This window comes from Candidatus Arsenophonus phytopathogenicus (assembly GCF_056113345.1).
Genome location: NZ_JBUIOB010000007.1, coordinates 1 through 57,235 on the forward strand (window position 1 = coordinate 1; position 57,235 = coordinate 57,235).

General features: G+C 39.9%; 60 protein-coding genes and 9 pseudogenes (1 of these 69 cut by a window edge). 45 read left to right on the top strand and 24 right to left on the bottom strand.

The features are described 5' to 3' along the window. Nucleotides 1-48: 48 nt before the first annotated feature. The 9 genes and pseudogenes from AC01GB_RS00670 to AC01GB_RS00710 form a co-directional block, all read left to right on the top strand. A pseudogene (locus tag AC01GB_RS00670) lies at nucleotides 49-375 on the top strand (DUF2213 domain-containing protein); the annotation flags it as partial. Nucleotides 376-437: 62 nt separating this feature from the next. Continuing rightward, nucleotides 438-521, top strand: a pseudogene (locus AC01GB_RS00675) (hypothetical protein); the annotation flags it as partial. Nucleotides 522-593: 72 nt separating this feature from the next. Further along, nucleotides 594-809, top strand: coding sequence for a hypothetical protein (locus AC01GB_RS00680; RefSeq protein WP_474449805.1), 216 nt, complete (start codon nucleotides 594-596; stop codon nucleotides 807-809). Then, on the top strand, nucleotides 781-1,239 hold the full coding sequence (locus AC01GB_RS00685) for a hypothetical protein (RefSeq protein ID WP_474449807.1): 459 nt from the start codon (nucleotides 781-783) through the stop codon (nucleotides 1,237-1,239). Before AC01GB_RS00680 ends, AC01GB_RS00685 begins: the two co-directional genes overlap by 29 nt. Continuing rightward, complete coding sequence (locus AC01GB_RS00690; RefSeq protein WP_474449808.1) at nucleotides 1,239-1,718, top strand: structural cement protein Gp24; 480 nt, start codon at nucleotides 1,239-1,241, stop codon at nucleotides 1,716-1,718. The genes AC01GB_RS00685 and AC01GB_RS00690 overlap by 1 nt, the downstream gene beginning before the upstream one ends. A gap of 3 nt (nucleotides 1,719-1,721) precedes the next feature. Then, complete coding sequence (locus AC01GB_RS00695; protein WP_474449809.1) at nucleotides 1,722-2,690, top strand: major capsid family protein; 969 nt, start codon at nucleotides 1,722-1,724, stop codon at nucleotides 2,688-2,690. A gap of 79 nt (nucleotides 2,691-2,769) precedes the next feature. After that, a complete protein-coding gene (locus AC01GB_RS00700) occupies nucleotides 2,770-3,168 on the top strand; it encodes a DUF4054 domain-containing protein (RefSeq protein ID WP_474449810.1) in 399 nt (132 codons plus the stop codon). Further along, a complete protein-coding gene (locus tag AC01GB_RS00705) occupies nucleotides 3,168-3,638 on the top strand; it encodes a phage virion morphogenesis protein (protein ID WP_474449811.1) in 471 nt (156 codons plus the stop codon). Before AC01GB_RS00700 ends, AC01GB_RS00705 begins: the two co-directional genes overlap by 1 nt. Beyond that, complete coding sequence (locus AC01GB_RS00710) at nucleotides 3,635-3,994, top strand: hypothetical protein (protein ID WP_474449812.1); 360 nt, start codon at nucleotides 3,635-3,637, stop codon at nucleotides 3,992-3,994. Before AC01GB_RS00705 ends, AC01GB_RS00710 begins: the two co-directional genes overlap by 4 nt. Here the strand turns inward: AC01GB_RS00710 and AC01GB_RS00715 are convergent. Then, nucleotides 3,984-4,232, bottom strand: a complete 249-nt coding sequence (locus tag AC01GB_RS00715) for a CCDC90 family protein (protein WP_474449813.1) — start codon at nucleotides 4,230-4,232, stop codon at nucleotides 3,984-3,986. The two genes, AC01GB_RS00710 and AC01GB_RS00715, sit on opposite strands and share 11 nt — an antisense overlap. A 67-nt stretch (nucleotides 4,233-4,299) precedes the next feature. Here AC01GB_RS00715 and AC01GB_RS00720 point away from each other — a divergent pair, with 67 nt between their 5' ends. From AC01GB_RS00720 to AC01GB_RS00800, 17 genes are all read left to right on the top strand, one after another. Then, nucleotides 4,300-4,836, top strand: a complete 537-nt coding sequence (locus AC01GB_RS00720; protein ID WP_474449815.1) for a phage neck terminator protein — start codon at nucleotides 4,300-4,302, stop codon at nucleotides 4,834-4,836. Continuing rightward, entirely contained in the window at nucleotides 4,826-6,328 is a 1,503-nt protein-coding gene (locus AC01GB_RS00725) for a DUF3383 family protein (protein ID WP_474449817.1), read from the top strand. The genes AC01GB_RS00720 and AC01GB_RS00725 overlap by 11 nt, the downstream gene beginning before the upstream one ends. 9 nt (nucleotides 6,329-6,337) lie before the next feature. Continuing rightward, the gene (locus AC01GB_RS00730; protein ID WP_474449818.1) at nucleotides 6,338-6,769 is read left to right on the top strand and encodes a hypothetical protein; all 432 of its coding nucleotides are present in this window, start codon (nucleotides 6,338-6,340) and stop codon (nucleotides 6,767-6,769) included. A gap of 12 nt (nucleotides 6,770-6,781) precedes the next feature. Beyond that, the gene (locus tag AC01GB_RS00735) at nucleotides 6,782-7,147 is read left to right on the top strand and encodes a hypothetical protein (RefSeq protein ID WP_474449820.1); all 366 of its coding nucleotides are present in this window, start codon (nucleotides 6,782-6,784) and stop codon (nucleotides 7,145-7,147) included. Between the two features lie 233 nt (nucleotides 7,148-7,380). Beyond that, on the top strand, nucleotides 7,381-8,658 hold the full coding sequence (locus tag AC01GB_RS00740; protein WP_474449821.1) for a phage tail tape measure protein: 1,278 nt from the start codon (nucleotides 7,381-7,383) through the stop codon (nucleotides 8,656-8,658). A 22-nt stretch (nucleotides 8,659-8,680) separates the two neighbouring features. After that, on the top strand, nucleotides 8,681-9,088 hold the full coding sequence (locus tag AC01GB_RS00745) for a hypothetical protein (protein ID WP_474449822.1): 408 nt from the start codon (nucleotides 8,681-8,683) through the stop codon (nucleotides 9,086-9,088). Further along, nucleotides 9,085-9,558 carry a phage baseplate protein gene (locus AC01GB_RS00750; RefSeq protein ID WP_474449824.1) on the top strand — a complete coding sequence of 158 codons (474 nt, stop codon included), beginning with the start codon at nucleotides 9,085-9,087 and terminating at the stop codon, nucleotides 9,556-9,558. Before AC01GB_RS00745 ends, AC01GB_RS00750 begins: the two co-directional genes overlap by 4 nt. After that, a complete protein-coding gene (locus AC01GB_RS00755) occupies nucleotides 9,530-9,883 on the top strand; it encodes a phage baseplate protein (RefSeq protein WP_474449825.1) in 354 nt (117 codons plus the stop codon). The genes AC01GB_RS00750 and AC01GB_RS00755 overlap by 29 nt, the downstream gene beginning before the upstream one ends. Then, complete coding sequence (locus AC01GB_RS00760; protein ID WP_474449826.1) at nucleotides 9,883-10,230, top strand: hypothetical protein; 348 nt, start codon at nucleotides 9,883-9,885, stop codon at nucleotides 10,228-10,230. Before AC01GB_RS00755 ends, AC01GB_RS00760 begins: the two co-directional genes overlap by 1 nt. After that, entirely contained in the window at nucleotides 10,202-10,432 is a 231-nt protein-coding gene (locus tag AC01GB_RS00765; protein ID WP_474449828.1) for a hypothetical protein, read from the top strand. Before AC01GB_RS00760 ends, AC01GB_RS00765 begins: the two co-directional genes overlap by 29 nt. A gap of 5 nt (nucleotides 10,433-10,437) precedes the next feature. Then, nucleotides 10,438-11,058 carry a baseplate hub protein gene (locus AC01GB_RS00770; RefSeq protein ID WP_474449829.1) on the top strand — a complete coding sequence of 207 codons (621 nt, stop codon included), beginning with the start codon at nucleotides 10,438-10,440 and terminating at the stop codon, nucleotides 11,056-11,058. Beyond that, entirely contained in the window at nucleotides 11,055-11,657 is a 603-nt protein-coding gene (locus AC01GB_RS00775; protein WP_474449830.1) for a Gp138 family membrane-puncturing spike protein, read from the top strand. Before AC01GB_RS00770 ends, AC01GB_RS00775 begins: the two co-directional genes overlap by 4 nt. Beyond that, a complete protein-coding gene (locus AC01GB_RS00780; RefSeq protein WP_474449831.1) occupies nucleotides 11,632-12,027 on the top strand; it encodes a contractile injection system sheath initiator in 396 nt (131 codons plus the stop codon). The genes AC01GB_RS00775 and AC01GB_RS00780 overlap by 26 nt, the downstream gene beginning before the upstream one ends. After that, the gene (locus AC01GB_RS00785; protein ID WP_474449832.1) at nucleotides 12,024-12,935 is read left to right on the top strand and encodes a hypothetical protein; all 912 of its coding nucleotides are present in this window, start codon (nucleotides 12,024-12,026) and stop codon (nucleotides 12,933-12,935) included. The genes AC01GB_RS00780 and AC01GB_RS00785 overlap by 4 nt, the downstream gene beginning before the upstream one ends. Further along, on the top strand, nucleotides 12,932-13,660 hold the full coding sequence (locus AC01GB_RS00790) for a baseplate wedge 1 family protein (RefSeq protein WP_474449833.1): 729 nt from the start codon (nucleotides 12,932-12,934) through the stop codon (nucleotides 13,658-13,660). Before AC01GB_RS00785 ends, AC01GB_RS00790 begins: the two co-directional genes overlap by 4 nt. A gap of 10 nt (nucleotides 13,661-13,670) precedes the next feature. Further along, nucleotides 13,671-14,801 (top strand): phage tail protein, encoded by a 1,131-nt coding sequence (locus AC01GB_RS00795; protein ID WP_474449834.1) that lies wholly within the window; start codon nucleotides 13,671-13,673, stop codon nucleotides 14,799-14,801. Further along, the gene (locus AC01GB_RS00800) at nucleotides 14,801-15,421 is read left to right on the top strand and encodes a tail fiber assembly protein (RefSeq protein ID WP_474449835.1); all 621 of its coding nucleotides are present in this window, start codon (nucleotides 14,801-14,803) and stop codon (nucleotides 15,419-15,421) included. Before AC01GB_RS00795 ends, AC01GB_RS00800 begins: the two co-directional genes overlap by 1 nt. A gap of 232 nt (nucleotides 15,422-15,653) precedes the next feature. On the opposite strand, the gene AC01GB_RS00805 is transcribed toward AC01GB_RS00800, so the two are convergent. The 8 genes from AC01GB_RS00805 to AC01GB_RS00840 form a co-directional block, all read right to left on the bottom strand. Beyond that, nucleotides 15,654-15,908, bottom strand: coding sequence for a cysteine peptidase family C39 domain-containing protein (locus AC01GB_RS00805; protein WP_474449836.1), 255 nt, complete (start codon nucleotides 15,906-15,908; stop codon nucleotides 15,654-15,656). A 3-nt stretch (nucleotides 15,909-15,911) separates the two neighbouring features. Continuing rightward, complete coding sequence (locus AC01GB_RS00810; protein ID WP_474449837.1) at nucleotides 15,912-16,607, bottom strand: HlyD family type I secretion periplasmic adaptor subunit; 696 nt, start codon at nucleotides 16,605-16,607, stop codon at nucleotides 15,912-15,914. Continuing rightward, entirely contained in the window at nucleotides 16,597-16,944 is a 348-nt protein-coding gene (locus AC01GB_RS00815) for a hypothetical protein (protein WP_474449839.1), read from the bottom strand. Before AC01GB_RS00815 ends, AC01GB_RS00810 begins: the two co-directional genes overlap by 11 nt. 265 nt (nucleotides 16,945-17,209) lie before the next feature. Beyond that, nucleotides 17,210-17,500: a hypothetical protein gene (locus AC01GB_RS00820; RefSeq protein WP_474449840.1), complete on the bottom strand. Its 291-nt coding sequence runs from the start codon at nucleotides 17,498-17,500 to the stop codon at nucleotides 17,210-17,212. A 69-nt stretch (nucleotides 17,501-17,569) separates the two neighbouring features. Next, nucleotides 17,570-17,917, bottom strand: coding sequence for an ATP-binding cassette domain-containing protein (locus AC01GB_RS00825; RefSeq protein ID WP_474449841.1), 348 nt, complete (start codon nucleotides 17,915-17,917; stop codon nucleotides 17,570-17,572). 98 nt (nucleotides 17,918-18,015) lie between these two features. Beyond that, a complete protein-coding gene (locus AC01GB_RS00830; protein ID WP_474449842.1) occupies nucleotides 18,016-18,924 on the bottom strand; it encodes an ABC transporter transmembrane domain-containing protein in 909 nt (302 codons plus the stop codon). 236 nt (nucleotides 18,925-19,160) lie between these two features. Next, a complete protein-coding gene (locus AC01GB_RS00835; RefSeq protein WP_474449843.1) occupies nucleotides 19,161-19,352 on the bottom strand; it encodes a hypothetical protein in 192 nt (63 codons plus the stop codon). 236 nt (nucleotides 19,353-19,588) lie between these two features. Further along, nucleotides 19,589-20,380, bottom strand: a complete 792-nt coding sequence (locus AC01GB_RS00840) for an alpha/beta fold hydrolase (RefSeq protein ID WP_474449937.1) — start codon at nucleotides 20,378-20,380, stop codon at nucleotides 19,589-19,591. A gap of 358 nt (nucleotides 20,381-20,738) precedes the next feature. Between AC01GB_RS00840 and seqA the strand changes: the two genes are divergently transcribed. From seqA to AC01GB_RS00855, 3 genes and pseudogenes are all read left to right on the top strand, one after another. Further along, complete coding sequence (seqA, locus tag AC01GB_RS00845; protein WP_474449844.1) at nucleotides 20,739-21,278, top strand: replication initiation negative regulator SeqA; 540 nt, start codon at nucleotides 20,739-20,741, stop codon at nucleotides 21,276-21,278. Nucleotides 21,279-21,343: 65 nt separating this feature from the next. Then, nucleotides 21,344-22,981: a phosphoglucomutase (alpha-D-glucose-1,6-bisphosphate-dependent) gene (gene pgm, locus AC01GB_RS00850; protein WP_474449846.1), complete on the top strand. Its 1,638-nt coding sequence runs from the start codon at nucleotides 21,344-21,346 to the stop codon at nucleotides 22,979-22,981. A 131-nt stretch (nucleotides 22,982-23,112) separates the two neighbouring features. After that, nucleotides 23,113-23,268 (top strand): annotated as a pseudogene (locus AC01GB_RS00855) (RNA-guided endonuclease InsQ/TnpB family protein); the annotation flags it as partial. A 143-nt stretch (nucleotides 23,269-23,411) separates the two neighbouring features. Here AC01GB_RS00855 and AC01GB_RS00860 read toward each other — a convergent pair. Genes AC01GB_RS00860 through AC01GB_RS00875 form a run of 4 tightly spaced genes read right to left on the bottom strand, consistent with a single transcriptional unit; the run spans nucleotide 23,412 to nucleotide 25,240 of the window. Next, nucleotides 23,412-23,777: a penicillin acylase family protein gene (locus AC01GB_RS00860; protein WP_474449938.1), complete on the bottom strand. Its 366-nt coding sequence runs from the start codon at nucleotides 23,775-23,777 to the stop codon at nucleotides 23,412-23,414. Continuing rightward, complete coding sequence (locus tag AC01GB_RS00865; protein WP_474449847.1) at nucleotides 23,774-24,589, bottom strand: penicillin acylase family protein; 816 nt, start codon at nucleotides 24,587-24,589, stop codon at nucleotides 23,774-23,776. Before AC01GB_RS00865 ends, AC01GB_RS00860 begins: the two co-directional genes overlap by 4 nt. Beyond that, nucleotides 24,550-24,936 carry a penicillin acylase family protein gene (locus AC01GB_RS00870; protein WP_474449848.1) on the bottom strand — a complete coding sequence of 129 codons (387 nt, stop codon included), beginning with the start codon at nucleotides 24,934-24,936 and terminating at the stop codon, nucleotides 24,550-24,552. The genes AC01GB_RS00865 and AC01GB_RS00870 overlap by 40 nt, the downstream gene beginning before the upstream one ends. Further along, entirely contained in the window at nucleotides 24,923-25,240 is a 318-nt protein-coding gene (locus AC01GB_RS00875; protein WP_474449849.1) for a hypothetical protein, read from the bottom strand. The genes AC01GB_RS00870 and AC01GB_RS00875 overlap by 14 nt, the downstream gene beginning before the upstream one ends. On the opposite strand from AC01GB_RS00875, the gene AC01GB_RS00880 reads away from it, so the two are divergent. Further along, a complete protein-coding gene (locus AC01GB_RS00880; RefSeq protein WP_474449943.1) occupies nucleotides 25,186-25,347 on the top strand; it encodes a hypothetical protein in 162 nt (53 codons plus the stop codon). The two genes, AC01GB_RS00875 and AC01GB_RS00880, sit on opposite strands and share 55 nt — an antisense overlap. A gap of 65 nt (nucleotides 25,348-25,412) precedes the next feature. On the opposite strand, the gene AC01GB_RS00885 is transcribed toward AC01GB_RS00880, so the two are convergent. Beyond that, nucleotides 25,413-25,598, bottom strand: a complete 186-nt coding sequence (locus AC01GB_RS00885; protein ID WP_474449850.1) for a penicillin acylase family protein — start codon at nucleotides 25,596-25,598, stop codon at nucleotides 25,413-25,415. 1,540 nt (nucleotides 25,599-27,138) lie between these two features. Here AC01GB_RS00885 and AC01GB_RS00890 point away from each other — a divergent pair. Next, a complete protein-coding gene (locus tag AC01GB_RS00890; protein ID WP_474449939.1) occupies nucleotides 27,139-27,807 on the top strand; it encodes a helix-turn-helix transcriptional regulator in 669 nt (222 codons plus the stop codon). Here AC01GB_RS00890 and AC01GB_RS00895 read toward each other — a convergent pair. Then, nucleotides 27,776-28,384: a hypothetical protein gene (locus tag AC01GB_RS00895; RefSeq protein WP_474449851.1), complete on the bottom strand. Its 609-nt coding sequence runs from the start codon at nucleotides 28,382-28,384 to the stop codon at nucleotides 27,776-27,778. The two genes, AC01GB_RS00890 and AC01GB_RS00895, sit on opposite strands and share 32 nt — an antisense overlap. A 1,214-nt stretch (nucleotides 28,385-29,598) precedes the next feature. Between AC01GB_RS00895 and AC01GB_RS00900 the strand changes: the two genes are divergently transcribed. Next, the gene (locus tag AC01GB_RS00900; protein ID WP_474449939.1) at nucleotides 29,599-30,267 is read left to right on the top strand and encodes a helix-turn-helix transcriptional regulator; all 669 of its coding nucleotides are present in this window, start codon (nucleotides 29,599-29,601) and stop codon (nucleotides 30,265-30,267) included. Here AC01GB_RS00900 and AC01GB_RS00905 read toward each other — a convergent pair. Beyond that, the gene (locus AC01GB_RS00905; RefSeq protein ID WP_474449851.1) at nucleotides 30,236-30,844 is read right to left on the bottom strand and encodes a hypothetical protein; all 609 of its coding nucleotides are present in this window, start codon (nucleotides 30,842-30,844) and stop codon (nucleotides 30,236-30,238) included. The genes AC01GB_RS00900 and AC01GB_RS00905 overlap by 32 nt on opposite strands. Nucleotides 30,845-31,348: 504 nt before the next feature. On the opposite strand from AC01GB_RS00905, the gene AC01GB_RS00910 reads away from it, so the two are divergent. Next, the gene (locus AC01GB_RS00910; protein ID WP_474449852.1) at nucleotides 31,349-31,588 is read left to right on the top strand and encodes a PipA/GogA/GtgA family type III secretion system effector; all 240 of its coding nucleotides are present in this window, start codon (nucleotides 31,349-31,351) and stop codon (nucleotides 31,586-31,588) included. A 218-nt stretch (nucleotides 31,589-31,806) separates the two neighbouring features. On the opposite strand, the pseudogene AC01GB_RS00915 reads toward AC01GB_RS00910, so the two are convergent. The 7 genes and pseudogenes from AC01GB_RS00915 to kdpF all read right to left on the bottom strand — a co-directional run bounded on the left by AC01GB_RS00915 (nucleotide 31,807) and on the right by kdpF (nucleotide 40,878). After that, a pseudogene (locus AC01GB_RS00915) lies at nucleotides 31,807-32,537 on the bottom strand (CDP-diacylglycerol diphosphatase). 498 nt (nucleotides 32,538-33,035) lie between these two features. Further along, nucleotides 33,036-33,720 (bottom strand): annotated as a pseudogene (gene kdpE / locus AC01GB_RS00920) (two-component system response regulator KdpE). After that, nucleotides 33,717-36,415: pseudogene (kdpD, locus tag AC01GB_RS00925) on the bottom strand (two-component system sensor histidine kinase KdpD). The pseudogenes kdpE and kdpD overlap by 4 nt, the downstream one beginning before the upstream one ends. 9 nt (nucleotides 36,416-36,424) lie before the next feature. Beyond that, nucleotides 36,425-36,990, bottom strand: a pseudogene (gene kdpC / locus AC01GB_RS18060) (potassium-transporting ATPase subunit KdpC). Then, nucleotides 36,986-39,059: pseudogene (gene kdpB, locus AC01GB_RS00940) on the bottom strand (potassium-transporting ATPase subunit KdpB). Before kdpB ends, kdpC begins: the two co-directional pseudogenes overlap by 5 nt. A gap of 10 nt (nucleotides 39,060-39,069) precedes the next feature. Beyond that, nucleotides 39,070-40,773: pseudogene (gene kdpA / locus AC01GB_RS00945) on the bottom strand (potassium-transporting ATPase subunit KdpA). Beyond that, on the bottom strand, nucleotides 40,774-40,878 hold the full coding sequence (kdpF, locus tag AC01GB_RS00950; protein ID WP_409013939.1) for a K(+)-transporting ATPase subunit F: 105 nt from the start codon (nucleotides 40,876-40,878) through the stop codon (nucleotides 40,774-40,776). 348 nt (nucleotides 40,879-41,226) lie between these two features. On the opposite strand from kdpF, the gene AC01GB_RS00955 reads away from it, so the two are divergent. Further along, entirely contained in the window at nucleotides 41,227-41,430 is a 204-nt protein-coding gene (locus AC01GB_RS00955; RefSeq protein ID WP_474449854.1) for a YbfA family protein, read from the top strand. Nucleotides 41,431-41,563: 133 nt separating this feature from the next. After that, nucleotides 41,564-42,307 carry a type 2 GTP cyclohydrolase I gene (locus tag AC01GB_RS00960; RefSeq protein WP_474449855.1) on the top strand — a complete coding sequence of 248 codons (744 nt, stop codon included), beginning with the start codon at nucleotides 41,564-41,566 and terminating at the stop codon, nucleotides 42,305-42,307. Nucleotides 42,308-42,447: 140 nt separating this feature from the next. On the opposite strand, the gene AC01GB_RS00965 is transcribed toward AC01GB_RS00960, so the two are convergent. Beyond that, complete coding sequence (locus AC01GB_RS00965) at nucleotides 42,448-43,743, bottom strand: citrate synthase (RefSeq protein WP_474449856.1); 1,296 nt, start codon at nucleotides 43,741-43,743, stop codon at nucleotides 42,448-42,450. Nucleotides 43,744-44,357: 614 nt separating this feature from the next. Between AC01GB_RS00965 and sdhC the strand changes: the two genes are divergently transcribed. From sdhC to cydB, 10 genes are all read left to right on the top strand, one after another. Then, a complete protein-coding gene (gene sdhC / locus AC01GB_RS00970) occupies nucleotides 44,358-44,738 on the top strand; it encodes a succinate dehydrogenase cytochrome b556 subunit (RefSeq protein ID WP_474449941.1) in 381 nt (126 codons plus the stop codon). Continuing rightward, complete coding sequence (gene sdhD / locus AC01GB_RS00975; RefSeq protein ID WP_474449857.1) at nucleotides 44,732-45,076, top strand: succinate dehydrogenase, hydrophobic membrane anchor protein; 345 nt, start codon at nucleotides 44,732-44,734, stop codon at nucleotides 45,074-45,076. The genes sdhC and sdhD overlap by 7 nt, the downstream gene beginning before the upstream one ends. Continuing rightward, nucleotides 45,077-46,843 (top strand): succinate dehydrogenase flavoprotein subunit, encoded by a 1,767-nt coding sequence (sdhA, locus tag AC01GB_RS00980; protein WP_474449858.1) that lies wholly within the window; start codon nucleotides 45,077-45,079, stop codon nucleotides 46,841-46,843. A gap of 36 nt (nucleotides 46,844-46,879) precedes the next feature. Continuing rightward, nucleotides 46,880-47,596, top strand: a complete 717-nt coding sequence (locus AC01GB_RS00985; RefSeq protein WP_474449859.1) for a succinate dehydrogenase iron-sulfur subunit — start codon at nucleotides 46,880-46,882, stop codon at nucleotides 47,594-47,596. 283 nt (nucleotides 47,597-47,879) lie between these two features. Continuing rightward, on the top strand, nucleotides 47,880-50,690 hold the full coding sequence (sucA, locus tag AC01GB_RS00990) for a 2-oxoglutarate dehydrogenase E1 component (RefSeq protein WP_474449860.1): 2,811 nt from the start codon (nucleotides 47,880-47,882) through the stop codon (nucleotides 50,688-50,690). Between the two features lie 10 nt (nucleotides 50,691-50,700). Next, a complete protein-coding gene (odhB, locus tag AC01GB_RS00995; RefSeq protein WP_474449861.1) occupies nucleotides 50,701-51,930 on the top strand; it encodes a 2-oxoglutarate dehydrogenase complex dihydrolipoyllysine-residue succinyltransferase in 1,230 nt (409 codons plus the stop codon). A gap of 133 nt (nucleotides 51,931-52,063) precedes the next feature. After that, entirely contained in the window at nucleotides 52,064-53,230 is a 1,167-nt protein-coding gene (gene sucC, locus AC01GB_RS01000; RefSeq protein ID WP_474449862.1) for an ADP-forming succinate--CoA ligase subunit beta, read from the top strand. A 3-nt stretch (nucleotides 53,231-53,233) separates the two neighbouring features. After that, nucleotides 53,234-54,109: a succinate--CoA ligase subunit alpha gene (gene sucD, locus AC01GB_RS01005; protein ID WP_474449864.1), complete on the top strand. Its 876-nt coding sequence runs from the start codon at nucleotides 53,234-53,236 to the stop codon at nucleotides 54,107-54,109. Nucleotides 54,110-54,691: 582 nt separating this feature from the next. Further along, on the top strand, nucleotides 54,692-56,257 hold the full coding sequence (cydA, locus tag AC01GB_RS01010) for a cytochrome ubiquinol oxidase subunit I (protein WP_474449865.1): 1,566 nt from the start codon (nucleotides 54,692-54,694) through the stop codon (nucleotides 56,255-56,257). Between the two features lie 17 nt (nucleotides 56,258-56,274). Then, nucleotides 56,275-57,235, top strand: the 5' portion of a protein-coding gene (cydB, locus tag AC01GB_RS01015; RefSeq protein ID WP_474449867.1) for a cytochrome d ubiquinol oxidase subunit II. The gene runs 179 nt beyond the window's last position; only the first 961 of its 1,140 coding nucleotides appear in the window; its start codon is at nucleotides 56,275-56,277; its stop codon lies beyond the right edge, outside the window.

Here is a 57,235-nt window from a genome sequence, read left to right on the forward strand (position 1 = left end):
GTCGCTGCGTCAGCAAAGTGATTTTACAAAGCATAGAAGGATTGGAAGATGAACGGCAATGACAACCGATTGCCTATTGATATTAAGGGCGCACAGCAGTTAGAAACGGGTTATCGCATCCCGAGCAAAATTGCCAAAGTGGGGACACAGGAATTTGAGGGGTGGGAACTGTCTAGTCATGTGCCCAATTTGCCACCCACCCAACGCTACAAAGTTGAGGTGTCCCCCGAGGACCTTTTTGATGCTGAAACCATCGCCTCGTTTGAGGGAAAACCGCTCACCTTTTTTCACGCGCCCAATAACGAGGTGACCAGTGATAACTGGAAGAATACCGCCATTGGGCATGTACAGAATGTGAAACAGGACGGCGATTATCTGACAGCGGATGTTTTCTTCTTTATGACGCTGAGGCCATTGAGGCGATTAAAAATTACCAAATCAAAGAACTCAGTTGTGGTTACCGATCTTTTATCGAGCCTACCACCACAACGGGCATTGATTTCAAGAAAACCCATATCAGAGGTGACCACGTGGCGATTGTTGACGCGGGTCGCTCTGGACATGATGTCAAACTAGGAGATAGCGCTGTGTCTATGAAAGCAAAACTCGCTGCCTTGAAAGGTCAGCAAAAAATTGGGGATGAGGCAGAAACGCCGGATACCCTCGATACTCTATTGATTCAGATGAGTGATTACATCCAGTTGCTCACCGAATCCGCCGATGAAGCCACCAAAGAAATCGGCGAGCTATTAACGGGATTAATTGGTCAAGCGCAAAGTCGTGAGTGCGAGTCCAACACCCGCCAGTGAGGTCAAGCAAGGCGATGCAGACAGTGAAATAACATCCGTGCCTGAAAACACAGAGGCTACCGATGATAAATCGCTGATTGAGACGCTGAAAAAGCAGCTTGAAGAATTGACGGAAAAGCTCAAAGCACTGGAAGAAGAAAACGCCAGACTGAAAGCAGAAAAAGAGCTAGCGGAAACGGAAGCACAAGCCAAATCGACCTTTGGCGACGTGGCAATCGGTCACGGGCGAACCGCACGGCAAATCAAAGAAAACGTAATTATCGCTAAAGGGCTAGTAACGCAATTAGAGGCAAAGAAATTGGGTGACTCCGCGATTAACGGCAAGTATGACTATCTCATCAATCGTCAGCGTGAACAAAACAAGCCAAGATTCAATCTTGGCGATAGAAAACCCACCAAATCCGCATCACAACGCCTAGGAGGTCGCTAATGGCATTTGGATTCACAAATTGGGATTCCGACAAAGGAACCTTGCGCGCGGGTACAATCTATCGCGCTTCCAGCTCCAATGACAAAGTATGGGGCGAAGAGAACAAAACCGAGACTGACCTTCAATACGGCGTTTTTGTGGCGGTGAACCGTGACGGAGGTGTGAAGCCGATTTCGGCGGCAACTGATGTCATCCACGGCATTGTTGTACGGGATATTTACGGCGATAAAGCACCACACAACAAGCAAGTCAATGTGGGGCATTTTTCCCACGGTGATTGCGTGGGTGCGGCAACGGCAAAAGATGAAACTTTCAAACGAGGCGATAAAGTTTATGTGGTCGCAACAGGTGACGATGTTGGCAAGGTATCTAAAACCGCAAAAGGCAATATCGATTTGGGGTATTGGGTGGAAAATGTCAGCTCAGGCAGTCAGTGCGTAGCAGTCACGCTTGGATTCATTCAAAAGGTAGGAGAATAACAGATGGCAATTGAAGAAGCCTATTTTGAAACGGTATTGCAAGAAGCGCTCACCGAACGCGACACGCAATTGCAGGAAAAACAGCTGCCTGAAATCAATATTGGTGAGGCAATCCCAATTACCGAAGGACTGGATTTTGCCGATGAATACGTGGAATACGGCATCACAGAAGTACTAGGCTCTGTCAAAGACGGTATTATTGGTAACAAAACCAACTCGATGGTCACGATTGACAGCACCATTGAAATGTACAAGGCGCCTGTTTGCCAGTGGGCAAAAGCCGTTGTCTGGACACAGCAGGAGCTTGAGAAAATCAACAAAATCAATATTAATCTGCAAAGCAAAAAGCAAGATGATTTGTACGCCAATGCCTTGTCTACACTGCAATATGCAGGTTACTTGGGACATAACAAGGTGAAAGGACAAGAAGGATTGTTGACAGGCAGCAAAATTCAGGTGATGCAAGAAGAATCCGGTAAATCACTGAAAGACTTGAGCGCCAATGAGTTTATCAAACTGGTATTGGATGCTTACAACAAGGCGTGGGCAAACTCAGATTATCGGGTGCAACCAACGCACATAGCGATGGATGCCGCTGATTTCATGCTGGCAATGCAGAAGTTTGATAGCCAAAGTCCGATTGTGGGGACAGACTTACTGCCTGTTTCAGCCATGGACAGGATCATGGCTGCGTTGAGGAAGGCATCAGGTAATGACAGTTTTACTATCACCTTTGTGAAAGTTCCAGCAGGATATGCCAAAGAGATAACCAAAGGAAAAACCCGTTTGGCGATTTACACCTATGATGAAGAATATGTCGAAATGAAAGTGCATATGCCGGAGTTGTTAGCGGTTCGCCAGCGTGATTTGCTGACCTACGAGTGTGGCTATCGTTCCGCTTTCGGTGGAGCAATGTGGAAACAACCACTATCTGCCGTTTACGCCGATTACAAAACTGCCCCAAAGTCATAGACGGCGGTTTCCCAAGCGGAACAACGCCTTCATTCGAAGTCTGATTCAGCGGATTTTATCCGCTTTTTTTGGGGGCATCATGCAAGAAATGTTGCAAGAAATGTTAAAGAAATTTCGTGACCGTTTCGGCGAAAAAACCTTTACCGCCGATGACAACAAATTACTCCTCTATTTAACCGATGCAGAAAACAGGATGGACAAGAAAGTGTGGGGGGTGATGTATGAGCAAGGCTTGATGTATCTAACCGCGCATCTGCTTTTTTTGGCAGGATTTCATGAAAACAGTCCGAAAAAGAGGGGGCATTCAGCTGATCCAAACGCATTGTATGCGAGCGACGGTGTAGGTGATGTTACCGCAAGTGCGAGTTTTTCAGGAACGGAGAAAGACTGGTTTAAAACCTCCGCCTTTGGTGAGCAATATTTGGAGCTGGAAAGTCGCATTAACAATTACGCCTTGGCAATCGGGATGAACTGGTAATGCTGAAATCGAAATTGTTGGAAAAATCCAAAAAACAGTTTGAGGAAATTAACAAACTGCAAGTGGAAGTGGGCGTATTGGAAAATACCCGACCGTACAAAGATTCCGATATCAGTGTGGTGGAAGTGGCTACGATCCACGAATTTGGCACGGAAACAATAAAACCTCGCTCTTTTTTGCGAATGCCGATTCGTGATCACCAAAAAGCCATCATTGAAAAAGCGGTAAAAGAAAAATACCGCTTATTCATTTCAGGTGAAATTAGCGCAACGGCATTTCTGGCTTATATCGGCGAACAGGCGGTTGCCTGGTCAGTTGAGGCATTTGATACGCAAGGTTTTGGGTCGTGGCCTTTGCATGCAGAAAGCACCAAAGCGCAATTGAAAAGAAAAGGCGTCAACGAAGCAAGGCTATTGCAAGATACAGGCGCATTGAAAAAATCGATAACCTATCAGGTGGTGAAAAAATGAGACTGCCCAATATGGCCAGAACCATCCGGCGATTTTCGCAACCGTTAACCTTCATCACGGAAGTGATCACCACGAAGGATTTTAAGCCGGATTTTACGGTAACACGAAAAGCCGTTGAGGGCGTAATTAACAGTCTGTCTGACGAGGCCATTAACAAGGATAGTCTGGACTGGTCACTGGAGTATTACACCGTGCACGTACAGCCGCAATATGCGGATTTGCTCGGTGTTTACTTGGAGTACAAAGGAAAAATATTCAAATCAATTAACCGCAAAGACTATAGCGACTATGGCTTTGTGCGCTATGTCTTTGAGGAAGTGAAAGATAGTGAGATCACAGGAAGGCTCACCCAATAAAAATATATTTTAACGCAGCAATGACGACAGCAATACCAACAGCGAGAATAAGTTTTTTAATCCAGTCTAAATCTGACTTAATGCTTTCTGTTGCTACGCTTAAATCTTCCTTCGTAACAGTACCTACATTTTGAAATTCAGCAATAACCTCTACGATTTTTTCAGCTTGTTTTTCATCAATGCCTGATTCTTGTAAGGCTTTTATCGCTTTATGGGTGTTCATCGTTATTGTTGCCATCTTTACCTCCAAATTTGGCTTTAGGAATTGCGCTATTTCCTTAATTTTTACGCATTAAGAGGGCGGAATGTCAAATAACACCAATTTACAGCACAAAAACTACCAACCACCGATCCAACGGTTGGCAATGGTAATTCGAGATACGCTCGACATTGCGGAAAATACAATATTCATCGGACGGGAGGATCTCGCCAATCAGGATTTCAACGCGCCTGTTATCAGTATTGAGCAATCGGGCAGTAGTGAAGTGAAAGGCTTTAGCGAAGCATACCGACGAAACGTTGAGATGATGGAATACAGCCAGTTTGAGAAAATCATTTTTGACGTGAATGTCTGGGGAAGTCAGGCTTTGCAACGGGCGCAAATTCTCTTACGGTTACTGCGAACACAGAAAGGCTTTGAACAACAGTGGAAACACACGATTAGCTTATCTGCGCCAACGGGCGTGCGCGATTTACACTTTGCGACAGGCAGCCAGTATCGCGAGCGTGTCATGTTTTCGATTAACGCCTATGTCGCGGATTATATCAACGTCTCAACACCTTCAATCAATCAACTTTCTATCCAACTTTCCAACGAAAAAGGTTTACAGCATGAACAATAATCTTGGCATCGATATTGAAAATGTTGTCAATGTTCAGCTACTCAAAGAGCAGCGAGGCGCAAATTACGACAACATCAACCACGTCATCATGATGACCAGTGAAACGGGCACGATTTTTGACGGCAAAACGATTTATGCGGCCTACAAAAATATCGCAGGCGTGAAAGCCGATTTTGGCATTACCTCGAAAACTTACCAGTTAGCTACCGCCTTTTTTGGTACGTCACCCAATCCGATAGGCGCCGGCGGCAGTCTGATTGTCGGGCATTGGCGAAAAACCGATTTAACGCTGCCAGCGGTGGAATTTGACACACTGACAGGCTCAGAAATTGACAGCAATGCGCTACTTAAAACGCTACGGCAAATTGAGAAAGGCAATCTGGTTTTAGGGAAAATCAAACTGGAAAACCTGAACTTTAGTGACGCGGTTACATTTGACGATATCATTAAGTTACTCAATGAAAAAGGGAAAGCGCCAACAAAAAATGAAAGTGCGGCGAAAGACACCACCTTCATACTGACCGGCCAACGATTGATAGTGAAAGGCTCAGAACTCAAAAATGCGACCGATTCAGGCGAAGGTGAATTTGTCGGTAATTTGTTGGGATTAGGTGATAGCGCTACCTTAACCAAAGCGACACCGTCTCAAACCTTACCCGCACAATCACCGGATGAGGCGATTGCCGATGTGGTGGCAGCGTCTTCGGGTTGTGGGTATTGTTTCATCGACGAACTGACCAATGACCAGATTTTAAAACTGGCGAGCTACAGTCAAGCCAACAAGATCCTTGGCTATCAGGTCGTTTCACATCCAGACAATCTCACGACAAGAGGCTTGGCGTGGCAAGTGAGCAAGAAAGGGCAAGAATATTTCCGGCTTTTATTTTCAAAACGCAATCAAAAAGCCTTGGCGGTTTCCTACATGGCAAGAGTGCATGTGGTCGATTTCAGCGGTGAAAACAGTGCGATGACGATTCACTTGAAAGCGCTGGCCTGTGAGCCAGAAAGCTATAGCCAAACCGAGGTGGACAGTGCGTCATCCGTGGGTATCGATATTTACACCTTAATCAAAGACCGTCCGGTGGTGATGTGCTCAAATGCTAATGAATTTGTCGATAATGTCTATAACCTGAAAGCGTATGTGAATCAGGTACAGGTTGATACCTTTAATTTGATGAAATCCACCGCTACCAAAATACCGCAAACCGAAAAAGGTGTGGATTTGCTCGTTGATTGCATCAATCAGGTAGCCGCGCGCTTTGTGAGAGCTAGCGTGTTTGCGCCGGGTAAATGGACATCACCCGATACCTTCGGCGATGAAGAGCAGTTTAAGCGCGCCATTGCGAGTAAAGGTTATTTTACCTATGCCAATCTGTTGGCAGAACAATCACAGGTTGACCGCACAAACCGAAAATCGCCCACTATCCAGCAAGCGGTGAAAAATGCAGGGGCATTTCATCGGGCGGACATCATCATTAATTTTAATTACTAGGAATGCACGATGGCACACATAGGCTATGACTTGGGTTCGACAACGCTGATCCTGGATGGACGGGTTATTAGCGATTTTGTGACCGGAACAATGATACAAATTACGTTTCCTAATCCCGATACCAGCCGCTTTAACGGTGCTAACGGGGGTCTCGTTGTTGCAAAGCGAGAGGACGCAACAATCTGTGACATTGAGTTTCATCTCTACCGTGGCAGTGAAGATGATGTCTGGTTGTCAACAATACTTTCCCGTAGGGAAGTTAATATTTTTAACGGATCATTGAGTGTCTTGTACAAACTCGCCGGCAAAGCCAAAACAGAAACCTTCACGTTTACAGGCGGGAGTATCACAGACCAGCCACAATTTACCTTTGCTAATACTGACCACAATGCAGAGATGACCTACAAGCTGCAATTTCGGGATTTCACGCGCTCAATCTAACGGGATAAAATCATGACAGAACAAGGATTAGGTAGCCTGACAGGGCTATCGCAGGATGATATTGTCGATATCACCAAAAACAAAACCTTCAAGGTGCAAGGTAACGAATTTCAGATTGGTAATTTCAATCACCATTTACGGTTAAAAGCACTGGAAATTGTCGAGGACTTGGGACAATCAAAACGAATTGCCGCGACACTCTCAAGCCACAGTGACGGCAATCTGAGGCAGCTTTTCAACCAAATCACCCACGACGGCATGAGCATTAGCAAATTGCCAAACTTTTTTGATGAGAAACCTGCGCTTTTCATTCCGTTAACGTTAACGGTGCTTCACTTGTATGCCGCCCCTTTTTTATCGGCATTAACGGCGAGCTGACCTTTACGCCGCGCTATCCCAACAGCTGGCGACAGTACGTCAGAAAATCCTCACTCACCGAGCATGACAAACTGCTTTTTTCACTGGTGAAGGCAGGTTACGGCACGGTTTGTGAGCTTTTAACATTGCGTGATGAAGACGTGTTCTTCTATCTGAAAACCGCCGAACATGCCTTTATCTCAGGAGCGATTGAGTGGAAACAGCACGACGAAGCGAAGCAAAAGAGGTGACGGATGAGTGAAGAAAAGTTAAGTCTGGATATTGGTGTTAATGCCAATGCTGGCGTGCTCAATACGTTAACGACTGCATTGGACAAAATTTCACAACAATTGAGCGGTGTGACGGGAAAATTCACCAAGGTTACCGCAAAAGTTGACCAGCTTGGCACAAAAAGTACCCGTACCGCAAAAGACGTTCACAAAGCCTCATATTCTGTCGATGAACTTGGCAAAGAGGCCAAGAAAACCGAAAGTAAACTCGGCAAATTGGGTGAAAAACTCAGCGAGTTTAAAGGGATTATCACAGGCGCTTTCACCGTTCACGCCATCATGAGCGCCGGCGAACACATTAATACTTTCAACAAAGCTGTACGCCAGACGGGGATTGAGGCAAAAAGTTTTCAGGTGTTAAGAGAAGGCGCACAGGAAGTTGGCGTGAGTTTTGATGAATTATCTGGTGGCGTAAAAGAGTTTCAACGGGCGATTAATAGCGACGGTGACACCGCAAGCCAGGTGTTCAAAAAGCTCGGCATTGCCTTTAAAGACAGCAACGGAAAAATCAGGGACACCAGCGTCTTGTTGCGTGAAACGGGCAGTGCGTTAAACAACATACAGGACAACGGCGCAAAAGCCGCCCTTGCTGAACAGGTTGGACTTTCCTATGAGATGATTGATGCTATCGGCAAAACCCGTGAAGAGTGGACAGCACTTGAGAAAAAAGTAGCAGAAGGTCGTGCATTAACCCAAGACGATTTAGAGCAAGCCGAGATTTTCCGGCGCACCTTTGCCAGTTTATTGCTGCAACTGCAACAGATTGCAGAAAAAGTCTTTGCCAGCCTTGCGCCGATTTTCAATTTTGTGTTGAAAGGATTGCAGCCTGTGATTGGTTTTATTGCTGGTGTCGTGGGTGCATTTGCCAAGTTAATCACCTTTCTCAACAAAACCACTGACGGATTTTGGCTGCTGGTTCCGGCAGCCTTGGCACTGGTGAAAGTCTTGCCCCTTATCGGCAAAGGCATAAAAGCGATTGGCACAGCTATTCTTGCTAATCCTGTTCTCTTTGGTGTCACTGTGCTCATTATTAGCATCATCGCGGCCATCGAAGACCTGTACGTCTGGATGAACGGCGGAAAAAGCGTGATTGGCGAATTCTTGGAAGGTTGGGGGATATTTCCCGATGATGTACGAAAAATGATTGATACGGTCATCGGTTATTTTTCTGCCCTGTGGGAACGAATCAAAAAAGATTTTTCGGTTCTGATGATTTTTTTTCTTTGCGCGGTTTTCCGGTGACTGGAAGGCAATCATTAATCTGGTGAAACAGGCTTTTTCGCAATTCATCGACGATCTCAAAACGTTGTTTTTGCCGCTGTTTAACTGGATAGGTGACAAATTTGGCAAAATTGCCGACAGGCTCAAAAATCTGTTTAGTGGCGCTTTCGATTTCATTAAAGGCATTTTTGGCGATTCCGATAAAGAGCTGGAAAAGGCCGCCAAAAACGCAGAAATTGCCGGTGCGAGTATGCAGCAAGCCAGCCAGACGATTAATCATATCTCATCAAACAGCCACAAAGCAATTAACCACTCCGCTTCACAAACCAACAATATCAATGTGAATGTTACAGGGTCAGACAAAGCTATCGGGCAAAAGTTGGGAAATGTGGTTTACAACAATGTGCCGCCTTTGAGTCAAGACCAGTTGGCACGAGGAGGGGTATTTTGAGTTTTCTCTCACAGGTGATCTCAAACCACATCTCGAATACACCGACGCAAAAAATCGGCATCGCTGGATTCACCGCTTATGTCTGGACGGATAAAACCACGCAACGAAGTGCTACCGTCACCGAGATTCCACTGGAAACGGGGGTGGTGATTGCCGATCACATCAACCCTAGTCCGGTGCAAATTTCGATAGGCGGCGTGATTTCCGATTCGTTTTTAAGTTTGAGTAGTGAAAATACCGTATTTGAGTCTTTCAATCGGCAGATTGGTTTTATTGATAGCTATGTGGGCAATCGGACACAGGCGGTCAGACAGAAAATTGCGGAGTTGAACAGCAAAGCGCAGCAAATTCTGGATTTGAAAGCGCAAGTCGAAAACACGGCGCAGGGGATTTATCACACCGTGACAGGCAGCAAATCCGGCAACGGCATTGCCCAACAGTTTGTCGATACATTCACAGGGCATTTTTGAAAATCGGGAATTAATCAGCGTTGATATGGGCTATCAGGTACTCGATAACATGGCACTGGAAAGTTTCGCCACGTCGCAAAGCAATGAAGATAGCTTTTTGCTGTTCACGTTAACCGTTAAGCAAGTGCGCTTTGTCACCTTTGAACAGGTGAACATCATCCCTGTTGCCAACAAATCCGCAGCAGGGATGAGCAAAACGGGGGCCGCACAAATGAGTGGGGCAAAAAACAAAGGTAGTCAAACGCCAACCTCATTTGCATTTGATGTCTGGGAGGGAGCAAAAACCCTTACGAAAAATCTTAATACCTTTTGGGACAAGAATTAATGTACCAAGTCGAAAGCCTATCAAGCGATCCGATTCAGACGCACACGCTGTTAACCGACATTGACGATATTGAGCTGACGCTGACGTTTTATCCGAGTATTTCAGCGTGGAATATGAATGTTACCTATCGGAATATCACGATTAACGGGGTGGCGGTTTCATTGGGCGTACCGCTGCTGCACGATAGCCGATTGCCGTTTACGATAGTGGCTATTGCGCGTGACAATCCCGATATTGAGCCTTCGTTGCTTGATGATTTTGCAAGTGGCAGGATCAGTCTTACTTACTGGTTGGCGAAGAAGAAAAGGAGGCTGTCTATTGAACCGTCAAACGCCGTTTTTTCGTGATTTCGAGTTGTTAATAGGTGAAGGAAAAAAGGCGATAAAGATTATCCCGCCGTTTAAAATCGCCTTTTCGTTTTCGAAGGATTTAACCCGTGATCGCCCCAATATCGGGCAAATTTCGCTGTTTAACCTGTCGCCGTCGCGTCGTCACTCACTGGCCATTTTCAATACCGCAAGCAACATATTGTCGCTCAACTTGCGGTAGGTTATGTGACCACGGGTTTAAAGCTCCTGTTTTTCGGATCTGTCACTAAAGTCACACTATCAAAACAAGGCACTGAGATAGTCACCACGCTGGAAATTGCCGACGGCGGTTTTGCTTTTCGCACGGCAACGATTAGCAAAGCCGTGACCTCAAAGTCTGAGGCGGTCGATGCTGCTGTGAGTACTATGACAGGCGTGAAAAAAGGCAAAGTGACCGCGCAATTGCCGTTAAGTCGCCCCAAAATCATGACGGGCTTTTCGTTTGATGAATTACGCAAGCTCAAAGACGAAAAGGAGCAACTCTATATCGACAACGGACAGCTTCATATTTTGAGACGAAACGAGGTGCAAAACGGGAAAGCGGAATTAATCAGTGTCAGTACCGGATTGATGGAAACGCCCACGCTCGACGACAAAAACGTGCTGGCCTTTAAAAGCGTCCTTAATCCCAATGTGTCAATTGGTTATCAGGTAGCGATAGACAGCAAGGTTGCCCCACATCTTAACGGCGTTTATCGCATTTGCGCGATTGACTACGCAGGTGAAAGTGACACAGGCGAGTGGGCGATGACGTGCAAATGCCAGCAGGAAAAAAACTACGTGGTGGTGAAGGAGAGTAAGGCGTGAATATCGAACTGATGAAAACCATTGCCAATCATATCAAATCTGAGATGGGCTGTGCCTTGATTGCTAGGGTGGTTAAGGTGAACCAAACCACCGTCGATTGCCAGCCTGTCACGTTAAAGAACGTAGTGATTAATGATGAAATTCACGCAATCGAATTTCCGGTTTTTCCTAATGTCCCTGTCTCTTGGTCACAAGGGGGCGGCAGCTACACCGCCTATCCGGTCGCCGTGGGCGATTACTGCATTTTGCTCACCTTTGATAGTTGTATCGATAATTGGTGGATAGGCAACGACAACGTGCGAGGAGCAGAGAATCGGTTGCATGATTATAGCGATTGCGTCGCCCTTTTTGGGCTGTGCAATCGTGACGGGGCCTTTGCGATACCGAAGGTGGCGACAACCGCAGGTGACCACGTTTTTACACACAATATTCACGTCAATCTCAACGTCACGATTGACGGCAATCTTGATGTGAAAGGCGCTATCACTGCCCAACAAATCACTGCCCAACAATCGTTAACGGTAGGCAATATCGATGTCGGCAATCATACGCACGGAGGCGTAGAAACAGGCAATGGCAGCACCGGAAAACCCAATTAACCCGAAGGTGATTTTCGTGAAAACAGCACAGTTAACCGAGCACAACGATTGGCGATTTGGTCATTCGCTTGATGATTACCTGATTGATAGCGAAGCGATCCACCAGAATATCAAAACGCGTTTGCAGTGTTTCAAAGCCGATTGGTGGCTAGATGTTGAGTTTGGTCTGGACTGGCTGCAACTGCTTGGCAGTCGTGGTACGGGCGAAACGTTGCGCCGTGAAATCTACAAGGTGGCATTAGGGACAAATGGCGTGGTGCGCATCGATAAGCTCAACATCACCGTTAAGGACTTCACCGCACACATTGAGATGGATTATACCGATGTCTTTAACCGAACACACAACCTCAATCAGGAGGTCAGCCAGTGAATATCAAGCTCGATGAAAACGGTATCACGATTGCGACATTACCCGAACTGATTGAAACCTTGATTGCCGAGTTTAAGACAATTTACGGCAGTGACATCAATGTTTCACAAGACACCCCTGACGGGCAGCGCATTGCGATTTATAGCCGGATTGCCCACGAATGTCTGGTACTGGTGCAAAAGCTCTATCAGAACTTAAAGCCGGAACAAGCCGAAGGTCTCCACCTTGATTATTTAGCCAGAATCAACGGGCTGTTACGCAAGGAAAACGAAAGTGATAGTGAGTTACGTCGCAGACGGTTAAAAACCTTTGAAAATGCCAGTCAAAGCACGATAGGCGGCATGGCTGCCCGTTTAAATCTGGTTAAAGGCGTGACCGATGCAGTGGTGTACGAAAACACCACGAATGAGACTGACGCGCTGAATATTCCGCCGCATTCGATTTGGGTAATTGTTGAAGGGGGTGAAAATCAAGCAATTGTTGATTGCCTCGCCCGCAACAAAACAGGCGGTACCGGACTGAAAGGCAACATCAAGGGGAAATATACCGACAAAATACCCAGAAGTGACAGCACCTTTTTTGAGGTGGTGCATGAGTACCGATTTGACCGACCGAAAATCACGGAAATCAAGATTAAACTGACCGCCACGCGTGAAAAAGCCAACGAGCCTGTGCCGATACAGGAGATTAAAGACGAACTGGTCAAGTCCGTTTATCGCATTGGCGAAAATATCAAGGTGACTGCGCTTTACTGTATTTTGAACCGGATTGCACGCTCTTACTATGTTTCAGACCTTTCGATTTCAAAAGACGGTAACACGTGGACGAGTGCTATTTTAAAAGCTGATGTCGACGAGAAATTCAACATCGTCAGTGACAACATCACCGTTAATGAGGTGGTCACGTGAGTCTCGAAGCCGAATATCAAAAACTGCTGATTAAGCAGTATTACACCAAACCCAAGGCAAGGGCGGAAATCTCCGCCCTTTTTAATATGTTCGCGGATTGTTTTGATACCGTTGATGCCTTTCGGGAAGCCTTCAATCTTGAAAAAGCCGAAGGTGACCCGCTGGATATTATCGGTTCTTGGGTAGGTATCAGTCGCTTCCAGCCGAGTGGCGAGCGCAAAGGCTTTTTTGGCTTTAAAAATCACGGTAAAGCGTTGCCGTTTGGTCAAAAGAGCGGGAAAAAACAAGGTGGCTTTCGCTCCAAATTTGCCCAGGATTTTTTGCCACTGAAATTGCCCGATAAGCAATATCGCAGCCTGATTAAGCTCAAAATCATCAAAAACACCGCCCTCGCTACCGCCACGCAAACAGGCGATGTCAGCCTGTCGTCACTCCAGCAGGCGGTGAGTTTTGTGATGGAGGGGGAGGGCTATCTGATTGACCGCCAGAACATGAGTCTCACTATCGTCATTACGCCCAGAGCAGACAGGGAATGGCTGGAATTCATCTTAAGGCTTGACTTACTCCCACGTCCGCAAGGCGTGCAAATTAACTATGTAACTCAGGAACCCAAAGGCACGTTTGGATTTAAGGGGCATAAAAATGCCATTTCGTGGTACAGCCGTTTTGACGCGGATCCCGAAGCAAGACTTGGCTATTTTGCCAAGAAAACCTTTTTAACATAGGAACATAACATTGAAGATTAAAAGACCCAACATTGATATTCAACCGTTTGCAGGTGGAAGCAAAACGGAAGAAAGAACCGTGTTTGGTTCAAAAGAAATCACCGACAATCTTGAGAAAAATATCAATGCCGATTTTGCGCGTGGCTGGGGAATTGTGCCTGTTTCAGAATTGCCCACCATGCAGGATTTTAATGCGGTGGGATTCACAATCAGTTCTCTTGTGACCCACCTCTACCAGAACGGGATTGCTGAATATGCTGAGAAGCAAACTTACAACAAAGGCGCAGTGTGTCTGTCTGACGGCAATATCTATCTATCAAAGACCGAAAACAACGCCGGAAATCCCTTAACCGATACCACCCAGTGGCAGTCAATAAAAGACGCTATTTTTGCCGCAAATATCGTGCAGCAAACAGGTAACGCCACCGATAAAGTGCTGAGCCAAAAAGCCTGTGACGACAACTATGCCAAGAGAAATTCACAGGAAGTACTCAGAACCGGCAATATCGTTATCAAAAGTGGCAAAGACTACTCCGGCCTGATGATAGAAAGAAAAGATGGTGTTGTGTGCGCGCTTCAAACTTCTCCTGATAGTGCGTATTTAGCCTATGGAGAGCATGGCAAACTTGATATTCCATACAACAGAAAGGGCAAACTGGCATTAACCACGGATGTTGACGCGATTAACAATTATCCGGTTGGCGCGCCGATTCCTTGGCCACACGCCACGGCACCGGATGGGTACTTTGTGTGCCGAGGTCAGACGTTCACGACAGTCGACTATCCCCAGTTAGCTCAAGCCTATCCTTCTGGGATATTGCCGAATTTGTGCGGTGAATTTATTCGAGGTCTGGATTTAGACGGACACGCTGACCCAGATAGAAAAGTACTAAGTAACCAAGGGGACGCTATACGCAATATCACCGGACGTATTGGCTATGTGCGCCGCGGGTGGAATTGGCCTCCTGTTGGCGAGGACGGTGCCTTTAGAATAGACAAGACTTTCAACGCAAAAGTCGCTGGCGGGGATAATGATGATTGGGGTGCCATCACGTCTTTTGATCCTTCTCGTGTTGTCCCCACCGCACACGAAAACCGACCACGAAATATCGCATTTTTATACATAGTGAGGGCTGCATAGTGAAATACAGTACAGAAATACCCAAAGCGGAAATCGATGAAAACGGTTTCGCTAAAAACCGAGGCTGGATAAAAACCTATATGTCGAGTCATGAACCGCCGTATGAATATTTTGGCGCGACAATGGAATTAGTGTACAAAGGGGTTAGTGTCAGCCAATATTCGTATATCGATGCGCCAGAGCTTCCCGATAATGACGACATTGCTGTTGTTCGCAGTGCTGACGGCACCCAGTGGCGATACGTGCCAGACCACCGCGGCAAGACGGTATACAATACCTCCAATCGTGCTTCCTATACCGTTGATTACCCCGGCGAGATAAAAACCGGCTTCACTTTATTAGTGCCCTCAACACAATTCGATAAATGGGATGGCAAAAAATGGGTAACGGATACTCAGGCGATGAAAGCGGACCAAATCAACACCGCAAATCAAACAAAACACCAGTTAATCGACGAAGCGGAATCAAACATTACGCTACTTGAGCGTAAAGTACGCTTAGGGATGGCGACCAATAGTGAAAAAACCGCGCTACGGGCCTGGGAAATGTACAGCGTAAAACTGAATGATATTGATACCACCACTGCGCCAGATATCAACTGGCCGAAAAAGCCAAAATAGGTTAATACTGCCCCATTCAAGGGGCATCCTATTAGCAACGTTGGAGGAAGTTGTTAACTATTAGTTGTTGGTTGAGAACAAGTGGTTTTTTAAAATTAGAACTCACTATAAGCCGTAAGTAATTGATTTATAGTGAGTGAAATCGCTTGTTTTTACGTGTAAATGCGTATATTAAATGAGCTATATATTTTTAAGTGATTGATATTTAAGCTTTATGTTTTTATTTGTTAGCTTATTCAATTAAAGCGGGTAACGGAATATGTTCCAGTTCAGCTGGTGTAAAAAAGCTTACTTTGCTTTTTAATTGCATATAATCCGCACACTCTCGTAACTGCCAGTCGGTTAGATGCTCAGATTCTAATCCTAAGGAGTGAGTTAACTGTTCAATTGTGATGGATTTACTCAGTTGTTTACCCAGCCAGATTATTGCATCTAGGGCTTGGTTAGTGGCGTTATTAGCTATTGCTACGCTAGAAAAAGTTTCCATCGCTTATTTCTCAGGCATTGATTCGGACAGATATTCACGAATTGGGCTTAAGAGATAATCAATCACACGCCATTTCTCGGTTTTGATTTCTGCCACAATGGACATGCCTGGTGTGATATCAATTGAATGACCATCAACCATCAGATTATTTTGTTTCAGGCTGATTTGTGCGGGAAAGATAAGTCCTAATTGCTCATCTTGGGCTGAATCACGGGAGATTGATAATACTTCACCCTCGATAGTGCCATAACGGGTATAAGGGAAGGCATCAACTTTAGCGGTGACGTTTTGCCCAGGACGAATAAAACTAATATCTTTATTTAAGATCTTAACTTCAGCAATTTGCACATCGTTATCCGGGACAATGACCATCAAGTTTTGTGCTGGTTGTAATACTGCGCCTAAAGTATAAATGGTTAACTGTTGAACGGTGCCAGTAACCGGTGAGCGTACAATTTCTAACTGCTCTCGTTCATCAAATTTTGCGTATTCTTGTTCTAGCATTGACAGCTGGATCTCTGACTGCTTTTTTCTATCGTTCCATTCATGGTGTTTTTGCGATTGAAATGCATTGAGTCGCTCTTTTAGGTTTTTTTCTTGTGAAACTAAGATATTCAACTCAGATGTTTGTTGAGCAATTAAACGCTTAGTGTCTAATAATTCTTTTTTCTGCTCTAAATATTCTGATTTACTGATCATCTGTTTTTGACTTAAGGTTTGACGGGCTTCTAAACGCTGTTCGATATTTTTTTAATAAAAAAAGCACATTAAGATCATTATTTTTTGCTGTTTGTGATGAATGATTAACTTCAATCTCAGAGGTTAAACTAGTGATTTGTGCATCAAATTGGGCTTTTTCATGGTGATAGTTTTGGCTGATTTTTTCTTGTTGTCGTTTTGTTAATTGATGAAAGGTAAGTTGTTGGTACGGAATTTTGTTTTCCAGTAGCGATTGGTAAAGCAATTTCTCAATTGTATGATACTCGATTTGATATGAAATACCGATGATACCCTGACTAACACCCCAGTGCGTCAAGGGTGATCAGCGGTTCCCCTTTTTTCACATGTTGGCCTTTTTTCACATGTAATTCAGTTAATCGGCTTTGCTCATAAGCTTGAATAACTTGTGAGTGCCCCGACACGATAAGTCGTCCGGTTGAGGTGGCTTGAACATCTAATTGTCCCCAGTAGGCCCAACCAATAGTAATAACAACACCAATACTTACGGTCAGTGCGGTTAAATGTGCAAAAAGAGATGGTGGCTATTCATCAACGCCAGATGTGGGGGCAAGAAGTCATAATTATATGGCGGGAAAAACTGCTTTAACTTTCGTGTAATACGATTTGTCATGAAGTGTCCTACTGCTTTGCTGCTTTAACGATTGTTGTAATGACCACAGATAGTGGTAATGTTTTTTAAGTTGCAATAATTGTGTATGGCTTCCTTGCTCAATAATTTTGCCTCGATCCATGACAATAATATGATGGTGATGACTAACCGTTGATAAGCGGTGTGCAATAGTCATTACGTTACGCCCTTGGGCAATTTTTTGCATATTTTCTTGGATCATGGCTTGTGTTTGATCATCCAAAGCGCTAGTGGCTTCATCAAAGATCAGAATACGAGGATTGCTAAGTAGTGTGCGAGCAATGCCAATACGCTAGCGCTGACCGCCTGATAATGATTGGCCACCTTCAGCAATTAGCGAATCGTAACCTGAAGGCATTTTTAAGATGAAATCATGGGCACCGGCTAATTTAGCGGCGGTAATCACTTCATCTAAAGTCGCATCAGGTTTTGATTGAGCAATATTGTTAAATACCGACTGGTTAAACAGAAAATTTTTCTGTAATACGATACCAATTTGTTGCCGTAAGTTAGCTATGTTGATTTGGTAAAGAGGAATATCATCAAGTAATATGCCGCCTTTTTCTGGTGTATAAAGGCGTAATAACAGACGCGCTAAGGTACTTTTACCGGAACTTGAAGCACCGACAATGCCTATCATCTATCCGGCTTTAATGGATAAATTATATTGATTAATAATAAGGGAAGATCTGGTTGATAGCGAAAATCCATATTTTGAAACTGGATTTTGCCGGTTAATTACGGGTGCAAACCATCACTATGTTGTTCGGCTGGTAAATTAATGATTTGTGCTAGTTTATCAATAGCAACCCGAGTACGGATATAATCCCCCCATAATTGCACCAATTTCCCCAATGGTTGACTACTGTGAGAGACCATCATTTGAAAGGTGATTAATTGGCCTATCGTCATATTTAATGCCAGTACTTCCGCAGCCCCAATCCATAAAATGATTGCCATAGTCAATTTTTTAATGAGCATGACAATATGACTGCCTTGTGAATTTATTTGCTGTGCCTGAAAGTTACTCGCAACCATGTCGGCGGTTTGCGCATCCCAACGGCGGATAAAACGTGGCTCAACCGCCAAACTTTTAATGGTTTCACTGCCAGCGACGCTTTCAGTTAAAAAAGAGGTATTGATTGCCGCCTGCATAAATTGTGTTTCGGCCGCTTTTTCTATCTTTGGCGTTATTCGCCAGGCTAACAGTAAATAACAGGGGATCGACAGCAAAAAAATGAGTGTTAGTGTCGTTGATAGAATCGACATTACATAGATGAAGACGAATAAAAAAAGCACGTCGACCATGAAAGTAAACATACTGCCGTTTAAAAATTCACGGATTGTTTCTAATTCTCTAACCCGATTAACAATTGCGCCTACTTGACCGGTCTTGAAAAAGGAGAGTGATAAGTGTAATAGATGCCTAATCAGTTTTAATCCGAGCCGGATATCAATACGGTTGGCGGTATGGACATAGATATATTCTCTGAAACCTTTTAATATAACTTCAATAAACGCGGCGATTATTAAGGCAAAAATAAGCACATCTAAAGTGCTAAAGTCTTGATGGATAAGTACCTTATCCATAATAACTTGAATAACAATCGGTGATAATAGAGCCAGTATTTGTATTACGAAAAACAAGATTTCAATGAATGTCTGTTTATGCTTTAAGAATTCAGGTATAAACCAACGAATATCAAAGCGGGATTGTTTTTGATTTATTTTGAGCCAATTTCCATTCTACTGTTGAAGAAAAGCTTGTTTCTGCCAAATTTCTGGTGGTTTATTACCAGCAGCTTGTATTAAAACTTGCTCATCATTATAGAACGCTAAAATATAAGGGATATTAGCGTTATCATAAATAATAGAGGGTAGAGTCAGACGCGATAGCTTTTTTTTGGCAGCGTTTTTTCTTTAGGGTAATTTGATATTTTTGTTGGATTTTTTATACAATCAACATAATTGTCATGCTGAGTTATTTCTTTATTATATTCATTTAAATTTATTTTATTATTCAATCTTATGATAATAGAAATTAATTCAAGGATTTTTTGGTCATTTTCATCCATATTAAATAATCACAAATTAAAATATAAAGTAATTTAAATATATTTAATATTAATAAAAGGCTTTATTATTAGTTGGAAAGTTTATTCTATCTGTTTATTTTTTATGAAAAGAATAAAAACAGAGTTTTATTATTTTTAAGACTAGTTATATTTTTAGGCTGAATTAAAATTATTATTTGTTGCAAATTAGTTTATGAATATGAAAAGAATTAAAGGAATAATATATTGTAGATGATTTATTGTTTATCAGCTGGAATAGCGAGAAAACGATGAATAGCTCGGATGACAGCTGCTGGATTTTCAGCATGCACCCAGTGACCACATCCCATAATAATCTGTCCATGAGCTTGTGGAAATTGAGCAATAATATCTTTGCGATAAGCTTCGCTAATATAATCGGAAAGGCCACCACGAATAAAAAGAGCAGGATGCGGCCAGGCTGGAATCGTTTTCCAACTCATCCATTGACGATATTCTTTTTTTAAGACAGGCAAATTAAATTTCCATTTACCTTTATCAAATGATTTTAATAAAAATTGAATTTCACTTTCTTCACTGATCATATTACGCATAATAATAGCCGCGTTTTGCCGTGAAGTTACGTCTGCTTGTATTACTGCTTCTAAAGCGGAAAATATATTTTCATGGCGATTAATTTGATAAGTGACTGGCGCAATATCAATAACCACAATTTTTTCTATTAGTTGTGGCGCTATTGCGGTCATCGCCATTGCTATTTTTCCACCTATTGAGTGTCCGATAGCGATAACACTTGTTTGCTTTAAATGCGTTAGTAGCTGTAAAACGTCTGTTGCCATTTCAGAATACAGCATCGTTTCCGCCCAAGGCGAGTTGCCATGATTGCGAATATCGAGTTGAATAACGATGAAATAATCTTGTAAATTGCGTGCCAATAGGCCTAAATTTTGTCGATCGCCAAACAGGCCATGGATAAGTACAATCGCAGCAGAAGAGATAGGATTTTCCGGTTGATGGATGCGATAATTTAGCCAGTTATTTAGCAACATAGTCATATTAGCTTTTGTTAATTATAATTATTATAATGACATGGATATAATAAGAAACCAACAATTATCAACTCGATAGGTAGCAAAATTTAAGTTAATGTTGGTGAGTGAAAGGGTAAGTATCACGATAATATTTTACTATTTATATAAATAATGTGACTAATGTCCGATCTCAATAAAGATATCTTTATTCATCGTAAGGTAAAGTTATTAAGCTGTTTCTATACTCATTGAGAATCAAGACGAAAAACTTTTTTATTAAAAGACTAAGCTTAAGTAATTGAAATATTCATTGTTTTTTTTAAAGTTTATATCTTATAATTGGCAGGTAATTTTAATTAAAACAGATTGAAATAACATGAAAACGATTGAAGTTGACGAAGAACTTTACCGCTATATCGCTAGTCATACCCAGCATATTGGTGAAAATGCATCGGTTATATTACGACGTCTATTAGGGTTTGACGTTAGTCAGTCGCATATTCCACTCTCGGTCAGCGTAAGTAATATAACGGCAGGAGTGAAAAAAGATAAAGTAGTTTTTTCCCATGTTGCAGCAAGAGTAATGCATGATTTATTGCTTTCCAACAATTATGCAACTAAAAGCAAAGCGATTGATCGCTTTATGCTTATTTTATCCACTCTATATAATTTAAATAAACAAGCTTTTGTGGCAGCAACAGAATCAACCCATGGAAGGACACGCATTTATTTTGCTAACGATAAACAGACCTTATTGGCCAGTGGTAAGCAGACAAAACCTCGCCTAATACCCGATACGTCTTTTTGGGTAATTACCAATACCAACACCAATCGTAAACGCAATATGATTGAACAAATTATGCAAGATATGAAGTTTCCTGTTGAATTGGTTGAGAAGGTATGTGGTACAATTTAAACAAATATTATTGGTCACTTAGTTATTATTGCTATGTGTACCGCTGTTGCTGCGGAGAAAAATAAGTGGCATTACATAAACGTGCTGGGCAATCTGCCCAACAAAGTGATTTAATAAATGTTGAACAGTTGGTCGCACAATATTATTCACTACAACCGCAAGTAAAAAATCCTGCTCATAGCGTTAAATTTGGTACATCAGGTCATCGTGGTAGTGCTTGTCGTCATAGTTTTAATGAACAACATATTTTAGCGATTACCCAAGCTATCATCGAAGTCCGTCAATTAAATGGAATTACTGGCCCGTGTTTAGTGGGAAAAGATACTCATGCTTTATCCGCACCTGCTTTTATGACGGTTGTTGAAGTGTTGATCGCGAATGGCGTTGAAGTCATCGCGCAACAAGACGATGGTTTTACACCAACACCGGCTATTTCTCACGCTATATTGGATTATAATCGTCAGCATGAAGCAAAAGCCGATGGTATTGTGAACACGCCTTCACATAATCCTCCAGAAGATGGTGGCATCAAATATAATCCACCCCATGGCGGGCCGGCTGATGAAGCACTAACGGTTGAAATTGAACGCCGGGCAAATCAATTTATTGCCGATCAATTATCAGCTATCCAACGTATCAATTATCAGGTCGCTATTAAAGATCCTCACTATCAACAACAAGATCTTGTTGAGCCTTATGTGGTTGCTTTGAGTGATGTTATTGATATGGCTGCGATCAAAAAAGCTGGATTAAAAATAGGTGTGGATCCGTTAGGGGGCGCCGGAATAAATTATTGGAAACGCATTGCTGAATATTATCAACTCGATTTAGAGTTAGTTAATGAACAAATAGATCCAACATTTAGTTTTATGCCTTTAGATCATGATGGTGTGATTCGGATGGATTGTTCTTCGCGCTGGGCGATGAAAGGCTTATTGGATTTGCGTAATAAATTTGATTTAGCTTTTGCTAATGATCCGGATTATGATCGTCATGGAATTATAACGTCAGCGGGATTGATGGATCCAAATCATTATCTCGCGGTTGCTATCGATTATCTCTTTCTCCATCGGCCCCAATGGAAAAAAGAGGTTGCGGTGGGCAAAACATTAGTCTCCAGTGCCATGATCGATCGTGTGGTTGTCGATTTAGGACGTGAATTAGTTGAAGTACCGGTTGGTTTCAAATGGTTTGTTGATGGTTTATATCAGGGTAAGTATGGTTTTGCTGGTGAAGAGAGCGCTGGTGCTGCTTTCTTACGATTTGATGGAACGCCATGGACGACCGACAAAGATGGTATCATTCTCTGTTTGTTAGCCGCTGAAATGACGGCGGTGACAGGGAAAAACCCGCAGCAGCGCTATCAAGAACTAGCTCACCGTTTTGGTGAACCTTGCTATAGTCGTATCCAGGCTAAAGCTAGCCATCAACAAAAACAACGTCTAGCTAAATTGTCCGCTGAAATGGTATCTGCAGATATGCTGGCCGGTGATCCGATTATTGCCCGCTTAACCAAAGCGCCAGGCAATGGCGCAGCGATTGGTGGTTTAAAAGTAATAACAAATTATGGTTGGTTCACGGCACGCCCATCAGGTACTGAAGAAGCTTATAAAATTTACTGTGAAAGTTTTCGTGGTAAGGAGCATCTTAATTTGATTGAACGGGAAGCTATCCAGATTGTTAATCAAGTTATTGCAGATTGAGCAGTTTATTATCCGTTGCACCGTAAAATCCGATCCTTCGGGGGGTATATAAAGCGTGCTTTTCAGACTAGCCAGGTGTTTGCTGCTGTTCAATGTATTACCAAATGATCAATATTGGAGTACCGGCACATAAGTGCCAGGTATGCGAATATAAGGCGAGCGCAGATATCAACAGTGCTCGTAATATTTTAGCGACAGGACAAGCCGTGCTTACCTGTAGAGGGATGGTGCAATTAGACCACCCGTTTAAGCAGGAACCCACTGAAATGATACAGACTTCAGTCTGAACCTAGTAGGGATCCTCGCCCTTCAGGGCGGGGAGGATTTTAATCAATATTGTTTCTTAGTTAAATGAAGTAACATTCTGTTTCAACACCCACTAGACGCAGGATTGTTTGCAATAGAATATTCAGTATTGATTCCTCAAATATTAGCTCTTCCCAGGTTCCAAAACGAGCGTGTGGGCCGTTTTTCCTGGTTGCAAAGGAAGTGGCTCCTCTTTTACCCAGTGATCATGTCCGGCAAGGAACCATGGACTTATCGGATTACCACTTTGCCCGCCAGGCATTGTTAGCGTACCTTGATCCTCTTTTGTCGGAGCAACAACCAGCCGACTGGATGCAGCAAAGCCAGGACGATTAATATGGGGCACATTATGATCACCTGATAATGGATCCGATGGTGCCGCAAACCAGGGGCGTAAAAAACTGAACACATGTACAAACGGATGAACAATATCAACCTTGTTGTTCTGTCCCCAGGTTGCCTCAGTGAGTTTTTTTCCTCCACTGGTCAGTAAGTCAGTATGGTATCCAGTTGATTAACAAGAAAATTAGCCCAACAATTGTATGGAGAAGGTATCCATTTTTCAGCCTTGATTAAGGTTATTACCGTTTCATCCCAACGGGTATTGGCTTTCATATAGCTGGCTTGAGGCCATTGCGCGGTTAGTATTTTATCAACCTTACTGAATATGCCACTATAAATCATGTCACGCCATGCTGATAATAGCAGGTATCCGACAGAATCAATGCAAGCAGAATCCTGCCATTCAGTAATAAAACCCGCAGCCTCCTTACGAAGTTCATGACCTATTATTTGTTCATTTAATAACGGTAATAATATCTTTTTCCATTTTTGTATAAGAGGCGCTCTATCATCTAGTTGAATGGCTCTCATAACATCGGCAGAGATTTTGTCAGCCTGTTTAAGGCAGCGTTTTATTTCCCAGGAGCGAACCCCAATATCTGCGCCACCATCGCCAATATAAAGGTATTTATTATCGAAACACTGTCTGTTATTGGCTGACCAGAGAATACCACCAGGTGGATCAACAATATCCGGGTGTTTTTCAGCGGCGAGTACAGATGCTCCCCATTCAGAATTTTCATCCAGTGGATAAGTATAATTTTCATGTGGATCCAATCGCTGTGGTAATCCTCCTGCCAGAGTCCAGCCTATGTGTCCTTCTTTATCTGCCAGCATCATGTTAACAGCTGGCATGCCTGATGCCCTGGCAATATCGATTGCCTCACGAACATTATTAGCCTCGTTTAAAGATAAGAAATTCAGTGAAATGGCTTGTGGTAACTGGAGAACCCAACGCATGGCCAAATTTCCTTCTTGGTTCCACACCACAGGCCCCAAGGACTGACAGGGATATTTAGTACAACAGTGTCATATTCTCCCAACAATTTTCTTACTTTTATCATTTCTTGATGAACTGGCCATTGTGTTATTGGTTCCTTGGTTCGTATAAAATCAAAAGTACTGGCATAAGCATTTGTGAGCCCCCAGGTAATACTGCCATTACTTCCCACAACAGTCGCCGGTAATCCCGGAAGAGTTAGTCCAGCAAGGGTGATATTTTCACTTTTGTCTGTATAATATGTTATTTTTGCCCGGTACCAGTAATTAGGCAGCATAAGCTCAAGATGCATATCATTGGCCAGCATAGCATGTCCGCTTATGTCCGCTTTCGCTATGCTGACTATCGACAACCCAGTCATTACTCCCGACATATGTATGCTCCGAAGGTAATAAGGGAGCGCGGTCACTGCTTTGTCCCCACCATACAGGTGGTGTGGCGTCCGGCGCGACAGGTGGTGCAGGTGGAGTACCGGTTAATGGGGTATCCCATTCGCTCGTATCCGGCATAAGAAACGCCAGTTGTTCTGTCTGGGTGTGTCTGGCAAACCAGCCACGTGCATAAAGACGCGGAGCGTGATTTTGCTGAAGCGCGGATGACAACGCATACAAAACGAGTAAGGTATCTTCATCCCTCCAGTCAGCGGGAGTTGTCAGTAATGCAAGATATTCAAAACGCTAATGAAGCTAGCCCGGCGTTAACTACCCGACTGTATTGAATGAGAATTTTCTTTTCTGAGACAGGGAGTGTGGGCAGAGTGTCGCGTGCTTTTGTGCGAAATTGCTATAGCCGGTTTTGCTGGTCCGTTTTTAGCGCAAGAACCCCTAACAATTCAGCCAGTTCACCTGCGGCCAGACGACGCATTAAATCCATTTGTGGAAATAGATCCTGTGCGTGAATAAAACCTAGAGCGTAGCTGACATCTTCCCGGGTTTTACCGGTAATACCTGGTATACCGAGGCTCTGCATCCCGGCTGATAGTGACCTTACCGTTTAGCAGTGGTTGTTTCAGTATGCCATCCAGATTGGGTAAACTAGGCTTACATAGTGCCTGTAGTCAGGCGGGCATAATTCAGCTCTTGAGATAAGACCACTCAGAATTTCGGTACTGATGAGTTGTTTAATCATGTGTTCAAAATACATTCTCGGACCAAGCCCTTATTCGTACCCCTAAATAACACCTTGTCCTTTCAGTATTTTCCTGTTGTTGATTAAGGTAACTTATCTTTCCGGTATATATATTTTTAGTTTGTTTATCTTCCTCTATATTGCTTATCAAAAATTACATTTTGAATTTTTATTAAATTACAGGGCATTAACCATATGTGCGAAAATGTATGGAATAAGTTTGATATCATGGCAAAAAAGAGAAGAAACTAACACAGTCATCAGTAGTAAAATATCTGATATTGAGTTTAGCTATCTTTTACTTTTGGCAAATGAATAGCCTGATTTTGTTTTATTTAATGTGAAGATTGTTCGAACTAAATTAAATGAAACAAAATTTTTTGTGATAGAGGAGGGTATATATCCTGGAGGGAAAAGAATGAAACTCTCGATTAATAAAGATATTGATATTCGCTTAAACATTCTGATGCTTTCATATATGAAACATGGTAATGATTTTTGGGTTATAAAAGATAAAGAATCAAGGTTTGTTTATGCTAATAAGGCTACCATTCATTATAGTAATTTATCTAAAGGTCTTTATATATAAGCTCTTTTAATAGTCAATGCTTTGTATCTGATTAGAATTTGAAGCTGTTATACAAGCAAACGATAAAAACGTAATGCAAAATCAAAAAACAATTCAAGTTTTCCATATTATTTTTTTAGATTATTTATTTGTTTAAAATATTATAAAGCGGATTAATCGCCTTTTTAGTCTTCCCCACGCCAGTGGGGGTGTTTCTTTATGGACAGAAAATCTATTATGAAATTCAATGGATTAACAGATCCTGAATTAAGAAACCTATTTAAAGATTAAAGATTTATCACAAAGGAATTATGGTGATATTTTTATCTAATATTGGACGACTGATATTAATCAGATTGCTATCGTAAAATGTTAAACAAATCTTATTGATAGAAATTCACAGGTTTAACAAAAATTGAATTGAATGCTTATTCAAAAGATAGGGCGCGAGAAATTAAGCCTAAAATGCCACAAAACACCCCTTGTTCATCGAAAAAGCTATTTTTTTAAATCAATTTCGATTAGTATGACAATAAATTACATTAACAGTGATGTGGTAGAAATGGTTTTTGATAAACTTCTTTGCAAGAAATTTTCCCTTACCGTTAGTCAAGGGGAAAAAATTCATTTTACCAAAAGCGATACTGAGCAGGGATTTTTAGCTAACAGTGTCTATCAGTCTAAGTCAGAGATCTCATAAATCATTAAGGAATTTTAAGAAAATATCATCATGATTTACAATAGAACAAATTTAATGCCTAAAAAATTTTTTTTTTTTCGAATACTGAAAAAAATAATTACATCAAGCAGCATCTGGATAAACAATTAGCGAAATATGACAAGGTAAACTACGTCTACGCTGTGATGAATAAAAAAAACACAGATGACATGATGATTATTAGTGATTTATCTGATGATCTTATCAATAACTATCTTAATAAAAAAACTCAAGATATTGATCCGGTCATTATTAAGGCATTAAATCAGGTTTCGCCTTTTTCTTGGGATGAAAATACTAAAATTAATTCCATATGGCCAGTTAAAAAAGTCTTTGAACCAATCAAAACACTTAATATTATCGGGCATGCTTTTGTTTTGCATGATCACCTAAATAACTTAGCGATACTATCTCTCTATATAGATAAATTTTTAATAAAGGATATTAATTTTTTTATTAATAGTAATAAAGATGAGCTTCAAGGACTCTTAATTCATACCCATGAAATGTTAATGTCACTATATAAGAATGAAAATACAACCGAAAAGATTATATTTTCACCCCGTGAATCAGAAGTACTATACTGGTGCAGTATTGGAAAAACCTATTCAGAAATAGGCACCATACTTAATATAAGTACTTATACTGTAAAATTTCATATTGGAAATGTTGTAAAAAAGCTTGGAGTTATTAATGCCAAACATGCCATCAGCTTAAGTGTAAAACTTAATCTTATTTCTCGTCCACCTGAGGATAACGCATGATTGGATATAATTTAGGGAAACCATTAATACTTATCGGCGAACCAGCATCAATATACCCCCATCGTCTAATTAAGGTTCGTGTACTAAACCTTGTGCATTCAGCGTAACAGGGTAAGTTTTCTTTATCGAGAATAGTATTCAATTCGCTAAATAAATCATCAACTAAGCTTTTACCTCTGAACGAAGGTTTTACGGCAAGAAGAGATATATAGTAATGACGAAAGGCATGTGGATGATATTGCTCAAGTCCGTCTATAAACGCTACGGCTTTCGAATAGTCTGCTCCACACACTTTGCGTAACTGGTTATCAATTTGAGTGAGTTCTTCTTTTGGCATTGGCATAGATTCAGGCCGAAAATAGACCAAAGCGCCAGCATCATTTTCTGTAAGAAGTATGCCGCCATATCTGCTTGCAAGGTTAACGTATATACGAAAAAAATTCCGTAATACATCAATAAGACTATCACGGTCACGACCTGGAAATATAAGCTTGTGTACCGGTTCTTCAGAAAAGGCCGTCGCTAGAATATCATTGACGTTTTCTAAATCAGTATTTTTTGCGTGTCTACATTTCATTATTGTTCCTCATCATTAAAATATAAAAAAAGCAATCTTATTTTATTATTTTTTAAATAATAATGAGATTAAAAAAGAACAATAATGAAAGTAAAAAAGGAAAAATTATTTTAAATAAAATAGAAATGTTAATATATCATAATAGATGATAAGATAATTCAGTTGAGTTAAATATATTTAACTTAAATCAATGTGCATATATCAATAAAAACTATTTTGGCGTTGGGGAATAATTTTTCTATTAATTTATTTTATGTTTAATTTTCTTTTTTATTAACATTTAAATTTATTTTTATAAATGGATTTAAAATACCGTCAAAATAACGGTGTTAAATTCAATTTTTATTTTATTGTAGTGACGATAAATTTTTTGCGCATAGAGGTAGAGATTTTTAATTGCGAACCCCCAGCGCTCAAAACGATTGGTACAGTTACAGCGATCTCATTTTGCCACCATTTGAGATCCAAGTACGTTTAATCAATTTGTAAGTTGATATCTTAGTCATGTCAAATTCAAGTTTTCCATATTATTTTTTTAGATTATTTATTTGTTTAAAATATTATAAAGCGGATTAATCGCCTTTTTAGTCTTCCCCACGCCAGTGGGGGTGTTTCTTTATGGACAGAAAATCTATTATGAAATTCAATGGATTAACAGATCCTGAATTAAGAAACCTATTTAAAGATTAAAGATCTATCACAAAGGAATTATGGTGATATTTTTATCTAATATTGGACGACTGATATTAATCAGATTGCTATCGTAAAATGTTAAACAAATCTTATTGATAGAAATTCACAGGTTTAACAAAAATTGAATTGAATGCTTATTCAAAAGATAGGGCGCGAGAAATTAAGCCTAAAATGCCACAAAACACCCCTTGTTCATCGAAAAAGCTATTTTTTTAAATCAATTTCGATTAGTATGACAATAAATTACATTAACAGTGATGTGGTAGAAATGGTTTTTGATAAACTTCTTTGCAAGAAATTTTCCCTTACCGTTAGTCAAGGGGAAAAAATTCATTTTACCAAAAGCGATACTGAGCAGGGATTTTTAGCTAACAGTGTCTATCAGTCTAAGTCAGAGATCTCATAAATCATTAAGGAATTTTAAGAAAATATCATCATGATTTACAATAGAACAAATTTAATGCCTAAAAAATTTTTTTTTTTTTTCGAATACTGAAAAAAATAATTACATCAAGCAGCATCTGGATAAACAATTAGCGAAATATGACAAGGTAAACTACGTCTACGCTGTGATGAATAAAAAAAACACAGATGACATGATGATTATTAGTGATTTATCTGATGATCTTATCAATAACTATCTTAATAAAAAAACTCAAGATATTGATCCGGTCATTATTAAGGCATTAAATCAGGTTTCGCCTTTTTCTTGGGATGAAAATACTAAAATTAATTCCATATGGCCAGTTAAAAAAGTCTTTGAACCAATCAAAACACTTAATATTATCGGGCATGCTTTTGTTTTGCATGATCACCTAAATAACTTAGCGATACTATCTCTCTATATAGATAAATTTTTAATAAAGGATATTAATTTTTTTATTAATAGTAATAAAGATGAGCTTCAAGGACTCTTAATTCATACCCATGAAATGTTAATGTCACTATATAAGAATGAAAATACAACCGAAAAGATTATATTTTCACCCCGTGAATCAGAAGTACTATACTGGTGCAGTATTGGAAAAACCTATTCAGAAATAGGCACCATACTTAATATAAGTACTTATACTGTAAAATTTCATATTGGAAATGTTGTAAAAAAGCTTGGAGTTATTAATGCCAAACATGCCATCAGCTTAAGTGTAAAACTTAATCTTATTTCTCGTCCACCTGAGGATAACGCATGATCGGATATAATTTAGGGAAACCATTAATACTTATCGGCGAACCAGCATCAATATACCCCCATCGTCTAATTAAGGTTCGTGTACTAAACCTTGTGCATTCAGCGTAACAGGGTAAGTTTTCTTTATCGAGAATAGTATTCAATTCGCTAAATAAATCATCAACTAAGCTTTTACCTCTGAACGAAGGTTTTACGGCAAGAAGAGATATATAGTAATGACGAAAGGCATGTGGATGATATTGCTCAAGTCCGTCTATAAACGCTACGGCTTTCGAATAGTCTGCTCCACACACTTTGCGTAACTGGTTATCAATTTGAGTGAGTTCTTCTTTTGGCATTGGCATAGATTCAGGCCGAAAATAGACCAAAGCGCCAGCATCATTTTCTGTAAGAAGTATGCCGCCATATCTGCTTGCAAGGTTAACGTATATACGAAAAAAATTCCGTAATACATCAATAAGACTATCACGGTCACGACCTGGAAATATAAGCTTGTGTACCGGTTCTTCAGAAAAGGCCGTCGCTAGAATATCATTGACGTTTTCTAAATCAGTATTTTTTGCGTGTCTACATTTCATTATTGTTCCTCATCATTAAAATATAAAAAAAGCAATCTTATTTTATTATTTTTTAAATAATAATGAGATTAAAAAAGAACAATAATGAAAGTAAAAAAGGAAAAATTATTTTAAATAAAATAGAAATGTTAATATATCATAATAGATGATAAGATAATTCAGTTGAGTTAAATATATTTAACTTAAATCAATGTGCATATATCAATAAAAACTATTTTGGCGTTGGGGAATAATTTTTCTATTAATTTATTTTATGTTTAATTTTCTTTTTTATTAACATTTAAATTTATTTTTATAAATGGATTTAAAATACCGTCAAAATAACGGTGTTAAATTCAATTTTTATTTTATTGTAGTGACGATAAATTTTTTGCGCATAGAGGTAGAGATTTTTAATTGCGAACCCCCAGCGCTCAAAACGATTGGTACAGTTACAGCGATCTCATTTTGCCACCATTTGAGATCCAAGTACGTTTAATCAATTTGTAAGTTGATATCTTAGTCATGTCAAATTCAAGTTTTCCATATTATTTTTTTAGATTATTTATTTGTTTAAAATATTATGAAATAGTTCATGCATTAACAATGCTTACCGATGATGAAAACAGCCAGCATATCAGAGGGCCTATTGTCGAGTATACCAATATTATTCTTAAAGAAATGGGGGATAACAAACTGATAAGGTTTAGCTATCAATGGCTGATTTCTGCGGGAGAGCTTGTGTTTTTTCCTTTTGTCATTTAACGCATTAATAATGAGATTATATTTCGTTATTAATGGGTCATGTTTAATTAAATTATATGAATAGAAAAATGTCAGTTTAAATTTGAGCTCTTATCTCACGTTAATAATGAAAAATTAATACAAAGAAATTATTCTTATCAAAAAGTAAATAATTAAAATTGCTAGATTATAAAAAATATATTTCCTTGGTTTATATAATTATAACTATTGATTCTATGTTATTGCTCTGCAAGCTCACATTCATGATCCTGAATCCGTTCAGCAGATACTCCTTTGGAGTTTGTTCCTATCCCTGCTAAAATAATGAAGGTGTCTGAATTTCTATTAATCAACCCAACTCCTGTATATTCTGATTTGCCTTGTTCTTTTTTAACTTTCTCTGCTACAGATTTAAATAGATTGCTATTCATTAATTCATTTAGACTTATTTTTCTGTAATAAAAAGAATAAGGTGGTATTGTTATCTGTTTTTTAGACCAGTTTGTATTTATTTCTCTTTCTGGTATTTTTGATATGTTTTTATTGGCAGAATTAGATAAGCATGATATATGAATGTGAAGCTGGTCCTGACTACGAGCATTTTTGGCGTTTAATGTTAATGAAATAAAAGGTTCCTTAATCGGCTTACCAAGTCGTTCTGTCAAAAATGTTTTTGCCAGCCATGCGTTATAAAGGTAATTTGGTGAATTTTTTTTTGTAATTTATCATCTTCAATCCCCGTTACTTTGTCAGTTGGTAATAAAAGATATTTATCATTATCAACTTTGTATATCGCGATTTTTTCATTGATATCAACCAGGCTACATGGTTGATAAGTGTCTTTATTAATGTATCCCGGTACACAATTTTCATTTATTTTATGCCATAAAAAATTTCTGTCAGCATGTGCTGCATTTTCAGTATGTATTAATACAACCAGTGAAAAGAATAAACATTTTGAATAATTCATTTTTTAAATAATCCTTTATTTAAAATAAAACTTATTTATAGTTATACTCGTGTTTAAATTATATAACATAAATAGTGGTGGGAAAACAATGGAAAAGTAAATTTTCTATTACAATAATAGTGATAAGTTAAGGATGGCGCTGAGTTTTAGTCGCTAAAACATAAAAGGGGTTCAGCGGATTGATTTATTGTTCCTGTCGTGGAAACTGATGTTTATATAACATAGACAAGATTTTCATTTCTTATAATAAAATTTCCCTGTCTGGTAAATTTTAATTCCCAGAATTGCTTTATTTGATTCTAACTTAAATTAATTATCCGAAATAAGAATAGATCGGTTAGGTTCTATATTAATATCCCTTTGACACCTCCCTTGCCCTATAGGGCCGGAAGGATGTTAATCTATAAAGGTAATAGATTTGTTGGGTTAAATATTGATAAAAGCAGTGATAATGCAAAATTAAGTGCATTATCATAATAAAGATAAAGTTAATTTTTATTAAGGCATAAAGCGGTAGCCAATTCCAGTTTCAGTCAGTAGGTGTGCTGGTTGAGTTGGATCGTCTTCCAATTTTTTCCTTAAATGTCCCATATAAATAAGTAAGTAATGATTATGTTCAACATAGTTAGGACCCCATATTTGTCGTAGCAGATGACGTTGAGTTAACACTTTGCCGCTATTAGCGATAAATTCACTGAGCAAACGAAACTCAATTGGAGTAAGGTGGAGTTCTTGCTGATTTTTCGTTACTCGTCGATTGATTAAATCAACACTAATATCACCAAATCGAAATATTGGGTCTAGCTGATTTTTGCGTGCATAGCGGCGTAGGGCAACTCTCACTCTGGCCAGTAGTTCACTGATGCCAAATGGCTTGGTTAAATAGTCATCTGCACCGGCATCCAGCGCCATCACTTTATCTGTTTCATCTGCCCGTGCCGACAATACTAATACCGGAATATGGCCCCATTGGCGTAAGTCACGGAGCAAATCAATACCGTCACCAATCAGGTAAGCCAAGATCGAGGATCAACAAATCCGGCTTGCGGGTCGCTGACTCGGTAAGTCCTCGCTGATAGGTTTTTGCTTCATATACACGAAAATTTTCACCTTCTAATGCCAGTTTGACAAATCGTCCTATCTCTTTTTCGTCTTCAATGATTAAAATATTGTGCTGGATCACTCCGTTTCAATTCCCTCTTCTATAGTAGGAACTTCTTTTAAAGGTAAAATAAAGTGGAAAGTTGCTCCACTTTTTTTGTTATTCTCAGCCCAAATTTCGCCATTGTGCAGCTCAATAATCGCTTGGCAAATGGCCAGACCTAAACCCACACCAGGAATGGAAGATTCTTTTTTAGCCCGAGAAAATTTATCAAAAATAAACTCTTCCTGTCTTTCTGGTATGCCGATACCTTTATCCCAAATTTCAATATGGACATATTTACCTTGAGGATAGGCATCAATGCCAATAGGAGAGTTTTCAGCTGAGTATTTAATTGTGTTTTCCAGTAAATTAATGATCACACGTTCGAGTAAATTGGCATCGCAATAAAGTAATAGCTCAGCAGGAACATTAATTTTAGTTGGGTGGCTTTTTAATGCATATTCGAGAGAACGTAATGCGCTACCGATAATTTCTTGTAATGATTCCCAGGTAAGAGTTGGTATAATGCCACCGGACTGGATCCGCGCCGTATCTAGCAGATTATTGACTAATCTTGAGGTACTTAGGATTTGCTGACGTAATTGGTTAACCTTTTCGGTATGCGGTGAATGTTCAGCACTTAATTCCAGCATCAATATTTCTGTTTGGCCAAATATTACCGTGAGTGGGGTCCGCAAATCATGAGAAAGTGCTGCCAATAAAGAGTTTCTCAGTTGTTCGCGTTCAGCATCCAGTTTGGCAGATTATGCTTGTCTAGCAAGTTGTAATCGTTCAAATGCATTGGCAATCAAGCCAGTAAAAGTTTGTAGCAGTCGTTGCTGTTCCGGGATCAGTAATTGACGCAAATTTTGTGGTTCGATAGCTAATATGGCTAAAGTTCCTTTTGAAGTCGCAATCGGTTGTAATTGATAAGGCACGCTAGGTAATGTATCTGTTCCTGCACCCGCTGGGTGATTTTTATCAAAGCTCCATAATGCAATTACTTGATCAATTTGTACTTGACCATAGTCAGCCAGTTTAAGTGGAATCAGTTGTTGATGATCATTGGGTAGCAACAGGCTGACTTTTGCTTTAAAGGCATTGGAAAGGAAATGATAACCTGTTTTTGCAATATCAATTTCATTCAGAGCTCAGCTTAGCTCTTTGGTCATTTCATAAAGATGGCGAGTCCGTTGTTCACGATAACGAGCGACTTTAGCTTGATAGCGCATACCAGCAGCGAGATTACCTACTAAAAAACCAACAACCAGCATGACAATGAAAGTTATCAAATATTGCATATCAAAAACAACAAAGGAAAAATGGGGCTGGACAATAAACAGATCGAAACCGATAACATTAATAAATGCAGCAAAGATAGAAGGATTTCGGCCATACAGCAGAGCGATAATAACAACCGCTAATACATAAACAGTGACAACATTAGCCTGATCGAAATTAAGCAAAAAGCGATTAGAAAATAGGGTGATGGTAATACATAACAGAGCGGCGAACAGATAACCCTGGATATTTCCTCGCCATTTGTCACTTAGCGGCCGGCGTTCAGTCTCTTTTTCCCATGAGGTACTTTCATCCAGTGCAATGATAATCAGATCTAAATCAGGCCCTAACTTGCCTAAGCGTTCAGCAAAATCAGGGCGAACTTTACGGGCTAGAGTTATACATGTTTTATTTTTCTTAATAAAGATAATAATTTTATATAAGTTATAATTAATAGCATAATATAAAATATCTTTTTCTTCATTTGCATCAGCCAGGGTTGAGGTTTCTGCGCCTAAATCTTGCGCCAATTTTAGTGCTTTGAGAATAGCGCGTCGTTTCTCCTCAGCTATGGCATGTAATTTAGGGGTTTTTACATACACGGCATGCCAACCAACTACAACCCAGCTTAGCGGCTAGTCTGGCTGCCGATCTAACCAATTTTTCATTTCCTATGTTGTGACCAATGCAAACTAATAAATTATCGTGAGTATGCCAAACTTGAGAGTAACCTTGGGTATCGCGGTACTCACGCATTTGATTATCGACATGATCGACGGTACGTCTTAGTGATAACTCTCGGCAATTAAGTTGCCTTTACGAAAGAAATGTTCAATTGCTCGTTCGGCTTGCCCGGCAATATAGACTTTTCCTTCATTCAGACGTTGGCGCAGGTCGTCAGGTGGTAAATCGACTAAAACAATTTCACTGGCTTGGTCAAAAATATGATCAAGTACCGTTTCACGCACGCGAATATCGGTAATACTGCTGACAATATCGTTTAAACTCTCTAAGTGTTGTACGTTGATGGTGGTTAAAACATCAATACCGGCATCTAATAACTCTTCAACGTCTTGCCAGCGTTTAGGATGACGACTGCCATGAGGGTGACTAAAAGCTAATTCATCCATTAAAATAATGGCTGGGTGACGTGCTAAAGCACCGTCAATATCAAAGCTATTAATTTTACGTCCGTGGTAGCGGATCCGTTTTGCTGGCAGTTGTGGCAAACCTTCCAATAACGAAGCAGTTTCTGATCGATTGTGCGTTTCTACCACACTAATGACAACATCAAGCCCTTGAGAGCGAAGCCGTTGGGCTTCTTGTAGCATTGCATAGGTTTTCCTACTCCAGCGTAGGCGCCGAAGAAGATCTTTAAGTTGCCGCGAATTTTTTCATTGGCAATACTCAATAAATCTTCAGAGGTAGGGCGTTTCGGTTCCTGGCTCTCCATCTATCAACCTTATTGTATTTTTGCATTCTCAGATCGTTCAAGCACATTAACGACAGGTTCACCTAAGAAACTAAAGAAAGCTCGTTCGGTGTTATCGGCAATTAAGTGTCTAATTTTATGTAAAGCGAGTCGGCGCACTTTAGCAACTCTAGCTGCTTGGTAATATGCTGCACTTGGTAAAATATGAGGATCTAATCCACTGGCTGAAGCCGTTATCAGATCGACAGGAACGGCTACGTTTTTTGATTATTGAAAATTTTAATTTGTTGAGCACGAACAGCAAACTGTTTTTGCAATTCGGGATTATTGACCGCCAAGTTACTGCCACTCGAGGCTAATCCATTATAACGGCTATCAGGCGTTGCTGACGGTCGCCCATGAAAATATTTAACATCAGTAATCGATTGGCCAATCAGTGCCGAACCAATAGTACGGTTATTCTTTTCAATCAATGAGCCTTTAGCTTGATAATTAAAGAAAGCATTTGATAAACCAGTGATAAATAATGGATAAACAATTCCGGTTGTGATAGTTAGAAAAATGAATAACACAAATGAAGAACGTAACACATTAATATTTAAAGGAAATAAACAGGCTAAGCAGTAGATAAATCAGCTTGATACCAATAAATGGTATAACTAAACCACTTAATCCATAAATCCATAAATTACGGCGTAGTAATGCTATTGCACTCATCGGATGGTAACTAACGCCTTTTAGCGCTAATGGGATCAGGGCAACACAATAATTAATGCATTAAAAATAACTGTTGACAGGATCGCTGAAGAAGGCGAGTGTAATTGCATGATATTTAATATATTAAGCTGAGAATAGGTCACTGAAAAAGCGGTAGAAATAATGGCAAAATATTTGGCAATATCATTAGCAATACTAAAGGTTGAAAGAGAGCCTCTGGTCATCCACATCTGCTTACCAACGTGAACGACTTCGATAAGCTTAGTCGGATTTGAGTCAAGATCGACCATATTACCGGCTTCTTTTGCTGCTTGAGTGCCAGAATTCATGGCAACAGCAACGTCAGCTTGTGCCAGTGCTGGCGCATCATTAGTACCATCACCTGTCATAGCAACCAGGCTTCCATCTGCCTGATATTGGCGGATCAATGCCAGTTTAGTTTCAGGGGTTGCCTCGGCCAGAAAATCATCAACACCGGCCTCAGCGGCAATGGCTGCGGCCGTCAAATAGTTATCACCGGTGATCATCACGGTTTTAATTCCCATCCGGCGCATTTCAGCAAAACGTTCTTTGATGCCTCCTTTTATAATATCTTTTAAGGCGACAACCCCAAGAATTTGTTGATTCTCAACAACAACTAATGGTGTTTCCCCTTTACGGACAACTTCTTCGACTAATTTTTCTGTTTCAGTTGGGACTCTGGCATGACTGGTTTCCAAATAACGACGAATAGAATCGGCTGAGCCTTTTATGATCACTCGATCACCCACATTTACGCCACTCATACGTGTCATGGCAGAAAAGGGAACAAAAGTGGCATTTAATGCCTGTAGATCACGTTCACGTAAATTAAACAATTGCTTAGCTAAGATAACAATCCTACGTCCTTCTGGTGTCTCATCAGCCAGTGACGATAGTTGGGCAGCATCAGCCAGTTGTTTCTCTGAAACACCTTTAATGGGTAAGAATTTAGACGCTTGGCGATTACCTAAGGTAATAGTACCTGTTTTATCGAGCAATAAGACATCGACATCACCGGCAGCTTCTACAGCGCGTCCACTGGTTGCGATCACATTGGCGGCTAACATGCGGCTCATACCGGCAACGTCAATTGAAGAGAGTAATCCGCCGATCGTAGTCGGGATCAAACAAACTAATAATGCAATCAGTACCACAATAGAAATTGGGCTACCGCTACCATTGATTTCAGCGCTAAATAAACTGAAAGGATAGAGGGTTGAACAGATTAATAGAAAAATAATCGTTAATGCAGTTAATAGTATGATTAAGGCGATTACATTAGGTGTTTTGCGTCGTTGAGCACCTTCAACCATCGAGATCATGCGATCAAGAAAAGTTTCACTAGGGTTGACCGTACATTGGATAATTAACCAATCAGATAGTACCCGAGTTCCTCCCGTTACTGAAAATCACCGCCAGACTCTCTAATAACAGGGGCTGATTCACCGGTAATGGCACTCTCATCAACGGAGGCACTGCCTTCAAGTACTTCACCATCGCAAGGAATAATTTCGCCCGCTTCAACCAGTACGATATCGCCTTTTCTTATTTGATCAGAGTTAATTTTCTCTTTTGCTGCCTGATAATCGGCACTGGCTAAACGAGTAGTAATGCTTTGTTTTTTTAACACCTTTAAGGCTAACCGCTTGCGCTTTACTGCACCCTTCAGCCAATGCTTCGGCAAAATTAGCAAATAGAACGGTAAATCATAACCAAACCGCAATTATGCCGGTAAATAGCGTACTGTTGTCAACTGAAGGTGTGAATAATCGATAAAACCAAATTAATGTCGTTAATATACTACCGATATAAACGATAAATATAACTGGATTGCGCCACTGAATTTGTGGCGCACATTTTTTATAGTGTCAAATAATGCTTGGTGGATCAATTTACTATCAAACAATAGGCTGATATTTTTGTTCATTTATATTCCCTTATTGGACGGAATGCCAAAGTTGTAAATGTTCAGCAATTGGTCCAAGTGCCAGGGCAGGCACAAAAGTGAGTGCACTAATAACGAAAACAGTTAGTATTAACAAGCCAATAAAGAGTGGGCCATGAGTGGGTAATGTGGCAAAGCTCTCAGGCTGGCGCTTTTTCCTTACCATAATACCCGCAATAGCCATTACTGCAGTAATTAAGCCAAAACGACCGACAAACATAACAATACTCAACGTAATATTATAAAATAGGTTATTGCTATTTAATCCTGCAAAAGCGCTACCATTATTATTTGCAGCTGAGGAAAACGCATAAAGAACTTCACTAAAGCCGTGAGCGCCAGGATTTAAAATAGCACTGCGTCCTGCTTCGGTAAAAAGCGCCAGTGTTGTTCCTAGCACTGTTAAAAGCGGGGTGATTAAAATAGCGATAGCGGTTAATTTCATTTCCTGAATTTCGATTTTTTCCCCCAGATATTCAGGTGCTCGACCTATCATTAAACCCGCCAGGAAAACGGCTAGCATAACAAATAGTAGCATGCCATATAACCCGGAACCTACGCCACCAAATACCACCTCACCAAGTTGGATAAGCCACATTGGTATCATCCCTCCCAATGGAGTAAAAGAATCATGCATGGCGTTTACTGCACCGCAGGAGGTTGCTATTGTGATGACAGCATAGAGTGCCGAATTTAAAATCCCAAAGCGACTTTCTTTACCTTCCAGATTAATATTACTGTTAGCACCTGAAAGCATTAATTGTGGGTTACCTTGCATTTCTGCGTAAACAACGATAGCGATAGCAAGAGTGAAAATGATCCCCATTGTCCAAATTAATGTTGTACTTTGCCGACTATCACCGACCACGCGGCCAAATGCAAAACAGAGTGCAGTGGGAATTAAAAGAATGGCAATCATTTGGCTAAAATTGGTTAACGCGGTAGGATTTTCGAAAGGGTGTGCTGAATTGGTGGCAAAAAATCCGCCGCCATGAGTACCTAATAATTTGATTGATTCCTGCGAAGCGACGGGTCCCATTGGGATAATTTGGTTTTGGTTTTGTAATGTTTCTACCACTAGATACGGTGAAAAATTTTGTAACACACCTTGGCTGACAAAAAATAAGGCAAAAATAATCGCCAGTGGTAGTAAAAGATAGAGTGTAATACAAGCAATATCTATCCAGGCATTGCCCAGCGTTTTTACCCCTTGGCGGGCAAAGGCGCGGATCAGCGCAAAAGCTACTGCAATACCGGTAGCAGCAGATAAGAAATTCTGTACCGTTAATCCCGTCATTTGACTAAAATAACTTAAGGTGTGTTCTCCACTATAGGCTTGCTAATTAGTATTGGTGATAAAACTAATTGCGGTATTAAGTGCAAGATCCCAATTTAGATTGACAAACTTTTGTGGATTGAGCGGTAGATTGTATTGATTGATTAATAGCAGAAAGAGAAATACGCTATCAATAACGTTAAACAGCAGCAGCGCAGTAACGTATTGTCGCCAATTCATTTCATGTATTTCACCGCCGGGTTTGCGCAACCGACAGCAACTCCATAAGCCGGATTCTATTTTGAAAACCCAGATCGGTAAATCACTTTCAATCAATAAAGCGATATAATTTCCTACAAATGTAGCGATAACAAGCAGGAGAATTAAAAAACTGGCAACTAATAATGCACTACTTACCATTTAAAAATCCTCCGCATGAATAAGCGCATAAATCAAATAGAGAAATAATATTCCAATTAGAATGATCCCTGTGATAGAAAAGATGGACACAGTTTGTCTCCTCATGATTTTAATGTACTGAGCTTAAGTCTTTCAATGCAAAGAATCTGATAAAAAGTCTGCTCATAGTGTAAAAATACCAATATAATAGTTTGTCTGTTATTACTCTTATCGCTATTTTTTATTACAATAAACAAACCACAGTTAATATAATGTTTATTTATTGTAATAATGGCTGCTTTTTTATTGTTTAATAAACAAATAAATTACGATATAAAGAAAAGTGCTGGCAAAAACAGCAAAAAAGTGGTCTGATGAGTAGTAATGCTGGTTTTTATCAGATAAAATTTTCATTCATTACATAATATATCTCAATTGTTTATATCAATTGATAACTTTATAAAGAGGATCTTTATGTCTGAGTATCGTCAATACCCTTGGCATCAAGTTCTCTTGCGTCGTGTTGGTGTTGTATTATTAGGCATTGTGGCTTTTCCTATCATGATTTTTCGACATGATCGTAGCCGCTTTTATAGTTACCTACACCGCATGTGGCTAAAGACTAGTGATAAATCCGTTTGGTTGGCCAGCGCTGAAGATACTGAATCGATGAAGTAATTAATTGATTAAAAAAATAAAACGTCCTATTACTTGTTGTGATAGGGCGTTTTTGTTTTAAGCCGCTATGAAACATATTTTTAAGTTTAATATTTAATAAAATGAATCAGCTTTACAAATAGGATAGTAAGTAATGCAGAATATTGAATTAGAACAACTAATCAATACGCACTTGAATATTTATGAATATCAAGACTATGCGCCCAATGGGCTTCAGGTGGAAGGGCGATCGGAGGTAAAAAAAATCGTGACTGGTGTGACTGCATCGCAAGCGTTACTTGATGAAGCGGTAAAATTAGCTGCAGATGCGATTATTGTTCATCATGGTTATTTTTGGAAAAATGAAGCCGCCGTTATTCTTAATATGAAGCGTAATCGATTAAAAACATTGCTTTGTAATGATATTAACCTTTATGGTTATCATTTGCCCCTTGATGCCCATCCCATTTTGGGTAATAACGCGCAGTTGGGGAATATCATGGGGGTTCGGTTTGAAAAGCTTATTTCGCCTTTATTGCCAATGGGTAGTTTTGCTCAATCGATAACGGCTGATGATTTAATGTCGCGTTTAACCAATAAGTTAGCTCGTCAACCCTTGTATTGTGGTGATAATGGCCAAAAAGAGATCAGTACCATTGCCTGGTGTACAGGGGGCGGACAAAATTTTATTCAACAAGCAGCCGAGGCAGGTGTTGATGCTTTTGTGACAGGTGAAGTTTCTGAACAAACAATCCATATCGCCAGAGAAATGGGGATCCATTTTTATGCCGCAGGTCATCATGCAACGGAGCGATTTGGCGTTAAAATGTTAGGTGAATGGCTGCAAAAAGATTATGGATTTGAGGTGACTTTTATCGATATAGCCAATCCTGCCTAATTTTTATAAAGATAAACACCAAGCCAGCTAAAAAGTATTAAAACCAAGGGTTATCGCTAAACTGTGTCTTGTATTCTATATGATGATTCTTTATGCAAAATAAAATAGTAAGACACAGTTTATTTATCAATAATAATTAACTATTTTTTGGTTAAATCGCTATGAAAATCTCTTTGTTTATAGCCGGTATATAATTGACGGGGACGTGCTATTTTTAATTCTTCATCATGCATTTCGTTCCAGTGAGCAATCCAACCAATTGTACGAGCAATAGTAAAAATAACCGTAAACATGGTTGTTGGGATCCCTATTGCTTTTAAAATGATGCCAGAATAGAAATCCACATTGGGATAAAGTTTTTTCTCAATAAAATAGGGGTCATTTAGGGCTATATGTTCTAACTGCTTGGCGACTTCTAATATATTATCATTTAATTTAAGTTCTTTAAGTACTTCATCGCAGGTCTGTTTCATCACAGTTGCGCGGGGATCATAATTTTTATAAACCCGATGGCCAAATCCCATTAAACGGAAGGGATCATCTTTGTCTTTTGCCCGTTTGATAAATTTAGGAATATTTTCGACAGTTTGAATCTCTTCTAGCATGCGTAAACAGGCTTCATTGGCACCACCGTGAGCCGGCCCCCAAAGAGAGGCGATTCCAGCAGCAATACAAGCAAATGGGTTAGCGCCAGAAGAACCAGCAGTTCTTACTGTTGAAGTTGATGCATTTTGTTCATGATCAGCATGCAGAATAAAAATGCGATCCATGGCCCGTTCGATGATCGGATTAACCTGATATTTTTCACAAGGTGTAGCAAACATCATATGAAGGAAATTCGCAGAATAAGAGAGGGAATTTTGTGGGTAAATAAAAGGTTGACCAATAGAGTATTTATAACACATTGCTGCAACGGTAGGCATTTTTGATAGTAATCTAAATGCCGCTATTTCACGATGACGCGGATTATTAACATCCAATGAGTCGTGATAGAAAGCCGCTAGTGCGCCGGTTACACCACAAAGGATTGCCATTGGATGAGAATCACGACGGAAACCTAGCAAAAGCCGAGTAATTTGATCGTGGATCATTGTATGTTCAGTGACAATTTTTTTAAAGTTATCATAGTCGTTTTGTGAAGGTTTTTCACCGTAAAGTAGTATATAACAAACTTCTAAATAAGTAGAATTGGTAGCCAAGTGATCAATAGGATATCCGCGGTGCAAAAGAATACCTTTATCTCCATCTATATAGGTAATTTTAGACTCGCAGGATGCGGTTGAGGTAAAGCCAGGATCATAGGTAAAATAACCTTTGGAGCCTAATCGTCGGACATCAATTACATCGATCCCAAGTGTAGGGTTTAGTACTTCAAGCTCAATTTTTTCTGCATCTTTATCGACTAATTCTATAGTCTTTTTTTCTTTGCCTGCCATTACGGGTTTCCTTAGCGCTAAAACGCAATTTCTGACAACCATGAAAGCATGATAAAACGCTTAGAAATTGCATGATATTTTATTTATTAAAAGGCTTGAATCATGTTTTTAACGAAGTTTTTATCTAATAAAATTTTTTATTAACAATTCATAATCTATTCTGTTCCTTATATATTTTAAATTATACCAACAATAACATTAGTTTTTTATGGATAACAATCTAGCATTTTTATTTTACATAATTTCTTCTTTTGTGTGGCGATAATTACTAATTAATTCAACTTAATCATATGTAAGATAAATGTTTTTTTCTTGTCAAATTACATTATCAATTTAATGACCGATGTTTAAATCGTGATCACACTCACTGTTCAAGCTAAATCCCTCTAAACATAATGTGTTGTAATTGTAATGAGCATGTGAAGGTCATATACTGCAAATGAGGTCTCCGGATTACCTTGTGGTAGGAGTACCCAGCGTTAATGAGTAACAACTTTTGCCAATATGTTAGGGATTAATTTATAAGCTGAGTTGTGCTTTGTTACCACGATCGCTGTTTTATTTCTGCTCCAGGTCCGGAGGTAGTAAAACAATAAAGAGCTGTTTGGACATAAATTGTGAAAAAACAAAGACCTATCAATCTTCAATTGCAGACAATTCATTTTTCGATTACTGCAATAGCTTCGATTTTACATCGTGTCTCTGGCGTTATTACTTTTATTGCGGTCGGTATTTTGTTATGGCTGCTGGGATTATCGCTTTCTTCACTGGAAGGCTTTCAATATGCTACTGAAATTATGGGTAGCTTTTTTATAAAATTCATTATTTGGGGTGTCTTGACTGCACTAATATATCATATTTGTGGCGGTATTCGTCATATGTTAATGGATTTTGGTTTTATCGATGAGAGTTTGTCTGTGGGACGTATTTCAGCGATAGTTGCGTTTATTATCACCGCTATTTTGTCGATCTTAGCGGGGGTTTTTGTATGGTAGTTAATGCATCAACATTAGGCCGCACTGGCACACAAGATTGGCTACTACTTCGTGCGTCTGCCATTATTATTGCCCTTTATACTTTTTATATTGTTAGTTTTATAGTCACAACTGATTTAAATTATACTGTTTGGCGGACTTTTTTTGCTTTTCCAATAACAAAAATTTTTACTATTTTAACGCTCATTTCCATATTAATGCATGCCTGGATAGGTTTATGGCAAGTATTAACCGATTATGTTAAGTCAATCGCCTTGCGATTATCATTACAACTATTTTTTATTGTTATATTAATGACTTATTTAATTTATGGAACAATAGTGGTGTGGGGAGCGTAAATGAAATTACCAGTAAGAGAGTTTGATGCCGTTGTTATTGGTGCTGGTGGGGCTGGGATGCGAGCTGCGTTGCAAATTTCTCAGTTAGGTTTGTCATGTGCATTAATTTCTAAAGTTTTCCCGACACGTTCACACACCGTATCTGCTCAGGGCGGGATCACCGTTGCGTTAGGTAATACGCATGAAGATGATTGGCAATGGCATATGTATGATACTGTCAAGGGCTCTGATTATATAGGTGATCAAAATGCCATCGAATACATGTGCAAAACCGGACCTGAGGCCATACTAGAACTTGATCATATGGGGTTACCATTTTCACGTTTAGACGACGGTCGTATTTATCAACGTCCATTTGGTGGCCAGTCAAAAAATTTTGGTGGTGAGCAAGCCGCTCGCACCGCGGCGGCGGCGGATAGAACTGGCCATGCCCTTTTGCATACTCTTTATCAACAGAATTTAAAAAACCATACTACGATTTTCTCCGAATGGTATTCACTTGACTTAGTTAAAAATCAGAATGGTGACATAGTCGGTTGTACCGCATTATGTATGGAATCCGGTGAGGTTGTTTACTTTAAAGCTAAAGCTACTATTCTTGCGACAGGTGGAGCGGGAAGAATTTATCAATCAACAACTAATGCCCATATTAATACCGGTGACGGTGTTGGCATGGCCGTCAGGGCAGGTGTGCCATTGCAGGATATGGAAATGTGGCAATTTCATCCAACTGGAATTGCTGGTGCGGGTGTATTAGTGACAGAGGGATGTCGGGGAGAGGGCGGCTATTTACTTAATAAAGATGGCGAGCGCTTTATGGAGCGTTATGCGCCTAATGCAAAAGATTTGGCTGGCCGCGATGTTGTTGCTCGCTCAATTATGATAGAGATCCGTGAAGGAAGGGGATGTGATGGCTCCTGGGGACCACATGTTAAATTAAAACTGGATCATTTAGGTAAAGAAGTGTTGGAATCACGATTACCCGGTATTCTCGAATTATCCAGGACTTTTGCTCATGTTGATCCGGTTAAAGAACCGATTCCTGTTATCCCTACTTGTCATTATATGATGGGTGGGATCCCAACTAAAGTAACCGGACAGGCATTGATGATTAATGAAAAAGGTGAAGATGTTGTGATCCCGGGATTATTTGCTGTTGGTGAAATAGCTTGTGTTTCCGTTCATGGAGCAAACCGTTTGGGCGGAAATTCATTGCTTGATTTGGTGGTATTCGGGCGTTCTGCCGGTTTACATCTGAAAGAATCTTTACTGGAACAAGGCTCAATGCGGGATGCAAGTGAATCTGATATTGATGCGGCCTTAATGCGTTTAAATCGCTGGGATAATACACAAAGCGGTGAAGATCCGGTAGAAATTCGCAAAGCATTACAAGCCTGTATGCAACATAATTTTTCCGTTTTTCGTGAAGGCGATGCGATGGCTAAGGGCTTAGAAGAATTAAAGGTAATTCGTGAACGTTTGAAAAATGCCCGTTTGGATGATACTTCACGCGAATTTAATACCCAACGCATTGAATGTTTAGAGCTGGATAATTTGGTAGAAACAGCGTTTGCAACGGCAGAGGCGGCAAATTTTCGTACTGAAAGTCGGGGAGCACATAGTCGTTTTGACCACCCTGATCGTGATGATACAAATTGGTTATGTCATACGCTATATTTACCACAGTCTGAAACTATGACTCGCCGAGCAGTCAATATGCAACCTGAGTTACGTGATCCCTTCCCACCTAAAATACGTACTTATTAATGCGTGGCGTTAATAGTGTTGCGGAGAAAGTAGATTATGAAAATTGAATTTTCCATTTATCGTTACAACCCAGACGTCGATAATATGCCACGTATGCAAGACTACAGTTTGGAGATCGCTAAAGGGCGTGACATGATGTTGCTGGATGCTTTAATCCAACTAAAAGAAAAAGATTCTACTTTAGCATTTCGTCGTTCTTGTCGTGAAGGCGTTTGTGGTTCTGATGGATTAAATATGAATGGTAAAAATGGTTTGGCCTGCATTACTCCATTGTCAGCTTTGTGTCGTGATAAAAAAAAGGTTGTTGTGCGCCCATTGCCAGGCTTACCGGTTGTTCGAGATTTAATTGTTGATATGGCTCAATTTTATACTCAATATGAAAAAATTCGTCCTTACCTTATCAATGATGGTAAGGATTCACCAGCTCGTGAGTATTTACAGACTCCTGCACAACGAGAAAAATTGGATGGCTTATATGAGTGTATTCTTTGTGCTTGCTGTTCAACCTCATGCCCATCATTTTGGTGGAATCCGGATAAATTTATTGGTCCTGCCGGTTTATTAGCTGCTTATCGTTTTTTAATAGATAGTCGGGATACCGAAACCGATAACAGATTAGATAATTTAAATGACGCTTTTAGTGTATTTCGCTGTCATAGCATTATGAATTGTGTCAGTGTTTGTCCAAAAGGTTTAAATCCAACTAAAGCTATTGGGCACATTAAATCGATGTTATTAAAGCGTAGTGCATAGTTTTGGCAAAAATTCCCGTAATCGAAATATTACGGGAAATAAAAAATGGAAAACTATTATTTAAAATTGATATTTATTTTGTGTGGTAAATTACAGAAGGAGCCTTTAAAAACCGGTTGCGGTTTTTAAAGGTTCTTTTAAATAAGGGGAATTTAATTAAGCGCTCCTTTATTAATAATCGTGCATAGAACACGTTCAAAGAATCTTTATTGAAACCGTCTATATAAAAAGCGGTACTGTTAACTACGACGAAAACTAAAGCCTATAAGCTTAAGGGATCACAATGCACAACGGCGTAATGAAGGACTGGCTAGATTCAAGTTTTCTAGCTGGTGCAAATCAGTCTTATATCGAACAGCTTTATGAAGACTACTTAATTGACCCTAATTCCGTTAATGCAGACTGGCGAGACTTTTTTAATAAACTACCAGGTGCAAGCTCCAACGGTGAATACTCCTATTCTCAAACACGTGAATATTTTCGTTCATTGGCGAAAGATTCTACACGTTATCAAACTTCGGTTAGTGATCCGTCTTTGGATGCGAAGCAAGTTAAAGTCCTCCAATTAATAAACGCATTTCGTTTTAGAGGACATCAAAATGCAAATCTTGATCCATTAGAGCTTTGGAAACAAGAAACTGTACCTGATTTAGATCCTGCATTTCATGATTTAACCGATGCTGATTTTGAAAAAACGTTCAATGTTGGTTCTTTTGCTATTGGGCAGGAAACAATGAAATTAAGTGAGCTGTATACTGCACTGAAGCGTATTTATTGCGCTTCAATTGGTGCCGAATACATGCATATTACTAATACTGGAGAAAAACGTTGGATCCAACAGCGCCTAGAACTGGCAACAACGGTTAGTCAACAATTTAGCAAACAAGAAAAGATCCGCTTCTTATCAGAATTAACTGCAGCTGAAGGATTAGAGCGTTATCTTGGGGCAAAATTTCCTGGTGCAAAACGTTTTTCCCTTGAAGGAGGTGATTCGCTCATTCCCATGTTAAAAGATTTGATCCGTTATGCAGGTCAACAGGATACGCGTGAAGTCGTATTGGGAATGGCGCACCGTGGGCGATTAAATGTTTTAGTTAACATTTTAGGTAAGCAACCAAAAGAGCTGTTTGATGAGTTTGCAGGTAAGCATAAAGATCATTTAGGTACTGGTGATGTTAAATATCATCAGGGCTTTTCTTCTGATTTTAAAACAGAAGGTGCTTTGGTTCATTTAGCTTTAGCTTTTAATCCATCACATTTAGAAATAGTTAGTCCAGTAGTCATCGGTTCTGTCCGTGCTCGTCGTGATCGTTTAGATGAAGGTTGTAGTAATATGGTACTGCCTATTACTATCCATGGTGATGCAGCGGTAACAGGCCAGGGAGTCGTTCAGGAAATGCTGAACATGTCTCAGGCTCGTGGTTATGAGGTTGGCGGTACAGTGCGGATCGTGGTTAATAATCAGATAGGTTTTACCACATCCAATCCTAAAGATGCACGTTCAACACAATATTGCACTGATATCATGAAAATGGTGCAATCACCTATTTTTCATGTTAATGCCGATGATCCAGAAGCGGTTGCTTTTGTTACTCGATTGGCATTAGATTTTCGCAATAAATTTAAACGCGATGTGGTCATTGATTTAGTTTGCTATCGTCGCCATGGTCATAATGAGGTGGATGAGCCGAGTGCTACCCAACCAATTATGTATCAAAAAATTAAAAAACATGCGACACCGCGTAAAATTTATGCGGATAAATTGATAGCGGAAAAGACAGTTTCTAGCGATGAAGTAACAGAAATGGTTAATCTTTACCGTGATAAGTTAGATCACGGTGATTGTGTCGTTGATGAATGGCGTCCAATGGGAACTGACTATTCGGTCTGGAAACCCTATTTAAATCATGAATGGCATGATGCTTACCCTGCTAAAGTTAAAAAGAAACGACTACAAGACTTAGCTAAACGTTTAAGTACTATTCCGGCAGAGATTGTCATGCAGCCTCGGGTTGAAAAAATTTACAGTGATCGCCTGGCAATGGCGAACGGTAAAAAATTGCTTGATTGGGGTGCAGCAGAAACTTTGGCTTATGCAACATTAGTTGATGAAGGGAGACAAGTTCGTTTATCAGGTGAAGATGCCGGCCGAGGTACTTTTTTTCATCGTCATGCCGTTATTCATAATCAAACTAATGGTTCAGTTTATGTCCCTCTGGCTAATATACGTGAAAATCAAGGAATATTTGACGTCTGGGATTCCGTTTTGTCTGAAGAAGCAGTACTTGCTTTTGAATATGGTTATGCATCAGCCGAGCCACGGGTTTTGACTATTTGGGAAGCTCAGTTTGGTGATTTTGCTAATGTGGCGCAAGTAGTTATCGATCAGTTTATTAGTTCTGGTGAACAGAAATGGGGGCGATTGTGTGGATTGGTGATGCTGTTACCCCATGGTTATGAAGGACAAGGTCCGGAGCACTCCTCAGCCCGTTTAGAGCGTTATTTACAATTATGTGCGGAACAAAATATGCAAGTCTGTGTTCCGTCTACTCCAGCTCAGGTCTATCATATGCTCCGTCGTCAAATACTTCGTAATATGCGACGTCCATTGATTGTTATGTCACCCAAATCATTACTGCGTCATCCTCTTGCGGTTTCTAGTTTGGAGGAGTTAGCAAATGGTGAATTCCAGCCGATAATTAATGAAATTGATCCCATAGATGCGAAAAAGGTCAAACGTGTCGTTTTATGTTCAGGTAAAGTTTATTATGATCTACTTGAACAACGTCGTGAAAACAAACAAAAAAATATCGCTATCGTTCGTATTGAACAATTATATCCATTTCCCCAGAAAGATTTAGAAACTACGCTCAAGCCTTATGCGCATGTTCGCGTTTTTGTCTGGTGTCAAGAGGAACCTCTCAATCAGGGGGCATGGTACTGTAGTCAGCATAATATTCGGGAAGCAATTCCAAAAGGTTCATTATTAAGTTATGCGGGACGCCCCGCATCTGCTTCACCAGCCGTAGGCTACGCGTCTGTTCATCAAGAACAGCAAAAAGCATTGGTTGATGATGCACTAAAAATAAATTAAAGGATAGAAAATGAGTAACATAGAAATTTTTGTTCCTGATCTTCCTGAATCTGTTGCAGATGCTACAGTTGCAACTTGGCACAAGAAACCAGGTGATCGGGTAGAGCGTGATGAAGTGTTAGTGGAAATTGAAACGGATAAAGTTGTACTGGAAGTACCAGCAGCAGATTCAGGTATTCTGGAATCAATTTTAGAAGAAGAGGGAGCTACTGTTTTATCAAAACAGCTATTGGGTCGCATACATCTTAGTGATAGTATCGGGATTTCTGCTGAGGTAAAAGAGACTACTGAGTCAGCGCCAGCGAAACGCCAGACTGCTAGCTTTGTGGAAGAGAGTCATAGTGCACTAACACCGGCTGTCCGTCGTTTAATTGCAGAACATGATTTAAATCCGAGCAATATCAAAGGTAGCGGCGTAGGTGGGCGTATAACGCGTGATGATGTTGAGAAATATATTAAAAACCAATCAACAGCAAGCGAAAATAGACCGATTAAGCAACAGAATGAAGCACCTACAACGCCATCATCAACTTCTTCTCATCGAAGTGAAAAACGGGTACCAATGACGCGTTTGCGTAAGCATATAGCAGAGCGTTTACTGGAGGCAACAAATAATACTGCCATGTTGACTACCTTTAATGAAGTTAACATGAAGCCTGTTTTTGATTTGCGTAAACATTATGGTGAAAGCTTTGAAAAGCGGCATGGTGTGCGTTTGGGTTTTATGTCTTTTTATGTGAAAGCAGTTGTTGAAGCCTTAAAGCGTTATCCTGAAGTGAACGCATCGATTGATGGTTCAGATGTGCTTTATCATAGTTATTTTGATATTAGTATTGCTGTTTCCACACCTAGAGGTTTAGTTACACCAGTATTACGTGATGCAGATGCGCTTAGCATGGCAGAAATTGAAAAGCGTATTAAAGAGTTGGCAGTTAAGGGGCGTGACGGCAAATTAACGGTTGAAGAATTGACCGGTGGAAACTTCACTATTACTAACGGTGGTGTTTTTGGCTCTTTAATGTCAACTCCGATCGTTAATCCGCCGCAAAGTGCAATTTTAGGTATGCACGCAATCAAAGATCGGCCGATTGCCGTTGATGGTAAAATCGAAATCTTGCCAATGATGTATTTAGCACTTTCTTATGATCACCGTTTAATTGATGGACGTGAGTCTGTTAGCTTCTTGGTGACAATAAAGGACATGTTGGAAGATTCGGCTCGTTTATTGTTAGACGTCTAGATAACCAATTTAGAGTGAAGTTATTTACTCAGTCTGGAGCAAAGCTTGGTTAATTTTTTATTGACCAATGTTTAAATAAAAATATATAGAGAATTGTTAACTTTCTGTTAGGCTAAATTATGGGTAGTGCATCATGAACTTACACGAATATCAGGCAAAACAACTGCTTGCGCATTATGGTTTGCCAGTACCGACAGGTTATGCTTGTAAAACAGCAAAAGGGGCAGAAGAAGCAACAACAAAATTGGGTAATAGTCCTTGGGTTGTAAAGTGTCAGGTACATGCTGGTGGTCGAGGCAAAGCGGGTGGTGTAAAAGTTGTTAATAATCGCGACGAAATCCGGTTATTTGCTGAAAAGTGGTTAGGAAAACGCTTAGTGACTTACCAAACCGATTCCCATGGACAGCCCGTTAATCAAATTTTGGTAGAAGAAGCAACGGATATTGATAAAGAGCTTTATTTAGGTGCGGTGATAGATCGCGCCTCTCGTCGAATTGTCTTTATGACATCGACTGAAGGTGGGGTCGAAATTGAAAAAGTTGCAGCAGAGACACCAGAACTTATTCATAAGGCTATTATTGATCCATTAACCGGCCCTATGCCTTATCAAGGACGCGAGCTTGCTTTCAAGCTAGGTTTGAGCGGCAAACAAGTCCAGCAGTTTACCCAAATATTTATCGGATTAGCGACAATTTTTCTCGAGCGTGATCTGGCTTTAATCGAGATTAATCCTCTCGTGATAACTAAGCAAGGGGATTTAATCTGTCTGGATGGCAAGCTTAGTGTGGATAGCAATGCACTATACCGCCAAGTAGAATTAAAGGAGATGCGTGATATTTCTCAGGAAGATCCCCGTGAAGCCCATGCGTCGGAGTGGGAATTAAACTATGTTGCTTTAGATGGCAATATTGGTTGTATGGTTAATGGTGCCGGTTTAGCTATGGGAACCATGGACATTCTGAAGTTACATGGCGCTGCTCCAGCTAATTTTCTTGATGTGGGTGGTGGGGCAACTAAAGAACGTGTAGTAGAAGCATTTAAAATTATCTTATCTGATGAAAATGTTAGAGCTGTTTTGGTCAATATTTTTGGTGGTATTGTTCGCTGCGATTTGATTGCTGATGGTATTATTGGAGCAGTTAAAGAAAGTGGGGTAACAGTCCCGGTCATTGTTTGTCTTGAAGGCAATAATGCTGAGCTTGGTGCGCAAAAGTTAGCGGATAGTGGCCTAAAAATTACTGATGCAACCAGCTTGACCGATGCGGCAGAAAAAGCAGTAGCAGCAGCGGAGGTTAAATAAGTAATGTCTATTTTAATTGATAAAAATACTAAAGTTATCTGCCAGGGATTTACAGGTAGCCAAGGAACTTTTCATTCAGAGCAGGCAATTGCTTATGGGACAAAAATGGTCGGTGGTGTAACGCCAGGTAAAGGTGGAACAACACATTTAGGATTACCTGTTTTCAATACAGTCCGTGAAGCTGTACAAGCAACAGGTGCAACCGCATCGGTTATTTATGTTCCTGCTCCATTTTGTAAAGATTCGATTCTTGAAGCTATCAATAGTGGTATCAAACTGATTATTACCATTACCGAAGGGATCCCCACGTTAGATATGCTAACGGTGAAAGCAAAGCTAGATGAAACTGGGGTAAAAATGATAGGACCGAACTGTCCAGGTATTATTACCCCGGGTGAATGTAAGATTGGTATCCAACCTGGACATATTCATAAACCGGGTAAAGTAGGTATTGTATCGCGCTCTGGTACATTAACTTATGAAGCAGTTAAGCAGACAACTGATGCAGGATTAGGGCAATCTACTTGTGTTGGTATTGGTGGTGATCCTATTCCTTGTTCAAATTTTATTGATATATTGAAACTATTCCAGGCAGATCCCCAAACTGAAGCTATCGTTATGATTGGTGAAATTGGTGGTACAGCGGAGGAAGAAGCGGCCACTTATATTAAACAACATATAACAAAACCGGTCGTTGCTTATATTGCAGGCGTAACAGCACCAAAAGGTAAGCGTATGGGGCATGCTGGCGCCATCATTGCTGGTGGCAAAGGTACTGCGGATGAAAAGTTTGCTGCATTAGAAGCAGCAGGTGTAAAAACTGTCCGTAGCTTAGCTGAGATTGGTGAAGCCGTTAAGCAATTAGTGACTAGTAAATAACTTGATTTCGACTATGATTAGTAAAAGCCACTCATAGATAGTGGCTTTTTTATGTTTAGGCCGTGAGTAATGCTGGTAAACTTGATTTTTTCGATATTAAAAGTGGTATTATGTGGATTAAAAATATCCTATTGATGGTTTTTTAAATAGCGTTTTGGCGAGTTTTCCCAAGTCAACAACAAGTACATGGTTAAAATGAATTATTGCTTATTTTCTTGGCATGAACAAAACAATAAACAGCTCTTTAATATATTGATGAATTTAATAAAAATTTATTTAAATCAAATAATAAAATAGGTTTTATTTATTTTTCGATGAAATTGTCGTTGATCAAATTTAGTCAGTATTTAAATGTAGCGGTATGTTGATTTAATCGCAAAATTTCAATCTTAATCGTATTAAATCTATTTATTATAAGTGTATATAAGCGTACTATTATTAAGATGTTTGTTGTATTTTGATAAATTTTTTATCGTTATTTTAAGATGTATAAAGCTGGTAGTTATGAGGCTTTCATCTTTTGCATTATGAAAGTCAGGTCGCCGCAAGTCGGTGTCTGCTTGTTAGGAGCAAGGAGTCAAGATGCTTGATATTGTCGAACTGTCCCGGTTACAGTTTGCCTTAACTGCAATGTATCATTTCCTGTTTGTACCATTAACACTTGGTATGTCGTTTTTACTAGCGATAATGGAAACGGTGTATGTCATTTCAGGTAAACAGATATATAAAGATATGACAAAATTCTGGGGTAAGTTATTTGCTATTAACTTTGCCTTAGGTGTTGCAACAGGTTTGACCATGGAATTCCAATTCGGGACTAACTGGTCATATTATTCACATTATGTTGGTGATATTTTTGGTGCGCCATTGGCAATTGAAGGATTAATAGCGTTCTTCCTGGAGTCAACATTTTTTGGTTTATTTCTTTTTGGCTGGGATCGTTTAAGTAAAACCCAACATTTAGCTAGCACATGGCTGGTTGCGTTAGGTTCTAATTTCTCTGCGCTGTGGATCTTAGTTGCTAATGGTTGGATGCAAAACCCGATTGCGTCTGATTTTAACTTTGAAAGCATGCGGATGGAAATGCTCAGTTTTTCAGAATTAGTTTTAAATCCCGTGGCACAAGTTAAATTTGTTCATACCGTTGCCGCAGGCTATTGTACAGGTGCCATGTTCGTCTTAGGCATCAGTGCTTATTACTTACTTAGAGGCCGTGATCGACCTTTTGCTAAACGCTCTTTCACAATAGCGGCAAGCTTTGGTATTGCTTCAGTACTATCTGTTATTGTTTTGGGTGATGAATCTGGCTATGAAATGGGTGATGTTCAGAAGAGCAAGTTAGCCGCCATTGAAGCTGAATGGGAAACCCAACCGCCGCCGGCTTCATTTAATCTTATTGCTGTGCCAAATAGCGAAAAAATGAAAAATGAATTCGCAGTAGAAATTCCATGGTTAATGGGAATTATCACTACCCGTTCTATTGATACCCCGGTTTTGGGTTTAAAAGATTTAATGGCGCAATATGAAGTTCGTATCCGCAATGGTATGAATGCCTATGCTCTGTTAAAAAAATTACAAGCTGGTGATAATGATCCTGCTATACGAAAAGCATTTGATGCGAATAAAAAAGATCTTGGTTATGGGTTGTTGTTAAAGCGCTATACACCTAATGTTATTGATGCCAGCGAAGAACATATTAAAGCGGCCGCTAAAGATAGTATTCCTAAAGTCGGGCCTCTATTCTGGGCATTTCGCATTATGGTGGCTTGCGGTTTCTTAATGTTACTTATTTTTGCTTTATCATTCTGGTCTGTTATTCGTAACCGCATTGGTGAGAAAAAATGGCTTTTACGTTTAGCCATGTTTGGTATTCCATTACCATGGATTGCCGTTGAAGCAGGTTGGTTTGTTGCTGAATATGGTCGTCAACCGTGGGCAATTGGTGAAATTTTACCGACAGCGGTTGCACATTCATCATTAAGTAGTGCAGATCTACTTTTCTCGATGGGGCTAATATGTGGTCTGTATACTTTGTTCTTGGTTATTGAATTGTTCCTAATGTTCAAATTTGCACGTAAAGGGCCGAGTAGTCTTAAAACAGGTCGTTATCATTATGAGCAACAAAATATTTCAGCCCAAGACGCTTAGTAAACAGGAGTCCATTCATGTTTGATTATGAAGTTCTAAGATTTATATGGTGGCTACTGATTGGTGTGTTGCTGATCGGTTTTGCCGTGACCGATGGTTTTGATATGGGTGTTGGTATCTTATTGCCATTTATGGGAAAAACTGATACTGAGCGTCGGATCATGATCAATTCAATCGCACCTCATTGGGATGGTAATCAGGTTTGGTTAGTAACTGCTGGTGGTGCACTATTTGCGGCTTGGCCGATGGTTTACGCTGCGGCATTCTCAGCTTTTTATGTTGCCATGATATTAGTCTTGGCTGCACTATTTTTCAGACCGGTAGGTTTTGATTATCGTTCTAAGCTTGAAAATTCCAAATGGCGCAATATGTGGGATCGTGGCATATTTATTGGTAGCTTTGTTCCTCCGTTGATCATTGGTGTTGCTTTTGGTAATTTGCTACAGGGCGTTCCTTTTACAGTTAATGACCTATTGTATTTGCATTATACCGGGACTTTCTTTGGTTTACTCAATCCTTATGGCTTATTAGCAGGCATTATTTCTATTACGATGATAATTACCCAAGGCGCGACTTATCTCCAAATGCGCATGCTAGGTGAATTACATCTACGTTCACGTAATATCACTTATATCACCGCCTTTTTCACCTTAATTACTTTTGCTGGAGCTGGTTTTTGGTTGATATATGGAATTGATGGTTATGCGATTAAAAGTACAATCGATACCTACGCTGTTTCTAATCCGTTACACAAAGAAGTAGCAAAAGAAGCAGGGGCATGGTTGGTTAATTTTAATAATAATCCAGGACTATGGTCATTACCGGCACTTGGTTTATTTTTTCCAATACTAACTATCCTATTTACCAAGCTTGATAAAGCAGGATGGGCATTTTTATTTTCATCACTGACAATTGCTTGTATTATTTTAACTTTCGGTATTAGTATGTTCCCATTCATTATGCCTTCAAATATACAGC

What these genes read in the sequence shown, in the direction of transcription:
- AC01GB_RS00680 (WP_474449805.1), top strand. Translation starts at nt 594, where the DNA reads ATGAAAGCAAAACTCGCTGCCTTGAAAGGTCAGCAAAAAATTGGGGAT.
- AC01GB_RS00690 (WP_474449808.1), top strand. Translation starts at nt 1,239, where the DNA reads ATGGCATTTGGATTCACAAATTGGGATTCCGACAAAGGAACCTTGCGC.
- AC01GB_RS00695 (WP_474449809.1), top strand. Translation starts at nt 1,722, where the DNA reads ATGGCAATTGAAGAAGCCTATTTTGAAACGGTATTGCAAGAAGCGCTC.
- AC01GB_RS00700 (WP_474449810.1), top strand. Translation starts at nt 2,770, where the DNA reads ATGCAAGAAATGTTGCAAGAAATGTTAAAGAAATTTCGTGACCGTTTC.
- AC01GB_RS00705 (WP_474449811.1), top strand. Translation starts at nt 3,168, where the DNA reads ATGCTGAAATCGAAATTGTTGGAAAAATCCAAAAAACAGTTTGAGGAA.
- AC01GB_RS00710 (WP_474449812.1), top strand. Translation starts at nt 3,635, where the DNA reads ATGAGACTGCCCAATATGGCCAGAACCATCCGGCGATTTTCGCAACCG.
- AC01GB_RS00715 (WP_474449813.1), bottom strand. Translation starts at nt 4,232, where the DNA reads ATGGCAACAATAACGATGAACACCCATAAAGCGATAAAAGCCTTACAA.
- AC01GB_RS00720 (WP_474449815.1), top strand. Translation starts at nt 4,300, where the DNA reads ATGTCAAATAACACCAATTTACAGCACAAAAACTACCAACCACCGATC.
- AC01GB_RS00725 (WP_474449817.1), top strand. Translation starts at nt 4,826, where the DNA reads ATGAACAATAATCTTGGCATCGATATTGAAAATGTTGTCAATGTTCAG.
- AC01GB_RS00730 (WP_474449818.1), top strand. Translation starts at nt 6,338, where the DNA reads ATGGCACACATAGGCTATGACTTGGGTTCGACAACGCTGATCCTGGAT.
- AC01GB_RS00735 (WP_474449820.1), top strand. Translation starts at nt 6,782, where the DNA reads ATGACAGAACAAGGATTAGGTAGCCTGACAGGGCTATCGCAGGATGAT.
- AC01GB_RS00740 (WP_474449821.1), top strand. Translation starts at nt 7,381, where the DNA reads ATGAGTGAAGAAAAGTTAAGTCTGGATATTGGTGTTAATGCCAATGCT.
- AC01GB_RS00760 (WP_474449826.1), top strand. Translation starts at nt 9,883, where the DNA reads ATGTACCAAGTCGAAAGCCTATCAAGCGATCCGATTCAGACGCACACG.
- AC01GB_RS00780 (WP_474449831.1), top strand. Translation starts at nt 11,632, where the DNA reads ATGGCAGCACCGGAAAACCCAATTAACCCGAAGGTGATTTTCGTGAAA.
- AC01GB_RS00805 (WP_474449836.1), bottom strand. Translation starts at nt 15,908, where the DNA reads ATGGAAACTTTTTCTAGCGTAGCAATAGCTAATAACGCCACTAACCAA.
- AC01GB_RS00810 (WP_474449837.1), bottom strand. Translation starts at nt 16,607, where the DNA reads ATGATCAGTAAATCAGAATATTTAGAGCAGAAAAAAGAATTATTAGAC.
- AC01GB_RS00825 (WP_474449841.1), bottom strand. Translation starts at nt 17,917, where the DNA reads ATGATAGGCATTGTCGGTGCTTCAAGTTCCGGTAAAAGTACCTTAGCG.
- AC01GB_RS00835 (WP_474449843.1), bottom strand. Translation starts at nt 19,352, where the DNA reads ATGGATGAAAATGACCAAAAAATCCTTGAATTAATTTCTATTATCATA.
- AC01GB_RS00840 (WP_474449937.1), bottom strand. Translation starts at nt 20,380, where the DNA reads ATGTTGCTAAATAACTGGCTAAATTATCGCATCCATCAACCGGAAAAT.
- seqA (WP_474449844.1), top strand. Translation starts at nt 20,739, where the DNA reads ATGAAAACGATTGAAGTTGACGAAGAACTTTACCGCTATATCGCTAGT.
- AC01GB_RS00865 (WP_474449847.1), bottom strand. Translation starts at nt 24,589, where the DNA reads ATGCGTTGGGTTCTCCAGTTACCACAAGCCATTTCACTGAATTTCTTA.
- AC01GB_RS00870 (WP_474449848.1), bottom strand. Translation starts at nt 24,936, where the DNA reads ATGCTGGCCAATGATATGCATCTTGAGCTTATGCTGCCTAATTACTGG.
- AC01GB_RS00885 (WP_474449850.1), bottom strand. Translation starts at nt 25,598, where the DNA reads ATGCAGAGCCTCGGTATACCAGGTATTACCGGTAAAACCCGGGAAGAT.
- AC01GB_RS00895 (WP_474449851.1), bottom strand. Translation starts at nt 28,384, where the DNA reads ATGAAATGTAGACACGCAAAAAATACTGATTTAGAAAACGTCAATGAT.
- AC01GB_RS00905 (WP_474449851.1), bottom strand. Translation starts at nt 30,844, where the DNA reads ATGAAATGTAGACACGCAAAAAATACTGATTTAGAAAACGTCAATGAT.
- AC01GB_RS00910 (WP_474449852.1), top strand. Translation starts at nt 31,349, where the DNA reads ATGTCAAATTCAAGTTTTCCATATTATTTTTTTAGATTATTTATTTGT.
- kdpF (WP_409013939.1), bottom strand. Translation starts at nt 40,878, where the DNA reads ATGAGGAGACAAACTGTGTCCATCTTTTCTATCACAGGGATCATTCTA.
- AC01GB_RS00955 (WP_474449854.1), top strand. Translation starts at nt 41,227, where the DNA reads ATGTCTGAGTATCGTCAATACCCTTGGCATCAAGTTCTCTTGCGTCGT.
- AC01GB_RS00960 (WP_474449855.1), top strand. Translation starts at nt 41,564, where the DNA reads ATGCAGAATATTGAATTAGAACAACTAATCAATACGCACTTGAATATT.
- AC01GB_RS00965 (WP_474449856.1), bottom strand. Translation starts at nt 43,743, where the DNA reads ATGGCAGGCAAAGAAAAAAAGACTATAGAATTAGTCGATAAAGATGCA.
- sdhD (WP_474449857.1), top strand. Translation starts at nt 44,732, where the DNA reads ATGGTAGTTAATGCATCAACATTAGGCCGCACTGGCACACAAGATTGG.
- sdhA (WP_474449858.1), top strand. Translation starts at nt 45,077, where the DNA reads ATGAAATTACCAGTAAGAGAGTTTGATGCCGTTGTTATTGGTGCTGGT.
- AC01GB_RS00985 (WP_474449859.1), top strand. Translation starts at nt 46,880, where the DNA reads ATGAAAATTGAATTTTCCATTTATCGTTACAACCCAGACGTCGATAAT.
- sucA (WP_474449860.1), top strand. Translation starts at nt 47,880, where the DNA reads ATGCACAACGGCGTAATGAAGGACTGGCTAGATTCAAGTTTTCTAGCT.
- odhB (WP_474449861.1), top strand. Translation starts at nt 50,701, where the DNA reads ATGAGTAACATAGAAATTTTTGTTCCTGATCTTCCTGAATCTGTTGCA.
- sucC (WP_474449862.1), top strand. Translation starts at nt 52,064, where the DNA reads ATGAACTTACACGAATATCAGGCAAAACAACTGCTTGCGCATTATGGT.
- sucD (WP_474449864.1), top strand. Translation starts at nt 53,234, where the DNA reads ATGTCTATTTTAATTGATAAAAATACTAAAGTTATCTGCCAGGGATTT.
- cydA (WP_474449865.1), top strand. Translation starts at nt 54,692, where the DNA reads ATGCTTGATATTGTCGAACTGTCCCGGTTACAGTTTGCCTTAACTGCA.